Raw genomic sequence first — 57,671 nt, forward strand, 5'->3', positions numbered from 1 at the left:
AATTCTTGCACCGAAACATCTCAACAACCTGCTCAGCATTTCAAGAGGAAGAGGCCCCTCGGCCGGATTAGTACCGGTCGACTCAACGGCTCTCACCGCTTACATCTCCGGCCCTATCTACCCTGTCGTCTTCAGGCCGCCTTACCTGGCTCTCCAGTGGGGAATCTCATCTTGGGGTGGGCTTCCCGCTTAGATGCCTTCAGCGTTATCCCTTCCGCCACATGGCTACCCGGCTTATGCAGCTGGCGCCACAACCGGTACACTAGCGGTGCGTCCACTCCGGTCCTCTCGTACTAGGAGCAGCTCCCCTCAAATTCCCTACGCCCATGGTGGATAGGGACCGAACTGTCTCACGACGTTCTAACCCAGCTCACGTACCGCTTTAATGGCGAACAGACCAACCCTTGGGACCTGCTTCAGCCCCAGGATGCGACGAGCCGACATCGAGGTGCCAAACCTCCCGTCGATGGGAACTCTCGGGGGAGATCAGCCTGTTATCCCCGGGTAGCTTTTATCCGATGAGCGACGGCCTTTCCACACAGCCACCGCCGGATCACTAGGACCAGCTTTCGCTCCTGCTCGAGATGTCTCTCTCACAGTCAGGCTACCTTATACCCTTGCGCTCAACGGGCGATTTCCATTCGCCCTGAGGTAACCTTCGCGCGCCTCCGTTACTCTTTGGGAGGCGACCGCCCCAGTCAAACTGCCCACCTGACACTGTCCGGCGCGCGGATTCACGCGACGCCGTTTAGAATCCCAGCACATCAAGGGTGGTATCCCAACGTCGGCTCCACGAAAACCGAAGTCCTCGCTTCAATGCCTCCCACCTATCCTGTGCATGATCTACCGAAATCCAATATCAGGCTACAGTAAAGCTCCACGGGGTCTTTCCGTCCCACCACGGGTAACTGGCGTCTTTACCAGTACCACAATTTCGCCGGGTCCCTCGTCGAGACAGCGCCCAGATCGTTACGCCTTTCGTGCAGGTCGGAACTTACCCGACAAGGAATTTCGCTACCTTAGGACCGTTATAGTTACGGCCGCCGTTTACTGGGGCTTCGGTTCAAAGCTTCGCTTGCGCTGACCTCTCCCCTTAACCTTCCAGCACCGGGCAGGCGTCAGTCCCTATACGTCGCCTTACGGCTTATGCAGAGACCTGTGTTTTTAGTAAACAGTCGCCTGGGCCTGGGTTCTGCGGCCACCCTCAGCTCCAAAAGTCTTTTCTTCACCAGGGTGGCACCCCTTCTCCCGAAGTTACGGGGTTAACTTGCAGAGTTCCTTAACGAGGGTTTTCCCGTTCACCTTAGCCTGCTCAGCCAGCCCACCTGCGTCGGTTTACAGTACGGGCGCTCGATGTCCTCCCTAGCGGCTTTTCTCGGCAGTGGGGCGTCAATGTCTTCGCTTCCGTGGAAGCTCCGCGTCAGGTCTCAGGATTATGGACTCGCGGATTTGCCTACGAATCCTCCCTACGCCTTTGCACCGGGACGTCCATCACCCGGCACACCTAGCCTGCTGCGTCACCGCTTCGGTAATAACGGCCACCAAACGGGGCAGGAATGTCTACCTGCTGGCCATCGCCTACGCCTTTCGGCCTCGGCTTAGGTCCCGCCTAACCCTGGGCGGATCAACCTTCCCCAGGAATCCTTGGGCTTCCGGTGAACATGATTCTCACATGTTTCGCGCTACTCATGCCGGCATTCTCGCTTCCGTACGGTCCACCAAGCCTCACGACTCGACTTCTCCCCATACGGAACGCTCCCCTACTACCAAGATCTTCCGATCTCGATCCGAAGCTTCGGCTGCAAGCTTAGCCCCCCACATTTTCGGCGCGGCAACGCTCGACCAGTGAGCTATTACGCACTCTTTCAAGGATGGCTGCTTCTAAGCCAACCTCCTGGCTGTCTGGGCGTCACCACATCCTTGTCACACTTAGCTTGCCATTCGGGGCCTTAGCTGTCGGTCTGGGTTGTTTCCCTCTCGACTACGGACCTTCTCACCCGCAGTCTCACTCCCATGGATCCGGTCTACGGTATTCGGAGTTCAGTTGGATTTGGTAGGTCCTGCGACCCCCGCACCCATCCGGTGCTCTACCCCCGTGACCTTCTGCCCATGAGGCTGCACCTCAATGCATTTCGGGGAGAACCAGCTATCACCCGACTCGATTAGCTTTTCACTCCTATCCACAGCTCATCCGAGACTTTTTCAACAGGCACCGGTTCGGTCCTCCAATCGGTTTTACCCGATCTTCAACCTGGCCATGGATAGATCGTCGGGCTTCGGGTCTTTTCCTCGCGACTCTACGCCCTCTTCGGACTCGGTTTCCCTGCGGCTCCGGACCTCCTAGTCCTTAACCTCGCCACGAAAAAAAACTCGCCGGCTCATTTTCCAAGAGGCACACCGTCACGGCTTGCGCCGCTCCGATTGCTTGTAGGCACGCGGTTTCAGGTCTCTTTCACTCCCCGCCAGGGGTGCTTTTCACCTTTCCCTCTCGGTACTGCTCCACTATCGGTCGCTTATGGTATTTAGCCTTGGAGGATGGGCCCCCCTGATTCAGACGGAATTTCACGTGCTCCGCCCTACTCGGGATCCGACTTCCGAAGGTCCGTTCCTTTCGCCTACGAGGCTTTCACTCTCTGCGGCAGGCTTTCCCAACACCTTTCGGCTAGAAACGAACTTGCTCACTTCGGGAAGACGCTGCGGCATCTTCGCATTCGGTCCCTCGACCCCGACTACGCAACGCCCGCAGGCTTGGCACGTACTCGGTTTAGGCTCTGCCCGTTTCGCTCACCACTACTCGGGGCATCTCTTCGATTTCTTCTCCTCCGGTTACTGAGATGTTTCACTTCACCGGGTTGCCGCCTCTTGCGAGGCGCCTCGTCTTCTACGAGGCGGGTTGCCCCATTCGGGTATCCGCGGTTCTCGGGATGCTTGCTCCTCCCCGCGGCTTTTCGCAGCTTGCCACGCCCTTCTTCGGCCATAAGCGCCAAGGCATCCCCCGCGTGCCCTTGATACCTCTCCCTCTTGCTGCTGCTACGGTTGTCAAGATGCTTCGGGTTCTCTATACCCTACAAGTCCGAAGGCGCAGAGAGTGCATACGGGGCTCCTTAGAAAGGAGGTGATCCAGCCGCACCTTCCGGTACGGCTACCTTGTTACGACTTCACCCCCCTCACCAGACACACCTTCGACGGCTCCTCCCTTAAAAAAGGTTAGGCCACCGGCTTCGGGTGCACCCGACTCGGGTGGTGTGACGGGCGGTGTGTACAAGGCCCGGGAACGTATTCACCGCGGCTTGGCTGATCCGCGATTACTAGCGATTCCAGCTTCATGGAGTCGGGTTGCAGACTCCAATCCGAACTGGGAACGGCTTTCTTAGGATCCGCTCAGGGTCGCCCCTTCGCTTCCCGTTGTGCCGCCCATTGTAGCACGTGTGTCGCCCTGGACATAAGGGCCATGATGACTTGACGTCATCCCCACCTTCCTCCGGCTTGTCGCCGGCAGTCCGCCGAGAGTTCCCGCCCGTAGCGTTGGCAACTCGGCGCAGGGGTTGCGCTCGTTGCGGGACTTAACCCAACATCTCACGACACGAGCTGACGACAGCCATGCAGCACCTGTGCACGCTCCCTCACCGAAATGAGGGTCCTTCACCTTTCAGTTCCGTACTACGTGCATGTCAAACCCAGGTAAGGTTCTTCGGTTTGCATCGAATTAAACCACGTGCTCCACCGCTTGTGCGGGCCCCCGTCAATTCCTTTGAGTTTCAGTCTTGCGACCGTACTCCCCAGGCGGAATGCTTATCGCGTTAACTCCGGCACGGATGCCCGACGGCACCCACACCTAGCATTCATCGTTTACGGCTGGGACTACCGGGGTATCTAATCCCGTTCGCTCCCCCAGCTTTCGCACTTGAGCGTCAGTATCCGGCCAGGAAGCCGCCTTCGCCACTGGTGTTCCTCCCGATATCTACGCATTTCACCGCTACACCGGGAATTCCACTTCCCTCTCCGGTACTCCAGTCCGACGGTTTCGTCCGCAAACAAGGGTTGAGCCCTCGCCTTTCACAAACGACCTGTCGGTCCGCCTGCGTGCCCTTTACGCCCAGTGATTCCGGACAACGCTCGCCCCCTACGTATTACCGCGGCTGCTGGCACGTAGTTTGCCGGGGCTTCCTCGTGTGGTACCGTCACTCGCTTCTTCCCACACAACAGGAGTTTACATCCCGAGGGACTTCTTCCTCCACGCGGCGTCGCTGGGTCAGGGTTGCCCCCATTGCCCAATATTCCCCACTGCTGCCTCCCGTAGGAGTCTGGACCGTATCTCAGTTCCAGTGTGGCCGGTCGCCCTCTCAGGCCGGCTTGCCGTCTTCGCCTTGGTAGGCCGTTACCCCACCAACCAGCTGATAGCCCGCGAGTCCCTCCGGAAGCGGATCGCTCCCTTTCACCTCTCGGCTTATGGGGTCTTAGCAGTCGTTTCCAACTGTTGTCCCCCTCTTCCAGATAGGTCCTCACGCGTCACTCACCCGTCCGCCACTAACATCCGGCTTCAGCAAGCTTCCACCAAATGCCCGTCCGACTTGCATGTGTTAGGCACGCCGCCAGCGTTCGTCCTGAGCCAGGATCAAACTCTCCAGAGTTTTCCTGCTGCTCGCTCTTCGGCTTCCGCCGATAGGGCTTCCCCTTCACGCTTCACCATAAAAAGATTGCTCCCCTACGGCTCCACGACTCCGAGGGCGCCCTTCCCGTCTTTCTCTCTGCTGCCTTCGAACTTGTCAAGGTGCTGTTACTTCACGGCCCTTCCGGAGCGCGCAGGGGAGATACTACCAGCCTCGACTACTCACGTCAACCCCCTCTTTCTCCTTTTTTATTCCTGACTTTTATTGATCTTTTTGGGACTCTTGGAAATGAAGAAGCAAGGGGATTTTTTGAAATATTTTTGATCATGAGGATTTTCACAGACCGAGATACACAGCCCGAGAAAAGGAACGAACGGGAACGCCGATACTACATCAAAAGTGAAAAGTGCCACGTAAAAAAAGAAAGAGTGCCTTCCTCGTTCCCCCTCTCGAGAACAAGGGGACAACGAAGAAAGCGCTCTTTTGGAAAAACGGGCACGCCTTCCAGAAACGCTCAGATAGACGTGTCCCGTGCGATTGCTTCGAGAGCGTCGAACACCGACTCGATTTGGTCGCCCTCGCCCTTGAGAGTGATCGTATCGCCACATTCGATGCCCATGCTCATGATTCCCAGGATGCTCTTGGCGTCCGCCTCCTTGTCCCCCTTCGCGACCACGATCTTTCCAGAGAAGGATGCGGCCTTTTGCACAAAAAGCGCCGCAGGTCTGGCGTGCAATCCATGAGGGTTTTTGACCTCCACGATCCGTTGACTCACCCTATTCCACTCTCCTCCTGCACGTTTTCTCCACGCTCTTACAAGACAATTTCCCCACGACAAGTCATCCACTCTTCAGCCGGCTTGCTTCTCCTCCGCTTCGAGGGAACGGCTCGCGACGATATCCACACCCGTCCCGCAGACATCATCAAGGATGACCTGGCCAATTGTGACAGGGGCCTCGACGACGACTCGGGCCACTTCTCGGGCGATGTCGAACAGCTTTTCCTTGGGAACGGCACTCTTGCTCCGCACAGGCACGACCGGAAGCAAGCCCCCGGAAACCTTGACGGTGCTGGCAAAGACACGCGTGGGGTTTCGCACCTCCGCCTCTGCGTAGGTCTCACCACGCATGCAGGCGTTGCCCTCGACTTTTACGATCCGCCCCTCTTCCATGTGTACGGTGAGCATGCATCCCACCGGGCAGGAAACACAAATGAACTTTCTCGTTTCACGCTGTGTCATGACTCTCACTCCTCCTCGACGTCAACGGTGATTTCTCTGACATCCGGAGGCAACATCCGCAACTGCTCCGCCTTGATGTGCACTTCGTTCATCTCTCCCGGACGCGCATAACGCAACGTTTTGGAGAACAAACCATGATCGGCGGTAACGCGGCACCGTTGTTCGACAGGTTTCGTCACGCGAAGGAAAATCGTCGCATCCTCCTGATCGGAAAGCCATTGGGGAGAGAAAAGGCGAACATTTTCCCCACCTCGAACATCGAAACGGCGCGTTGCCTTGGGTAATCCGTCGAGAGCGAACAACGCCGCGTTTTTTCCAGCCTTGTATCCTTCCGCGCTGACCCAATCCACAAGGTCATAGACGATCACCACGTTTCCCGCCGCAAACACATTCTCCCGCGTTGTCTGCAGACACTGATTAACCACCGGACCTCCCGTCACGGGATGGATCTGAACCCCTGCCATACGGGAAAGCTCGTTCTCCGGTATCAATCCCACCGCGAGAAGCAGTGTGTCGCAAGCGACGAATCGCTCCGTTCCGAGGATGGGCTTTTTGTTCGCGTCAACCTTCGCCACGGTCACACCTTCAAGGCGGTCCTTTCCGTGGACCCGGGTGACCGTGTGATCCAGGTAGAAGGGGATGCCGTAGTCGTCGAGGCATTGCGCAATGTTTCTCCGCAGACCTCCCGGCCAGGACATGATCTCGAAAACGCCCTCTACGGAGGCACCTTCCCACATCATTCTCCGGGCCATGATGAGACCGATGTCCCCCGAACCGAGGACTACCACGCGGTTTCCCGGCATGTAGCCCTCCATGTTGACAAAGCGCTGGGCCGTCCCCGCCGTGTAAATGCCGGCAGGCCTGCTGCCGGGAACACGAATGGCGCCGAGAGGGCGCTCCCGGCACCCCATGCCCAACACAATTGCTCCTGCGTGGACATGCCGAATTCCTTCGTTGGGGTTCATCGTCCAGAAAGATCCATCTTCCTCCATTCTGAACACCATTGTGTTCGTCCGAAACGTAACCCCTGCACCGTGTGCCCGTTCAATCCACCGGTGCATGTACTCCGGCCCTGTCAACTCTTCCTTGAACGTGTGCAGGCCGAATCCTGGGTGGATGCACTGCTGCAGGATCCCCCCCAGATCCCAGTCCCTTTCGAAGACGACCACATGTTCCGCACCGGCCTCCCGTGCGCCGATTCCGGCGGCGACACCAGCAGGCCCCGCCCCGATGACCGCCACATCGATTCTGATGTCTGTCATCATTCGTTCCCCCTGAACCAATACTCCTTGGTACGCCCCACGAGAAGCCTCGAGTGCCCGCCGTGCCGAGTCACTTCCTCAAGGGGAATTCCGAGTTCCCGAGCAAGAATGTCCGCCACGCGAGGTCCGCAGAATCCGCCCTGACAACGCCCAGCACCGGCTCTTGTCCAGATCTTGACCGCCGCGACCGTACGGGCGCCTCGCCGAATGGCCTCTACAACCTGCGCCTCCGTGACGGTCTCGCAGCGACAGACGATCTGAGCAAAGCGGGGATCCCGCCGCACGAGTGCCTCTCGCTCCTCCATGGAGAGCTCCGCGAATCGGGGAATGTGTGTTCTCTCGGGAACGAAATGTGGATTGGGTGTCATGATCACCCTGTCGGCAAGCTCCTCCCGGAGCATCTCCACCACGTGGAGCGCGATGGCAGGGGCGCTGGTAAAACCCGGAGATTTGATTCCCGCAACGTTGACGAAGCCGCGGGGTTTTCGGAGAACGGCGATGTTGAAATCGCCGGAAAGCGTGTTGGCTCTCACGCCGGCAAAAGAGGTGATAACCGCTCCCGAAGGAATGTCCGGAACAAGCTTCCTTGCCCCATCGAGCACCTCTTCGAGTCCCTTCATCGTTGTGGAGGTATCTTCCAAATCGGTCTGCGGTGTGGAGGTCGGACCGATGAGCAGATTATGCTCGGCAGTGCTTGCAACAGTGATTCCTTTTCCCTTCGCGCTCGGGCAGGCGAAGAAAAATCCCTTCACGAGGTGTCCCACCGTTTTGTCCGTGATAAAATACTCCCCTCTGGTGGGCCGGATGCGCACACTCTCTTCTCCGGCCATCCGAGAGATCTCCCCCGCATGGACTCCCGCCGCATTGATCACCACCGGTGCGAGAAAGCGTCCCTTGGTCGTCTCGACACCGAAAACCTCCTGTTTTTCCTCTGAGCAGAGAAGCCCCGTCACTTGTGTCTCGAGGAAAAGTTCCACGCCGTTCTGCTGCGCGTTGTCCATGAACGCCAAGACGGCTTCGAAGTTGTTCACGATTGCTCCGCTCGGGGCCCAGAGCGCCGCCCGGATCTCACGGCTCGCATGAGGCTCTCTGTCGCGCAGCGTATCGCCGGAGATGATCTCCATTCCTGGAACGCCGTTCCTTTTCCCCTGATCCAGCAGCGCATCCAGATGACGGATCTCGTCCTCTTCGAAGGCGCAGACGTAGGAACCACATTCCCGAAGGGTGAAGTCGAGCGGTCCCTGCAGTTCGTGAAAACGCCTGTTCCCGGAAGGACAGAATCGGGCCTTCTGTGTGCCCGGTTTATCGTCATAACCGGCATGAATCATGGCACTGTTCGCCCGACTCGCCCCGGAAGGAATTTCCGCAGCCTTGTCCAACACCGCAACGCGCATCGCATACGCCGAAAGCTCCCTGGCCAGCGCCGCCCCTACGATGCCGGCTCCGATGATGATCACATCGAAGAGCCTTTGAATCACTTCCACCGCCCCCATTTTTGATTCCGCATTCTCGGAAAAAAGTACGAGCGAGAGGGTGCACGCAGACGTTGCGTGCACCCTCTCGCTCTCTGATCGCACGTATTCGATAGGAAGGTCTTTTTATACAGGCCTTACATACAGGTCAAGGGCTATTCCGTCCACCCCTTGGCCTTTTCGACGGCCTTTTTCCAGCCTTTGTACTGGCACTCCCGCTTTCCTGCCTCCATGAGAGCATCGAACTGGCGATCGCTCGCCCAGTGGTGCTTCAATTCATCCGTGCTCTTCCAGAAACCGACCGCAAGACCTGCCGCATAGGCAGCACCGAGAGCAGTGGTTTCGTTGACCACGGGACGATCCACCGTGACGCCCAGAATATCCGCCTGCATCTGCATGAGCAGATTATTCTTCACCGCGCCACCGTCAACCTTCAGCACGGAAAGCTCGACGCCGGAATCCTTGTTCATGGCCTCGAGAACATCTCTGGTCTGGTAGCAGATGCTCTCCAGCGTCGCACGGATAATGTGCTCTTTCCGGATGTAGCGCGTCAGGCCGACAATTGCTCCACGAGCGCTCATATCCCAATAGGGAGCATAGAGTCCGGAGAACGCGGGCACGAAATAGATGCCGCCGCAGTCATCGACCTTGCGGGCAAAATACTCGCTGTCCGGTGCGTCGTCGAAGAGCCGCAGATTGTCCCGGAGCCACTGCACGGCCGCACCGGTGATGGCGATGGACCCTTCGAGAGCATAGGTGCACTTGCCCTCGGCGAGGCTGTAACCGGCCGTCGTAAGCAGCCCGTTTTTCGACGGCGTGGGAGTTTCTCCGATGTTCATGAGCATGAAGCAACCCGTTCCGTAGGTGTTCTTCGCATCACCCTTGCCGAAGCAGGCCTGACCGAAGAGAGCGGCCTGCTGGTCGCCCAGGTCTCCCGCCACGGGAATCTCGGCGCCGAAGGGACCATCCTTCTTCGTGCTGCCGTAAACGAAACTCGACGGCTTGATCTGGGGCAGCATGGCAAGAGGAACGTCGAGGAACTTGGCCATCTCCTCGTCCCACTTGAGGGTCTCAATGTTCATGAGAAGGGTTCTGGACGCGTTGGAAACGTCGGTGACATGCACGCCGCCGTTGGGGCCGCCGGTGATGTTCCAGATAACCCATGTGTCGATGTTGCCAAAGAGCAGTTCACCCTTCGCGGCTTTTTCTCGGGAACCCGGTACGTGATCGAGGATCCATTTGATCTTGGTTCCCGAAAAATAGGGGCTGATAAGCAAGCCCGTGTGATCCTTCACCTTCCCGCAACCGGTAATGTCCTGACCCCATCCGGGAATGTTCTTCCATTCCTCGCAGAATTCCTGGGTCCGCATACACTGCCAGACGATGGCATTGTAAATGGGCTTCCCCGTGGCCTTTTCCCAAACAACGGTGGTTTCGCGCTGATTCGTGACACCGATGGACGCGATCTCCTCGGGGTTGATCTTGCCTTTTTTCAACGCGCCGCGAATGACATCCTGCGTGCGGGACCAGATTTCCATGGCATCATGCTCAACCCAACCGGGCTTCGGGTAAATCTGCGCATGTTCCATCTGGTCGGAGCAAACGGGCAGTCCCTTGGAATCGAACACCATGCAGCGAGTGCTCGTCGTTCCCTGGTCAATGGCCACGACATATTTCTTCTCCGTCACCGCACATCTCCTCCTCTTCTTCTGTCCACGAATTTCCCAACCCAAATTCCCACAGACACAAACACCGCATTTTACCGGGAAAGCTTGCTGAGCAGGCGCGCCTCCCCGGCAACCTGAGCGACGCGCTCCAAGGGAGAACCGATACTGGCTTCGACACTCGCCATCATCGCACCTTCCAGGATCGGTGCATCGACGATAAGCACTTTTTTGGCATCATCACCGAGAAATTCCAAGGCAGACCGGGCGGAAAGAACGGCGCTCCCCAAATCAGGAACGAGAACGACTCCCTCCGCTTCTTCCAGAAGTCCTCCGAGGGCCTCGACGATACTCGACACAGAGGTTCCCAATTCCCCTTCTTCGGTTCCGCCCACGGCACGAACGGGGACTATACCACCGCTCATCTGCGAAGCGATCTCCGCGATACCCTCCGCCGCCTTGGCACTGTGAGAGACAACGAGAATGCCGATCACGCGTTTACCCCCTCAAACCTTCGAGCATTGCCGAAAGGATGAGAAACGTGGAGGTGGCTCCGGGATCCTGATGGCCTGCGGAACGTTCTCCCAAATAGCTGGCGCGCCCTTTTCTCGCCACAAGGGGAATAGTGCGCTTCATGCCATCTTCGGCGGAAGCAATCCCTTTTTCGAGAACCGCCGGGAGATCCTCGCCATTCGACGCGGCGGCTTTCATGGCTTCCAACGCTGGCATCAACGCATCCACCATGGTCTTGTCCTCGAGTTGCGCCTTGCCGAGAGCAAGGATCCCTTTCAACCCCTCCTCGAAAGCCTCCACGAAATCGGTGCTGTTCACTTCCTGCTTTGTTCCGAATTTCATGGACATGCGCATGAACAGAGTCCCATAGAGTGGTCCCGAGGCGCCGCCGACAGAGCCCATGAGCGTCATGGCCACATCCTTGAAAACACCGCCGACCTCCGTGTAGGCCCCCGCCTTGATTTTTTCTTGGGCTTTCATAAATCCACGGCTCATGTTGATGCCGTGGTCGGCATCACCAATGGCCGAGTCAAGCTCCGTCAAATATTCCTTGTGCGAGACGATGGCTTCCGTTACGTGCTCGAAAACCCTACGCGCCTGCTCGACGTTCATGGGCATCCAGAGGACCTACTTTCCCCAACGAAGGGCCGGCGTGTGAACGGGATAATCCCAAAGTGCCTTGAGCTGGCTGTCGAGCTTGAGCAAGGTGATGGAGAATCCTTGCATTTCCAGGCTCGTGATGTAATTCCCCACAAGTTTCCGGGCAATGCGGATTTTCTTTGCATCGAGGAACTTCACGAGATCGTTGTACAGAAGATAGAGTTCAATGAGAGGTGTTCCGCCCATTCCGTTGACGAACGCCACCACCTCATCGCCCTCGGAGAAGGGAAGGTCGTTCACGATCGCACCAGCCATCATCTCCACGATCTCTTTGGCGGGCATCATCTTCATCCGCTTCCGGCCTGGCTCTCCATGAATACCGATACCGATCTCCATCTCGTCCTCGGGAAGATCGAAAGTCGGCTTGCCTGCAGCCGGGACAGCACAGGAGGTCAACGCCATGCCCATGGTGCGCACATTGGCATTTACCTTCTCGCAAACGGCTTTTACTTCGTCGAGGGGTGCACCGAGTTCCGCCATGGCTCCGACGATTTTCTCGGCGAGCACGGTCCCGCCCACGCCACGACGTCCGGCGGTATAAAGAGAATCCTGAACAGCCACGTCATCGTCGATGATGACCTGAGCAACGGGAATACCCTCCGCCGCGAGCATGTCCGCAGCCATCTGAAAATTCATGACGTCGCCGGTATAATTCTTGACGATAAAGAGAACGCCCTTGCCTCCCTGAACCGCCTTCGCCGCCTCGTACATCTGATCCGGAGTGGGAGAGGTAAAAATTTCTCCCGGGCACGCCGCATCGAGCATGCCGAATCCAACAAAACCGCCATGAAGCGGCTCGTGCCCGCTGCCGCCTCCGGAGATCACCGCAACCTTGCAGTTGGGAGCGTCGGCCCGAAGAACCGCTTTGACGGAAGGATGGAGCTTCACGAGATCACAATGGGCAGCCTCGAGTCCCGCCAAGGATTCGACAACAATGTCATCCACCTTGTTAATGAGTTTCTTCATGTGGTGCGCCCACCTTTCATTTCATTCGGTTGATTTTTCCGGATTGCATCTGCCCCAAAAAGACTTCATGGCGGAAACTACGTTTCCGCCATGAAGCAGACTATGCCATGATCGAGAGAATCAGCCCGCCGAGAAGACCGCCGAGAACGCCCGAAATGAGCGCGGGCACCGCCTTGCCGGGCTTTCCGCCCGCCAACGTGCTTTGCACGAACAGACCGACAAAGGCGGCGAAAGCCATGTCGATCCACACTTCACCGGCCTGATGGTGCAGGCCGAGCCCGTGATTGAGGAGCCAGGAAACGCCAACGATCCAGAATCCGGCGACCCAGCCGCCCGCGGCGCCGAACACTTCGACCATCTTTCCCCAGGCCACGGCGATCATGAAGGGGAAGAGCGCCGCACCAAAGAGCGTCGAGAGGATGTTTGCAGTGGTCCAGCCAGTCATCGTTCTACGCCTCCTTCTTGCCGGCGCTCAGGAGCCAGTAGGCCAGGAGCCCGCCGATGCAGGCGCCGACAAACTGAACGGCAAGCGTCTGCATGGAGGGAAGGGGATTGCCGCCGGTGAAGATACCATGAGCAGCCCGGACAGGACCATCCTTGGTGACCTGGACGATGCCACCGAAAACGGCGGACAGACCGATGGGGAAGGCCATGTCCACCCAGGATCCCTCGGGATCGTTGGGAATCGCACCGCAGAAATGATTGATGAACCAAGCGATTGGAATAATCGTACCGGCGGCGAAAAAGCCGCCCCACCAATTGAGATGATAGAGCACGGAAGGCCAGATGACAAAGACGCCCACGCCTGCAAAGGCACCACCGAACGCACCAACGATAATGCGCTTCCACATACGAGTACCCCTCCTTTACTTGATCGGAAATCGATCAGTTGCAACACTCCGGTGACGGCGCAATCTTCCTCGCATACACCCCCCTTCGCCCCTTCATAAAAATTTAATTATTAAACAAGAATAAAAAAGAGAGCATGCAACACGGTCATCTGACCGGCGCCTGCTCTCTTTTCTCTCTAGAGGGCCGTCGCAAACAAAATCATCAAAACTTTTTCTACTATGATCTATGATCTCCGGTCGACACACTCTCGCCGGACATAACAGCACCCTCCGGCCAAGTGAAAGAATCGCGCTTCTTCAGAACCCCAGAAAAATCTCACCACAACACGCTTTGGCTTGTCGAAACTCCTACAGCACCGCGTTTGAGAATGCTGTGCACCTCACCGATTTCCGTGACGAGCCCCCCGGCAATAAGAGGAAATGCCATCTCCTTGAGCATACGCTCCGGCAAAAGCGGAACACTCAAAGCCGGAAGGACTTCGACAAAATCAGGAGTGCTCTGTGCAGCCAGGTCACGTCCTTTGCGCAAAGCCTCCGAATCAAGGAGAAAGACGCGGAGTACCCGCAATAAACCCGCTTTCTTCGCCCATTCAAGAACAGTTCGATGCGTGCTGATGACCCCATGCGGAGCAATCATATCCACCAGATAATGAATCCCCGCAGGATCCGTCTTCAGTCCTTCCACCAAATCCACGTGGACAAAAACAACATGCCCCGCTTCGGACAACTGAGCAACGTTTTTCTGGAGGTCAAGGATCGAACTTTCCAAAACGAAAACGCACCGCGGCGCACCTTTGAAAAGCCTCGTGATGTCCCGTCCGGTCCGTATTGCCGGAATGACAGGCCGTTCCTTGAGAATTTGGCGCACTCGGGCCATCCGTTCCAGCACACCGCAACCTCCTCGAAACATATTTTCTGCATCTGCATCCGCTTCACTCTATTTCAAGTAATCGTTTCGTAACTGGCGTTCTACTAAGTATAGTACAACGTTTTCTCCGGAGAGACAAGCCTCTCCCCCTGTGCAATTGTTCACGTATTATACAAGCCCGAAAACACCTCGTCGCCTCTTCTCCACAGAAGCGCTTCTTCCCTATACAGGAGAAAGACCTGTCACGAGAGACGTCCCGCCGTAGATTCTCATTCGTTCCCACGCATCGGTCGCCTCCAGGAAACCCCAGGCGGCGAAGACCATTTCCCGAAGAGACAGACCCTTTTTCCCTCTCAGGTCATCCCACATGGAAACAGTGAGATAGAGCCAGACACGAAGAGGTACGTGCTCCTCTTTGCCGCTCCGCCCCAACCCGTTGTGCCAGGCCTGAATCAGGTAGCCTCCGGGTCCCTTGAGCAAGACAGGGTTTCCATCCTCCCCATCCAGGGAACGAAGCTGCTCTCCGGAGAAACCGATACCCAGAAGGTCCGTCACGGAAGTTTCATCCGGCTGTCCCGTGAGAAAAAACCACATGCGCGGGAAACGGAGTGCGGAATCAAAAGAGAGCCGGGCAAGACGAACCCACATTTTGATGCGGAGAATCATTTCGGGACCACCCCAGAGCAACCCCATACGAAAACCCCAATACGCGGCCCGAAGGATCACGTCCTCTTCCACCATCTCCCGAAAGGTTTCTTCGTCTTTCAGCAACGGTGCGAGAACACAAGTGGAATCCTCCTGCAACGCATCGCGCACCAACGCCGCCGCTGCATCGTGATTCCCCGGCGGCGAAAGGCGGTTCAGCAATTCCCTGCGCAACAACGTCACGACGGAAGACTTGATGTGGACATCTCCCAGGAAAGGCACATGCAATTTCTTGGGCATTCCCTCGTACAGGGAGATCTCCTCCCATTCGGAACCGTCCGGCTTTCCCCACAGCCACCGTTCGAAGCTCTCGAACTGGTCGGTACCAACGAGAACACGGTTGTACTGGGCGAGAAGAACCACGTGGGGCCGGCCCCTCTCGGGCAGGTTCATGACGGATACTTCGCCGGGCAACCGGACGACATCGCCGTTTGTGAGCAGCTCGAAAAACAAGTCCGTCATCTCCTTTCCCGTAGACACTCCAAAAATAGAAAAACTCCACATCACCTCGATAAAACCTTATCGCAAGATTGCCTGAGACGCAAGTTCCGAAAGTCCCGTTCTCTTTTTTCTTCGTCGAAAAAGGGCTATGATGTCCTCGGCCGGTAACACTCCGACGCACACAGTCGGGCACCGCCACATCCCGAGTTTGAAGGAGGTTTTCCCATGCCTATCGTGGAAATCCATTTGATCAAGGGAAGGACATTGGAACAGAAACGTCTCCTCGTCGCATCCGTGACGAAAGCGATCACGGAAAGCCTCGCTGCTCCCCCCGAAACAGTGCGAATCATTCTCAGCGAGATGGAAAAAGACGACTACGCCATTGCGGGAACCCTTATGTCGGACAAGGGGCGCTAGGCGTCGAAGTCCCAGCGGCGGTGCAGCCAAAGCCACTGCTCCGGGTTCTTCCGGACGAATTCTTCAATGCGAAAGTTGGCTTCTTCGGTCATTTTGGCGATGATCTCGCCCCGAGCCATTCCCTGGGGCACACAAAGGGGTGCGCCAGCCACAACCTCATGGCGAAAGGGTTCCTTCCTCCACGAAGCCACGGGAACGACAGGTACTCCGGCGAGAATTCCGAGGGCCGCCGCCCCCACATAGGTCAGGCTGGGAATGCCGAAGAAGGGGACCGTGATTCCTTCCGGAGGGCTCGCTTTCTGATCCGCAAGGATGCCTATGAAGGCCCCTTTGCGGAGAAGATCCACGACTTTCTTCATGTGCTCGTTCTTGGAGATGGTGACAAGGCCCACTCTTCGTCTGTGGGCCTCGGTCATCTCTTCTATGGCGGGATCGTCATGCCGCCTTACGATGGAATGGATAGGGTAGCCCCGTCCGGCCAGCCACCCCGCAAGCAGTTCCCAGTTTCCCAAATGGGCTGTGAGCACGATGAGCCCTTTTTTCCGGGCGGCGTAGTCATCGAGCAGGTCCACCCCTTTCCCCGGGGAACACCATTGAAGCACTTCTTTCGGATTTCTCTGAAGCACAAAATATTCGACAGCGCTCCACGCGATGTGCTCATAGAGTTTTCTCAGGACCTGCCTTCGCCACGCCTCATCCGATTCGGGGTAGGCAGCCCGGAGATTTCGAAGTGCCACACCGCTTCTGGGACGAAAGGTGGCCAAGAACCCTTCGATGGCATACCGCACAGCGCAGGAACGCCATCCGGGCCGTACCCAGCCATCGAGAAAACGCACCAACCGGAGAAGTGCTCTCAATGCTCCACACCCCGCAACGTGTCATAGAGCGCCACGAGAGACCCGAGCGACCGAGACGGGGGAAATTCCTCCTCGATACGATGACGGGCCCTCGCCGCCACGGTCCGCCCTTCCGCACCAAGGCCCCGCTCAACAGCCTCTTTCCACGCCGAAACCACGCCACTCGCTCCTCGAAGATCCACAGCGACATACCCGTCCCGTCCCAGGAGTTCATCCATGAAGGGGGAAGGTTCACTCACCGTCGCAACCGCAAGCAACGCTGCCTCGGTGGCCAACCATGAATCGGCCACGTCTGGCTGGGCGGGAAGGATGAGGAGACCTCCTCGTTCTCGCCAATGCACGAAGAGCCCGTCGTTGAGGGGCAGCGTTTCGCTTTCCCTGTCCGGCGGAAGCCCCAGGGCGATCCAGAGAGCGACGCGCCGTCTCTCCCGCAACATCTCCTGGCATCCCGGAGACCAGCGCTTCTGCGACGGCGCCAAAACAGCCACGTGAGGCCCGTCACCACCAACGGCGGGAAGGGACGCTTCAAGATTCCACAAGAGTTGCTTGTCGAACAGTGGCGGAAGATAGGTCTCCGCCTGTCGCGCCTGATGTTGGGAAGTGACACTGGGAAACCCGGCCCACCGGTCGAAGGTTCTCCATTGAGTGTGCACGGTTCGGGCCCGCAGCGCCACCACTCCAGACCAGGGAGGCAGCTTTCCCCAGAAATGCCACAGTCGCCCGGAAAAAAGAATCTTCGCCAGACGTTCGCCCTGTCCCAAGGCATGCCAATACTCCACGGGCAGCGCTTCGTTCCACGCTCCCGCACCTGTGTCGAGGATGCGCACGTCCTCGCCGGAAGCGCGAATCTGCCGTGCGAACCCCCTCAGGACGATACGTTCCCAGGGCGTGCATTCCTTCGACACACACCATGTGATGGTCTGTTTCACCGAGCCACCCCCCTCGCGGTTTGCCCCTTCCCTGGATGATGAAGGGGCATCATCCGGAACGCCCCTGGGAAATGGTGCGTCACTCTCTGCCGTTGTCTCGTACCCGAACCATGTGGAAGCGCCGCTTGCCGAGACGGAAGAAGAGATATCCTCCGTGAAGAACGTGGGCGGCATCCACGAGAGCGTTCTCGTCGGAAATTCTGTCCCCGTTCAGAAGCACACCGCCGCCCCGGACGAGTCTCTTGGCCTCTCCCTTGCTGCTGCAGGCACCACACTCCGCCAAGACATCCGTCACGGGCACGGAGAGTTTTTCCACGTCACTGCAGGGGACTTCTCTCTCCAGGACTCGGAGCATCTCCATGGTAAGCTCTTCGGGAGCGAACTGTCCTCCAAAGAGAATTTCACTGGCGCGCCGCGCCTCCCGAGCTGCAGCCTCCCCGTGGACGGTCTTCGTGACCTCCCAGGCAAGAATTCGCTGGGATTCCCGTACCTCAGGCCTGCGCGCATGTTCCGTCTCGACAGCCACAATCTCCTCCAGCGGCAAAAACGTGAACAACCGGAGCAGTTTGGAGACATCCCGATCATCCGTATTGATCCAAAACTGGTAGAAGGCATAGGGGCTCGTCTTTTCCGGAGCGAGCCAGACCGCTCCATCCTCAGTCTTGCCGAATTTCGTTCCCGACGCGGAGAGAAGGAGCGGATAGGTGACACCGTAGGCATCCCGTCCGGACTTCTTCCGGATCAGGTCGATTCCTGCGATGATGTTTCCCTGCTGATCGTTGCCGCCCATCTGGAGACGGCAGTTCTCTTCCATACGCAAATGATAGAAGTCATAAGCCTGAAGAAGCATGTATCCGAACTCCGTGTAGGAGATGGACTTTTCCGGATCCTCGATGCGACTCCGCACATATTCCCGGGAGAGCATGTAATTTACCGTGAAATGTTTTCCCACGTCCCGGAGAAAATCCAGAAGCCCGATCTTGCCGAGCCAGTCGTAGTTATTGATGATCTTTGCGCTCGTGGAACCACAGTCGAAATCGAGAAAAGCCTCAAGTTGCCTGCGCACACCCACGAGATTTCGCTCGACCGTCTCCAGCGTGAGGAGATTCCGCTCCCTGCTCTTTCCGGAAGGATCTCCGATCAGGCCGGTGCCGGCTCCCGCGATCGCGATGGGGCGATGCCCCAACCGCTGCAGCCAGGCAAGGCCCATGATGGGCACCAGATGCCCTACGTGGAGGCTGTCTCCGGTGGGATCAAATCCGATGTACCCTGTTACTGTTTCCGTTTCGAAAAGATGCCCCAACTCCTGGGGAGCACTGCACCATTCGACGAATCCCCGTTCCTGCATCACCTCAAGCACATTACGCCCCAAAACACAACGCCTCCTTCATGCTCTTCGGACGGAAATTCGAAACCGGACGCCGGTGGTCTCGACCCGCACGTTGACGTGTTCACTTACGATTCGGGGAAGTTCCAATAGAGCGTCCCCTTTCCCAAGGTGAAAAGCAGGAAAACGATACGTTTCACGGAATGTATCTTTTCCAATAGGCGTATCGCTGTATTCATGTTTTCGGCTCTCCGCAAGCCGAGCTGTTCTCCAACCCTTCCCGCAGCCTGAAGTCCCGAGAGCCCCTCATACAGGGCGGCGACATCACAACAGGCCCACAGAAGTGCCTTCTCGTTCTTGAGTTCTGGAACCAGCTCAGCGGGGAAAATTCCCGCGGCGAGCGATTCGGGCTCCGCCACACCGAGAACAGCCATATCCGGTGATGCAGCGACCACGAGAGAAAAGGGCACTGAAGATGTCCCGCCCTCGGAAAATCCTTCCAGAGGATCCGGATCGGGCAGGAAGAGAAAGGGGCCCTGGCGCCAGAATCGTTTTGCGAAACGCATGCCCACTTCGCCTCTCCCCGGAAACTGCGCCACGAAGGCGGGAGCTGGAAGAGAAAAATACTGGGCACGACCGCCGACACCGAACAGGATCGGCCCAGTCAACAAAGCTCCCGCATCCGCGGAGGTCAGTCCGAACCGTTCGAGGGAACGCGCCAGTTCCATTACACTCGGATGTTCCACCGCAAGGGCGTGTTCGGGAATCATTCCTCCCGCCGCGGCAAAAAACGGCTCGGGGAGGAGCATCGCCTCGGTCCATTCGCGCGGCGCAAACGCAGCTTCCCATGCCGGATCCAGCTCCAGGCCGGGCCCCTCCAGCGTCCAGATGAGACGTCCCTTTCCATTCTCCGTCGTCCATGCCGCCTCGATCGTCGTCTCCGCGGGACTTTCGCCTTCCGAAGGGGTCAGGAACCCTGCATCGCCGCCCCGAAGATGACCTCTCCATTCGGGATTCAGCCGCCACGGAAGTTCCGGGGAAGATACCGTCCCGCGAAGAAGGGAAAACGTCCGCTCAAGAAGATCGGGCGAGGATGCACCGACAAGAAGATCTTTCCGTAGGTCGAGAAAGATCGTGAACACGCTCCCTCTCTTCAACCGCATTTCCCGGTTCCCCGTGCCCGAATCGACCTGTATCTCCAGCTCCGGAAGCGAAATTTTCCATCGGGAAGGGACATTTCCCTCGGCCAGCGCCGCGCCGTCCTCGTCGGAAAGACGGGCGACGAAACCCATCTGTGCCGTCCCCTCGTGCCATTCCGCAAAGGCGCCGAAACGCCCCCAGAAACGGGCAAGAAGGAGAAAGCGCCGCAGCATGTCGGAGATTCCCACGGGAGAATGCTCGAGCAAAACCCCTATCCCGCCGAACTCGGAGAAATTCCCGACTTCCTCCAACAGCTCCGGAAGGAGCGCTGAAATCTGCGTCCCCTCCGCCTGGAGAAGGAGCCGGGGGACCCTTGCCTCGGAAAAGGGTGGCAGAACTCCGTCTCCGGGCACAGAGGAGGGCGCCTTCCCAAAATAGATGGCTCCCGCAACGAGAAATCCCCCCACGACGAGAAGAATTCCCCAGAAGAACAGACTTTTACGCATTTTGAATCCTCCTTCGGATGAGCCGTTCCCGAAGACGCCACATGCCTGCATAAATGGGAGGAATGAGAAAAATCGCAAGTGTTCCCCCCGCGAGAAGACCTCCGCAGAGCACGATGGCCATCGGCGCCCGGTATTGTCCTCCCGTGCCCAGTCCCAAAGCAAGGGGCAACATGGCAATCAGGGTCGTCACATCGGCCATGATGACAGGACGCAGTCGCACCGCAACAGCTTCTTCCACGGCACGGGCGGGATCCTTCCCGTCTTTTCTGAGGATCTCCGCATAGTCCACGATGACGATGGCGTTGTTCACCACAAGCCCCACGAGCATGACCATTCCGAGAAGTCCGTATATGGACACCGCAACTCCCGACAGCAGAAGCGCCGGATAGACACCAATGACGGCAAGGGGAACGGTGAGCATGATGACAAGCGCGTAGACATACGATTCGAGGATGCCGGCGATCATGAGAAAGGTCAGCACCACGGCCATACCGAACGCCGCATAAAGCCTTCCGTAGTTCTCCTGAATGTCCTCGGCCTCTCCGCGAAAGAGAAAACGATACCCCGGCGGAACGGCCAACGTGTCCAGTTTTTTCCGGAGGTCCGTTATAACATCACCGACGCTTCTGCCCGCCACATCGGCATTCACCGTCACCGTCCGCTGACGGTTCAGACGGTAAATGGCCGTGGGTCCCTGCGTATACTCCACTTCGGCAAGTTCCCCGAAAGGCACGAACCCCCCGGGCGTCCACACCGGAAGTCCTGCGATCACCGCGGGGTTGGCGCGAAACGCGGGATGCAGCTGTACGAGAATGTCGTATTCGAGCCCCTGGTCGCGAAACACGCCGGATTCGATGCCGCTCAGATAGCCCCGGAGTTCCTCCGCCACGTCCTTGAGGGAGATTCCCAGCTCCGCGAAGCGATTGTGCCTGGGAATCAGGCGGATTTCCTGCCTACCTACCTTCCAGTCCGTGTCGATGTCCACCAGTCCTTCCACAGTGCGCATGGCATCCTTGACACGTTCGGAAAGTGCACTGAGTTCGTCGAGATCCTCTCCCGCGATGGTCACTTCAACGGGCTTGCCTCGGGACCCACCCCGCTGGGAAGCCACTTCGACGGAGATGTCCGCATCGGCGACATCCGCAAACTTTCTCCGCCATTCCGAGGCGATGCGAAAAGCGGAAGGCCGCTCGCTCTCATCCACCAGGTACACGCGAACTCTTCCGCTGTTCACGCCGGATCTTCCGCCGGCCAGAGTGGTACTCATGGAGCGGATGCGGGGGTCTCCCGCAAGAGTCGTTTCCACATGTCGGAGCACTTCATCCGTGGCCTCCAGAGATGCCGTGCTCGACAGCGTCACACCGATGGCGATGGTTCCCTGGTCGACCCGGGGAGCGTACTCGAACCCCACCTGTTTCGAGAGCGCCAGTGATCCCGCGAAAAGCAGGACGAAGAATCCCACGGTGAGCAGCGGATGCCTCATGGCCCTTCCCAAGAGAAGGTGATGCAGATCCTCGAGTCCTCCGTAGAGCCATTGCCACCATCCCGTGAGGAAACGCGCAGTTCGGGAAACAGGCTTTCCTTCGCTGCCGAGACGGGCCGCCGCCATGGGCGTCACTGTAAAGGCCATCCACAGGGAAAAGAGTGTCGAGAAAACCACGGTGAGCGCGAACTCCCGGAACATCTGGCCCACCATGCCCCCCATGAAGGCAACGGGAATAAAGACACCCAAATTCGTCGCCGTTGTGGAGAGCACGGAGGCGGCGATCTCTTTCGTCCCCTTGATCGCCGCCGACTCCGGCCCTTCGCCAAGCTCCCGATAACGATAGATGTTCTCCAGAACGAGAATGGAGTTGTTCACCAGAACACCCACCGACACGGCGAGGCCGAGAGTGCTCATGATGTTCAGGGTGAACCCCGCGAGATACATGGGAATGAACGTGGCGATGATGGCCGTCGGCATCGCCACGGCCACCGCCACCGTAGCTCCCATGCGCTGCAGGAAAAGAAAAAGGATGAGCGCCGTCAGGACGGTTCCTGTGATCATGTCCCGGATGACGTTGCGGATCGCCTTCTCGACGAATTCGCTTCCGTCATACACCATACCGATGGAAAAATCTTCGGGAAGGGACCGTTCGAGACGGGCGAGTTCCCGTCGAATATCCCCCGCGATACGGACGATGTTCTCGTTGGGACGAGCCACAAGTTCCAGCAGGACCGCGTCCCTTCCGTCATAGCGGGCTCTGGTCCGTTCCTCGGCAAAGCCGTCCTCCACGGTGGCCACGTCACCAAGACGCAGAGAGCGCCCTCCGTGCAGAGAAATACTTATCTTTCCCAGATCCTCCGGGCGCGCAGGCTCTCCCACCACCCGAACCGTGGTCTCCCGCAGACCGCTTGCGATGTGCCCCGAAGGAGAGTTGAAATTTGTGTTCTTCACGAGGTTCGAGAGCTTTTTCAGGCTCAATCCATGGGTACGCAGCGTCAGAGGCGTCACATTCAGGTGAATCTCCCGGACACGACCCCCGAAAAGATCCACCGCCGCCATGCCAGGCACCTGTGTGAGCGCCCGGGCGATGCGATCGTCCGCCATATCCCGAACCCGGTGTGCGGGAAGCGGAGAATTGACCACGAGAATCAGAAAAGGCCGAGCGTTGATGTCGAATTTCCTGACCACCGGTTCATCCGCATCGTCGGGAAGCGTCGCCGTGATGCTCTTGACCCGGGTGGAAATGTCGAGAGTCGCCTGGGTGATGTCCGTTTCGTAGGCGATCTCCGCCATCACATAGGCCATACCCTCCAGCGCATAGCCGGTGATTTTGGTGACACCCTCCACAGTGGCGATGGCATCCTCCACGGGGCGCACCACAAGTCGCTCCACCTCGAGAGGATTGGCTCCCTTGTAGGGAATCCTCACTTGAACGACGGGAATATCGAGTTTGGGAAGGAGCATCACACCGAGACGGGAAAAGGAATAAAGGCCGAGCAGCACGGCGATGATCATGATCACCGACGTCAGAACAGGCCTTCGGACCGAGATTCCGATGAGATCCATCGTCACTGCCCCTGAATCCAGATCTTCGCCCCGTGGAAGAGACGTTCCGCCCCCTTGAAGACGACCATCTCGCCCCCTTCAAGGCCGGAGACAATGCGGGTTCTGTTGTCCCTGGTGTCATCGATGCGAACCTCCCGCTCCTCCACCACATCTCCGGAGACGACGTACACCACGTGGCGCGTCGCCAGGGGGCGCACCGCCTCGTAGGGGAGCGAGATCGCATCCTCCAGGGCGAGAAGCCGTAACTGTCCCTCCACGACAGCGCCGGGGAGTAGCCCCGATCCCGAAGGAAGGGAGAAGACCGCCGTGTAAAGCCCTGTCGTGACATCCGCCTGAGGATCGAGACGCTTGAAACGGGCATCCACCCACCCGTTCACGTGGGAACGCACCATGACCCTCGGATTCGGCGGGATTCGGGGGAGATCGCCGGGGGCAACGTCCATCACGGCTTCGAGGTCATCCAAGTCGGCCACGACAAAGAGCGATTTGCCCGGAGAGACAAGTTCCCCCGGCTCCACCGTACGGCTGAGAACGATTCCCCCCACCGGGGCCGTTACCTTGTGGCGTGAAAGACCCGTCTGGGATTCCGCAAGGCGCGCCCTGGCGTCCTGAGCGGCGGCGAAAGCGGACTCCACCTCCCGCATGCTCGTACCTCCCGCGGCGTGGAGAGAGCGAAGCCGTTCGTACTGAGCCTGAGTCTCGGCGCTCCTGGCCCTGAGTGCGGCCATGTTCTGTGCCGCCGTCCGCGTATCCAGCGTGACGAGTACCTGTCCCTTCGTCACACGATCTCCCACGTTGACATCCACGGTCAGGGCGTATTCCTGCCGGTCCGATGCCACCGAATGGGGGTTGGCTGCTTGCACACGCCCATAGAGGAAGATCCAGGATTCCCAGTACCCCTTCTCGGCGGTGACCACCGTTACGGGCATCCCTCGCTCCGCCTTGATTGCCGCCACACTCACCGGCGGAGCCGGATGTTCCCTCGAAAGGGCTTTCCATGCTCCCACGCTGCTCCCTCCCAGGAGAAGGAAAACCCAAAAAAACATTCCCGCAGAACGTTTCACCAAGAACCACATCCTCCTCTGCCGGTTGCGCTCCCCTGCTGTCACCCTCTGTATCAACAGAAAGCAATCGACCGGTCAAAGACTCCCCCGACGTCTCAGCTTGCCCGCCCCCGGGCTTTCTCGGTCATCCTGTCCCGAACAATCTGCAGAAGCGTTCGCGAGGACTCGAGAAGGGGAAGCAGATCCTCGTCGGGAAGTTCATCCGCATCCTGGATGTCGGAAGCCATGATCGCCACGTCGGAGAGAAGCCGTTTCGTCGCCGCCTCCTTCGATCCGGAAAAGACGGGAACGACCGCTTCAGGGGCAAAGGCATGCTCCGCCTCCAGTACGAATTCCTGCCCCGGTACGGGCACTTCCGCACGGAATCCGAGTCCCGTCAGTCCTTCCGCGAGAGAACGGGACGACTTCGGTTCTCCGTGGGTCACGATGAAGAGAGGCCCGTTGATGAAATTACCCGCCCATTTCAGAAGATCTCTTCTGTCCGCGTGGGCAGAGAAGCCATTGATCGTATGCAGCCTGGCTTTCACGCTGACTTCCTCTCCGGCGATGCGCACGCGCTTCGTTCCATCCACGAGACGCCTCCCCAGCGTGCCCTGTGCCTGGTACCCCACGAAGCAGACGTGACATTTCTCGTTCCACAAGTTGTGCTTCAAGTGGTGCACGATGCGTCCTCCATTGCACATGCCGCTTCCGGCGAGAACCACCGCACGAGCCACACCGTTGATGCCCCGGGATTCCTCGGCGTCGGAGATGTATCGGAGCTGCTCCGGAGAGAAGGGATCGTCCCCCCGGTGGACATGACCCTGAATTTCCGAGGAGAGGAGGTTTATGTGCTTCCGGTAGATGTCCGTGGCGCGGACGCCCATGGGAGAATCGAAGAAAATGGGAAGATCCTCCTCCAGAACCCCTTCCTTCTGGAGAAGCATGATCTCGTACAGAACCCGCTGTGCCCGATCCACCACGAAGGTGGGGATGAGCACTTTCGCTTTGCTCCGGAGAGCGAGCCTCATGACCTCCCGAAATTCGTCGCGGCTTTCCGCGTTTGTCTTGTGGAGGCGATCTCCGTAGGTGGATTCGATGACGACGTAGTCCGCATCCTCGATCAGGGCGGGATTTCGTTCCATCACCGTCTCCTGGGGGCCGAGGTCTCCAGAGAAGACCACCTTCACCTCTTTCTGCGACGTGCCTTCGGAAAGCCAGAATTCGAGCACCGCACTGCCCAGAATGTGTCCCGCGTCACGAAAACGCACCTTGACACCCGGAGCCAGGAGGATGACGTCATCATAACTTGCGGGAACGAGATATTCCAATGCCTTCGTCACATCTTCCTCATCGTAGAGCGGATTCACCGGGGGCAATCCTTTTCGCGCATTCTTTCTGGAACGCCATTCCGCCTCTTCCTTCATGAGATGAGCGGAATCAGTCCAAAGGACTTTCACGAGTTCGGCAGTGGGAAGAGTGGCCCAGATCTTTCCCGAAAATCCCTGTTTCACCAAAAGTGGAACTCTCCCAGTGTGATCCAGATGGGCGTGGGTGAACACCACTGCGGTGAGGCTCTCTGGGGCCAAAGGAAAGGGTTCCCTGTTCAGGCGGTCTTCATCCTTACCTTGATGAAGACCGCAATCGACGAGTATTCTGCTCTCTCCGATTTCAAGCAGGTAACTCGATCCGGTGACTTCACCGGCAGCTCCAAGGATACGTAATCGCATAGCCATGCCCGAAGGGCTCCCTCCTCTCGCAAATCGAAGCGTGTCATTCCGAATTCCAGCGCAGAGAACAACATTCGCGACCGTTCCGAAGAAAAGAACCTCTTCCGGGGTTCCGTCTTCGGGGAAGACCATGTACACTATACAGGAATTCGGGTTCCCTCCCAAAGGAGCATCGCCATGAACATAGACATTGTCGGCCTTCTGATGATTTTCGGCGCTCGCATCCTCGACGTGAGCTGCGGAACCTTCCGAATCCTTCTCCTCGTGCGGGGAAGGCGTTTCATCGCAGCCTGCATCGGGTTCTTCGAGGTCATGCTCTACATGGTGATTCTCGGCTACGTCATCGGCGGAGGAAAACCTCTCGAGATTCCCCAGCTCATCGCCTATTGCGGCGGATACGCCATGGGCAACTTCCTGGGAGCGTTTCTTGAGGAGCGACTCCTGAACACCTTCGTCCTCCTTGAGGTCATCTCCGAGCGCAACGAGAAAACCTTCGACATGATCAGAACCCTCCGGGAAGAGGGATTCGGCACGACGGTCCTCACGGGAGAAGGACGCACTGGCGTCCGTTACGTCATCAAGGTGATCTGTGGGCGAAAGGATATCCAGACCGCCACGCGCATCATCGGAGACAAAGGCTTTGTTTTCGTCTCCGACGTCAAGGGAGTTTGGGGGGGGCACTTTCGGATGAAGCGAAAATGATCCCGTCCCCGTCCTCCAGGGGAAGTGTGCACTGCACGCGGGTTCCCTCTTCCGGAGCGGATCGGATAACGAGCTGACCGCCGGAAAGAGCCATCCGTTCGGACATGTTTGCGAGCCCTCGATGTCCTTGAACACGCAACGCCGTGAAATCGGACACCGGAGAAAACCCCTTGCCGTTGTCCTCTATTTCCAAGATGAACTGGCGTCCCTCTTCATCCCGATATCCCCGAATCTCCACTCGCGTGGCCTCGCCATGACGCACCGCATTGTGCACGGCTTCCTGCGCGACCCGAAAGAGTGTGAGCACGCTCTCTCCGGATAATGCACGCTCAGCGCTTTGATCGCACTCTACGGAGATTTCCACGTCGAGATGCTCCGCGAAGCGCTCTCCCATTTCCGTGAGAGCCTGGGAAAGCCCCAGGTCAAGCCATGGAGGAGACAGCTCGTCACAAAGCCCCCGCAATTCTCGCACCACCAACCTTGCCCCCTCTTCCGCGAGAGAAAGACGCCGTAACAGCTCTTCCCGGGCCGTCGCTCTCTTCGCAAGACGCAGTTGCTGAATCAGGGCCGTCACGTCCTGAAGCGGCCCGTCGTGAATCTCCATGGCGAGACGCCCCCGCTCCTCCTCCTGGACACGCACCATGTCGGTGACGTAACGACGCATGAGCTGTGCCTTCTCGATGGCAGTCTGTGCAAGATGCTTCAGAACGGCGCGAAGGCGGCGGATCTCGAACACGGCTCCAGGCTCATCCGACGCAGGAAGATCCTCTCCCCAACGGAGACGGGAGACCTCGGTCTCGAGTGCCTTGAGAGGGCTGATGAGCCATCGCCAAAGCGCCCACACCGCCAAAAGCGCCGCAATGGCGAACACACCCACCATGACGGCCCACAGCGTGCCGTAGCGAAGCATCGGTCCAAGAAGTTGCTCCCAGGAAACCGCAGCCACCACGTACCATCCCACATCCCCGACGGGGTAGACCGCAATGGTGTACACGTTGCCCCTGTCACGGATCTCAATGGCTCTCCCGAGAGGGACCTGCCCCGGAAGAATGTGCGACAGTGATTCCGCTCCCGGCGATGCGGTGAGGACACGCCCCTCTCCATCCATAACGGCCACCCATCCCGGCAGCGAGAGCCGCCAGGACAGAAGCCTCGTGATCGTGAGCAGAGAAGGAGTCACTACCTGCTGCCCCGGAAAGCGCCTGGGAATCCCCCATCCAGGATCCAGACGTGATGCGACGGTTTCTGCAAGATCCTGCACGTAGGAATGCGCCACAAGCTGCATGGCCCGTTCGTGCTCTACAATGCCCATCCCCGCCGCCAGAAGTGTCGCCACTGAGGGAAGAAAGATTGCGAGGACAAGGACCACCAGGAGATGGCGTTTCACTCGAGCAGCTCCTCCATCGTGACGATACCGTATTTCAGGGCCAGCAACATCGCCTCGGTCTTGTTCTTTGCCCCGAGTTTGTCATAAATCGACGCCAAGTGGGTCTGAACCGTCCTATCGCTAATGAAAAGCTCCTGTGCCACTTCCTTGCTGGAGTGCCCTTTCGCCGCCAGGAGAAGCACTTCCCTCTCCCGGGTAGAAAGAGGTTCTGGGGTGAAATCCCCGCCCTCCATGCTCCTGGAGACCTCGCTGTCCAGATAAATCCCGCCGCCAGCCACGACCCGGACTGCCCGGGTCAACTCCTCGGGCGTCGCGGTCTTCAGCACATATCCTTTGGCACCTGCGCGCAACGAGGCAACCACATACTGCTGCGCATCGTAAGACGTGAGCATGAGAGGAATCACGGGAAGACGTGCTTCCTTTATTTTTCGGGCCACCGCAACACCATCCTCCTTGGGCATGCGGATATCCAGAAGGGCCACGTGGGGTTTCAACGCCCGAATCTTCTCCCAGGCTTCTTCCCCGTCCCCAGCCTCGCCCACCAGTGCCATGTCCTGTTCCTTCTCCAGATACGCAGCAATTCCCGATCTCGTGAGAGGATGATCGTCCGCCAGAAGCAGTCGAATCACACTCCACACCTCCTCTCGAATTTTCTTAAAAAGAGATTCTCCCACTGGAAGAAACATTCTCATTGTCTTTGTAATCCGGAAGCGCTGCATCCGCAAAACAGCCTGTCCCCGGGGAAAAGTCCCGAACCGGGTCGGCAGAAAACATTTGAAATCAGACGCATCCGCCCGCAATCTCCCTGGCCGCTGACAGTCCATAGGCACCCACCGCCTCGCGGACCCCTCGGCGTATCGCCTCCGCGACCAGAGATGTCCCCACCGTTCCCACCAGAAGCGGGTCACCGGCGACCGTTCCGACGGAAACGCAGAAGACCGTGTCTCCATCGAAGGGAGTGTGTACGGGAAAGATTGCCGCGGCAAGCCCATCATGCCCCATGATGGCCACCCTTCGGCATTCCGACTTCGAGAGCCTCGCGTTCGTCACCACTGCGGCAAGTGTGGTGTTCCTCCCCCAGAGTTCGTCCTCGCCTCTCACCCCACCTCGGAGCGCTTCAAGAGGCGAAAGAATTGTTCCGTTTCTCACCGCTCCGGCCAGAAATGCCCCCGACTCCTCACGCACGGCACCCAGGGGATTCACAGCCGCAACCGCGAGAACCGTCACGTCACCGACATCGGCACGTGCCCACCCGAAGCCTCCCTTCATGGCTCCTTCGGGACCGAGATATTTCCCCACACTAGCCCCTGAGCCGACACCGACATTCCCCAAGGGGGATTCGCTCCACAGCTTGGCTGCGTTGCAGGCAGCCAAACCCATGGCTCGGTCGGGGCGACTCCGGGGATTCCCCACGGAGAGATCGAAAATGCAGGCGCCGGAAACGATGGGCACAACCCCCACCCCCACATCGAAGCCCCATCCTCGCTCCTCGCAAAAAGCGACAACTCCGGATGCCGCATCGAGGCCGAAGGCGCTTCCTCCCGTGAAAAGCAACGCATCGATGCGCTCCACGGAACACGCCGGGTCAAGAAGCGCAGTCTCCCGTCCACCCGGAGCGCCGCCCCGCACATCGCAGGATGCCGTGGCACCCTCTGGAAACAAGAGCACCGTGCACCCTGTCCCTCCTCCTTCATCCTGGGCATGCCCGATCAGACAGGAAAGACTCATCCCCCGGTCACCACCTTCAAAAGAGCGATCAGGACACCCACAAGTCCTTCACCACCAAGAAACCCCGAAGCGATCAGGGTTCCGTTGCCATCCGTCCTCTTGCCCGTTTTGTCGACGAGCAGACGCACGCCTCCTCCAATCCCCGCCGTGGTGGAAATGAAAAGGGGGAGATAGACGCCGATACCCAAGGTCATGGCGGGAATACCCAACAACGCGAGGAGCATCCCCGTTATCGCTCCGCCGAGAAAAAACCCTCCGTGGAACAGCCCCTCGACGACGCTCTTTACTGCAAACGCTTGCGGCGCGACAAGTTGTGTTCCAGGGCCCATTGCTCCGTAGGCATCCTTCATGATGAAAAGCGCCCCCACAGCGACAAACGCGCCGACCATACCGCCTCCAACCTCGTTGAGCCATTGCGAGAAAGGGTTCGTACCCAATACCCGACCGGCCTTGAAATCCTGCAGCGCATCCCCGGCAAGTCCCGTCGCCACGGCGACCACCGCCGCAAGAAGATAGGCCTCGCTGCGTTCGAGCGGGAAAAACCATCGTGCGAACAAGACAAGAAGAATACCGAAGACTTCCATGGGATCGATCCCCGTTTGCCCGGTGAGCGTGGCTGCCATGATCACACAAAGCCACACCCCGAAAACGACAAGAAGCGACAGCGGCAGAGAGAGTCCCATCACTGCGGTAAGCAGGGCACATCCCCCAGCTACGGTCAAGGCAGACCATTTCCACCCGGCGAGAGGGAGTCCCCTTCCTCTGCGGACAAATCGCACCATTCCCCGGAACAGCGTGGCCATCCCCGCACCGACGATAAGGCCGATACCAAGGCTATTCTTCATGAGCAGGGCCGCCCCCTCCGAAGGAAAGAAACCGAACCTGAACCCGAGGGGAAGAAACAGTCCATGGGCAAGCACGCCTCCCGCAAGCCAGGAACCCATGAACAGGGGACCGATAATGTACCCGATTCCAAGCGCCATCGGCGAGAGCCAAAATCCGAGCGTCGCCGGATTCCCCACCAACGCGGGAATCACTCCAAATCCATCCCGAAGAGCTGTGATCACCCCGGAAAACCCCAACGAGCCGAACAGTACCCGGGCCTTATATCCCCCGGAATCCCCGGCGAGAAGTGTTTCCGCCGCAGCCGTTCCCATGGGATAGGGCAACTGCTGCTCTTCAATAAAAGAGCGACGCACCATAGCAGTAAAGCACGCTCCCAAAAGCGCCCCCGTGGATGCCGCACCGAAAGCCTGGGCTGCGGAAAGCGTCGCTTCCGGATCGGCCATCCAGAGCCCGGGCAAGGTGAAGGCCACGCCTCCCGCCACGAGCCCGCCGGCGGACATTCCCGTGTGAGCCACATTGATTTCCCGCAGGGAGGCTCCGACGGGACGGAGAAAGGCCATGCTCGCTACGGCGACAAAAACGGTCGGCCACGGAAGCGCCCCGAGCCGTAGCGCCACGTAGGTACTGCTCGCGGCGATGACTGCAGCACCACCCAATCCCAGGAACAGTGCACGCCAGGAAAAATCCGCAGGGAATTCCACAATGTCCGTACCTCCCGGAGTGACGTCTCTCGTTCTGAAGAATTGTAACAGATCCCTTTGGTCTTTTTGTTGCAACAGCGTCAATGCACCGCAAGTCAAAAAGTTGAGGGGGTTTCAAAAAAATGCGTCTCCTCGCCAGCCCCCACAACCGGGCACCGTCGGAAAGGTCCGCCAGCCACCGTTGCCGGTGATGATCCGACAGAATCCGGCGATTCCTCCCCGCGCTCCACCGACAGATCCGTCCGACAGGTCGATTTCGAGACAACGCCCCGCCGTTCCTGTCGAACCCCGCGGGCCGAACCCCAAAACGCGTGTGGATGCGATCCGGACAGATTTCCTCTTCTGCACTATACTCTGAGAACAGCGCAGATGAGGCCCATCACATTTCCCGCGTTCGAAACACCTGTGGAATCTCTGAATAAGGCTGCATCAGCCCCGCAGAGCACCTTGCAAAGCCTGGTGCGACACGAGTCAAGGAAAAGCGCAAGGTCTTTATTCAGAGCTTCCCTGTATAAAAGGAGGTTCGCCCATGAGGAAAGAGGCTGTGCTTTTGCTTTTCGATGCCCAACATCCTTGCTGGAACGAGGAGACCGTCTCACTCGCCGGAGAAGATCCGCAAGCGCTTCCGGCTCTGGAACGCGAAGGGCTTCTTACAAAAGAAGGCGCGTTCTATGTTCTGAGCGATGCAGGAGTGGAACGCTTTCGTTTCGAAGCCGCTTCGGCTTACTATGATGCCGCGCCTGGCACAACACCGAAAGACCCTCGAAAAATGCTCCGACGCAACAGAATGGAACTCCTTCTCCGCCGTAGTTTTCTCGGCAGGTGGGGACTCAAGGAACCCCGTCCCGGAGCATGCCTTCCCTGGTTTCCTTCCCTGACGAAGGAGGAGCTTTTCCGCCGCGAAACCGGGGACACACTCGTCTGGACCTATACAGAACATCCTTCCGTGCGCCTCCTCCTCGACAGATACCCGCTCCCCAGCAATGCCAACGTTCTTCCTCCGAACCTCCAGGAAATGAGAGCGTTCCTCCACGCGAAGAACATCTCGGTTTCCCACCTCGAACTGGACCTGTTACTGCTTCAACACTATGACTTCGAACAATACATGCATGTCCCCCCCCACCCCAACGACGAGTTGGGGTTCCTCAACACCGACAGGCTTTACTGTCGCCTCGCACCACCGTCTCTCGCGGGAAGAAACCTGCACCGCGACGAGATGGATGCCGTGTGCTGGGACATCGGCAGACTCCACCTCTTTCTCCTCTGGCAGCGGAGAGTCTTCCTTCCCTGGTTCTTCGACAGAGACACGGAGGAGCAGGACGCGATCAACTGGTGGTTCTGGATCACCGACACGGAGGAAGAGGCCCTTGTGCTCCAACGCAGCCTCATGCCTCTCGGAGAAGCGTTGAGTCGTCCCGCACTTCCTTTGGATCTGTGGGTCCTGAGCCTCGAAGCACTGTCGACGCGAACCGCACGCGAAGAGACCTTCTGGGATCTTTTTGCCGAAACGGCACATTCCATCGCTCGGACCCAGTAACTCCATTTGGACGAAAGACATGCCTCTGGTAGAATAAGAAAAGATCTCAAGTAAAACAACTTCAGGCAAAAGGAGGAATCATGATGGGAACTAAGGGGACCGAGATCGTGGGCGTCAACGTGCAGGAGCTTCTGCAACTGCTGAACAAAGCTCTGGCGGATGAATGGCTTGCATACTACCAGTACTGGATCGGGGCCAAAGTCGCCAAGGGAAGGATGCGCGGTATCATCCAGGGCGAACTCGAGGAACACGCCCAGGACGAGCTTCGTCATGCAGACATGCTGGTGGAGCGCATCATCCAGCTCGGAGGAACTCCGCTGCTTGAACCGAAGGCATGGTACGAGCAGACGAACTGCGGTTACGATATTCCTTCCGATCCGAACACGCTGAAACTGGTCCAGCAGAACATTCAAGGGGAACAGTGCGCTATCGAGGTCTACAGAAAGATTCTCGACTTCGTCAAGGACAAGGATGTCGTGACCTATCACATGGCCTTGGAAATCCTGGAGGACGAGGTGGAGCACGAGGAGGACCTGGAAGCGATTCTCGAGGACATGACTACACCTCTTCCATCCTGATCCGAACGCACACTCCCTCCACAATCGGTTTTTCAGGAGGGGGACCTTCAACAGGGTCGTGGACGACAGACGAGGCGGCGCGAGGAAAACCTTTACAAGCCGCCTCGTCGTTCTTTCCTTCGCCGTGATCGTTTTGGGATCTTCCGCTTCACTTGCTCTCACCACAAAAGTTCACCGACAACGCGAGAGAAACCTGCACCGGAAAAACGGAGAAGCAACGGAACAGTGCCGAGGAAGGAGCGAAAACCTATGGCGGAAACCAAAAGCATCGAGGATATTCCACATCTTTTGCGAAGGGAAGTGGAAGCACGTCTTCTCAAAAACCTTCTTCCCGCTTTGGAGAATGCCTTCGGCAAAGAGGAAATACGCCGTGTGCTTGGAGAAGCCATCGCACAATGCGCCATGCAGGAAGGGCTGGCGTGCGCGGAGCGTTTCGGGGGGAATTCCCTGGAGAAGCTGACAAACGTCATCGACCGATGGCGGGAGGGGAACGCCCTCGAAATAACTGTCCTGCAACAAAACTCCCGGCATCTTGCTTTCAACGTGACGCGATGCGCTTACGCCGAACTCTACGAGCACCTCGGAATGCGCGATCTGGGGACGACGCTTTCCTGCGAACGAGACTTCGCGTTCATCGAAGGATTCAACGCGGGCATTCGTCTCACCAGAGAACATACGCTCATGGAAGGACACTGTTGCTGCGATTTCCGCTACGACGTGGAGGACCCGGAAAACCGGCAAGAGCCGTGAAGGGCATTCGTTCGAAACAACAGGGAGGGAGCAGCGAAGGAATTGTTTCGGCCCCCTCCCCGGGAGAGGCGAGAGCTTTTCTATCCTTCCAGTCCGATCTCTTTCGCCACGGGACGAAGGGCAACGATCGTATCCTCAATGAGTGAATCCAACGGCACACCGAGCAGCTCCGCCCCCTTGGCAATGACATCGCGATCAACACCCCGGGCAAATGCCTTGTCTTTCCACTTTTTTTTCACCGATTTCCCCTCCATGTCGCCCAGAGATTTACTGGGACGCACGAGAGCGACGGCAACCACGAATCCCGTCAGTTCGTCTATGGCATACAAGACCTTCTCCATGGGACTCTCAGGCTTCACATCCTCCTGCAGAAGACCCCAGGCATGGGAACGCACGGCACGTACCACACTCTCAGGGTACCCTGCCTCCCGCAGCCACGGAAGAGCCTTCTCCGTATGCCGCTGCGGATCGGCCATGGTCTCCTCCCAATCAATGTCGTGAAGCAACCCCACCACACCCCACGCGTCGGGATCCTCTCCGTATTTCACCGCAAAATGCCGCATCGCCGCTTCCACGGCAAGAGCATGCTTCACGTGCATTTCTTCTGTGTTATGCTGTTTCAACAACGCCAACGCATACTCCCGATCCTTTGTCATCGCTCATCCTCCTGAACGGTGTTTCTTTCTTTCGGTTCTGTCCGATTCCGACCGCTCTCCCAAGATCGATTCACGCAAAGAAACAACCAAGGAAGAGCACGCGACGTCATCCCTCGATCTGCACCTGTTCCACCTCGACACCCGCTTCCTCGCGCAATGTGCGCGCCAAAGGATCGGGATAGGGGGAGGCAAAGACAATCCTGTGGATCCCCGCGTTGATGATTGCCTTGGTGCAAAAACTACAGGGTTCGTGCGTGCAGTACAGCTCCGCTCCCTCCGTGGATGATCCCGTCGCCGCCGCCTGGACGATGGCGTTGATCTCCGCATGGGACCCCCTGCAGATCTCGTGGCGCTCGCCCGATGGAACACCGAGTTCCTCCCGAAGACACCCCACAACCGTACAGTGCCGAACACCTCTGGGGGCTCCATTGTAACCAGTGCTCACGATATGTCGCCCCCGCACGATCACCGCCCCGACCTGCCTCCGCAGGCAGGTGCTCCTGCTGGCGACAACCGACGCGATGGACATGAAATAATCCGTCCAATCCGGACGGTCGTCCACGGACATCGAAGAAACGACACGATGTGCGTTCATTGTGGTCTCCGCTTCCATGCAGGCCACCTCGTTTTCTTCACAACAGCACGGCGGGGCTGCACACCCCGCCGTAGCGCACGACACTCACTGACGGAAGCAAAACTCCATAATCCCCGGGAACAATCCAATCGTTCGCCTCAAGCGAAGGAGTCCTCCTGTGTTCCTCGAAAGATACCCTCCAACGCCACCTGAGGCAGGGGACCAACGATTTTTCTGGTCTCCTCCAGTTCGAAATCGAAGAGGAGCTGAGAGATGGCGAGCTGTGTCACGTCGTCGGTCTCGTAAGAGATCGCGCCCCTCCGATAGCCGAAACGTTCGGCGAAGAACGCAGCGAAAGAATTCTTTCCCGCAGCCTTCTGCAAGACTTCCGTGAGCATATTGAGAAAGGGCTCCTCATCGAAAAAAGGATTCTCGCTCGCAAGAGCGATGACCTTGCACTCATCCAGCAACATGAAACGGTCCCAGACACCACAGAGCGTCAACCCTGCTTTCAAGCCTGGCACGGCTTGGGCGAGAAGATGGGTCAACGTCTCCATGACCGACGAATATCCGAAAACCATGGAAAAACCGAGCCGCCCTCCTCCATCGCGCTCGGGATCGATGAGATGGTCCGGGAACAGCGTTCCCACACGACCACTCCGCAGACTTTTGAGGTACAGAAACTCGCTTCCCACTTCGAGCGCAAAGGCGGCTATGGAGCGAAGCTGCTCGCTGTACATGGAATTGATGGACACGGGCGCGAAATCCAGGCTGTAAGAAACCCAGGACGCGATATCCACGTCCATGTCCCTGTCCCAGTAGGGAAGAACACCCATGGGAACTCCGCTGTGCTCCTTTCTCTTATCGCTGAACAAGGAGTTTGCACACCGTTTCGACAAGGATGTCGATTTCCGGCTTGGTGATCTGGGCATCCGCGCCGACGCTGATGGCCTTTCTCTTGATATCGTCGGCCATGATAGAGGAGAAAACAATCACGGGCAGCCTGCGAAGATTTTCGTCCTCCTTGACCTTGCGGGTCAGTGTAAGCCCGTCCATCTTAGGCATCTCGATGTCGGTGATCAGGAGGTGAAAGGCATCTCCCTCGTCCAGAAGACGATCCATGGCCGCCTTTCCGTGACTCACCAACTCCACGTTGTGGAAACCACCTTCGCCAAGGGCATCCTGGATGAGCTTCCGAATCAACGGGGAATCCTCGGCGACAAGAATCTTGTACTTGTTCGGATCGCCGATTTCCTGCACCACGTTCTTCGCCGTGCGGGAATCCACATGGAACTGGGCGGAGAGTACGGGATTCACCACCTGAACGATTCTCTCATAATCGAGAAGCAGGATGTTCCGCCCCTCCCGTTTGATGACATAAAGCGCATTCTCACCGAGAAAGGTTCCGGAAAGCGTGGCGTCCAACTCGTCCGAATTGATGCGGTAGATACGCTCAACCGCATCCACGACGAAACCGAGCTTCATCTTGTTGAACTCGGCGACGATGACCTTTCGTTGTTCCTGCTCAACCTGAGGAACGTGTCCAAGAAACACCGCCAGATCGATGAGAGGAATGACTTCTCCCCGCACCGTCGTAATTCCCAACATCGCCTCATGGGACTTAGGGACGGGGCGCACTCCCGTCCATCGAAGGATCTCCCGCGTTTTGTCCACGTTGATCGCAAAACTCTGATCTCCCAAGAGGAAGACAACCACTTGCCATTCGTTCGTTCCCACTTCGGTAAGGATGCGTTCGTCCCTCATGAGATCACCCCGTTCATCTTCTCCAAGCCCTTGGGACACTATAATCCAACTTGATGGATCGCTCAATACGGAGACCCGTCGTTCATCGGAAAACATCACCCCTTCAGTCAGGGGCACCTCGTTCCGGGCGCGAACATCTCCTCCTGATGGGAAAGCATTTCCAAAGACCTCCGGGGAAGCATGCACTGACACCATGATACCCTTTTTTCGCCACATGGAACATAGTTCCCGCATATCCCCTCGAAGTTCGTGGCATTTCGGAGCCGCGATTCATTCCTTGCACGATCGCACCGCTGCTTCCGTCACCTTTTCCGTTCAGGCATGGAAAGCGTCACGCTCTCTTATTCACGAAGACTTCGCCTCGCTTACATCCCCAAAACCTTTCCGTTTCCCACCCGGAGAGGTGACACGCTCGCCCTGCGCCTCTCCGCGACGGTCCATCTTGACGGATGGGCAAAGAGTCCGTATGTTCTTTGAAAGGCTTCGAAACTTCGAAAAGGTGGTATTCACGTTCATGCACAAACTGCGGAATCTGCTTCTCGTTCTTACCATCGCCCTTTTCTGGTATGCGTTCCACGCACCCCAAGAAGGAACAGCCCAGGCGCTCGTCATCGCACGAGGCGATATCTCCACGAAAAACGTGGCGCTCACCATCGACGACGGCCCTCATCCGGGATTTACGAACCGCATTCTGGACATTCTGCAGGAAAAAGGTGTGAAGGCCACCTTCTTCGTCGTGGGCCGTATGGCTGCGGTGAGCCCGGAAATCGTCCGCAGGATGCTCGCGGAAGGACACACCGTTGGAAATCACACTCACTACCACAACAACCTGCTCTCGCTCCCTTCGGAGAATGTCCATATCGAGTGGGATATGTGCTCCAGCACCCTCAAGACCATTACCGGAAAGACACCCCGTTTCGCCAGACCTCCCGGAGGGAACTACGACGCATCGATCCTTCAAGTGGCACAGAAATCCGGGCTGACTACCGTGCTTTGGACAGCCAACGGCGCCGACTGCACCGGAATCAGCTCCGGAGACATTACAAAACGTATCCTCTCGAGAACAGGTCCCGGAGGCATCATCCTTCTTCACAGCGGCGTGGAGGCCACTATCGAGGCACTTCCCGGCATTATCGACACCCTCAAGACAAAAGGATACCGATTCGTGACCCTCGACGAAATGGCCGGCCCAGTACCCGCACCGCAACGGAAGGAACTCCGTTCCGCCTCCTCCGAGTCGCCCAAACGCACGGACTGACCCGACCTCCCGCGACCCGCGACGAGAAACCGCTCCGCCGACCTTCGCTCACCTTCGAGTTCTTCCGTAAAGCTGAAGGAAGCGCCGCAGCCTTTCGCTCACCGGAAGGGAAAGATGTTCTCCTTGCACACGCCATTCCCAATTCCCCGAGACAGTGCCGGGACGGTTCATACGAGCTTCCCGGCCAAGCCCGAGGATATCCTGCATGGGAAGAATTGCCGTCTCCGCCACAGAACAGAGCGCCATCCGGAGAAAAACCGCTGCGACAGCCTCTCTTTCAAGAGGGAAGCCCAGATAGTCCGATAGCGCTTCTTTTTCCTCCGGCGTCGCCTCCTGGTCGAACCACCCCAGGGCAGTGTTGTTGTCGTGGGTCCCCGAATAGACCACGGTTTTTCGGTCATGATTGTGAAGGAGATAGGGATTTTCGGGATCGAATCCGGCAAAGGCGAACAGAAGGACCCGCATTCCCGGAAAACCCAGTCTTTCCATGCCACGACGCACGTCCTCGGTGATGACGCCCAGATCCTCCGCCACAAAGGGCAACCTGCCGAAACGCTCCCTCAGCGCCAGGAAGAGTGCCTCGCCAGGCCCCTCTCTCCACGTTCCCCGCACTGCCGTGGGCTCTGTTCCAGGAATAGACCAAAAGGCGAAAAACCCCCTGAAATGATCGAACCGGATTCGGTCGCAACAACAGAGAAGGTGCGCCACCCGGGCCTCCCACCAGGAAAAGAGTTCTTTCCGCTTTTCGCTCCAGCGAAAAAGCGGATTCCCCCATCGTTGTCCGGTCTCGCTGAAATAATCGGGGGGCACTCCCGCCACGGAGTTCGGACGTCCCTCCCCATCGAGGTCGAAGAGATCCTGGTGAGCCCACACATCCGCGCTGTCGTGGTCTACATAAATGGGAAGATCCCCCAGCAGTTCGATGCCCTTTCCGCGGCAGAAACTCTTCAAAGCACCCCACTGCCGGAAGAAGAGATATTGCCGAAAAATCTCCTCCTCCACGCTCCTCCACAGCTCCTTCCGGACTTTCGTCAACGCCGCAGGGTCCCTTTTTCGCAAGAATTCGGGCCAGGACGTCCAAGGCTGCCCCGAATAGGTTCTCTTCAGCACGGAAAAAAGCGCATAATCCTCGAGCCAGTGACGTTGGGCCCTGTGAAATCCAGCCACCTCACCCATGAGCTGAGGCAAGCGGAGCGCCGCCTCGAAAGCCTTGCCCAGCATGGCATTTTTCCATGTCGTCACTTTTCCGTACTCCACACGATCCCCCCGAAACGGAACGGGAGGAAGACTGTCGCACGTTTCGAGAAGGCCCATACCCACGAGAAAATCAAGGCTGATGAAGAGGGGGTTTCCCGCAAAGGCCGACGACGCACTATAGGGCGAATTGCCGCGCCCCTCTTCAGTGGGACAGAAGGGAAGAATCTGCCAGAGGGCCATGCCGGATCGGGCGAGAAATTCCACAAAACGATACGCACCAGGGCCGAGGTCCCCGATACCGCAAGAGGATGGCAGGGAAGAAAGATGTAGGAGAATGCCTGCTTCTCTAGGCATGAGAAGAATCCCCTTCGAAAAAGAGAACGCCGAGAGGCGGAAGGACCAAGGAAAGCGACAGTGGCTGTCCGTGCCAAGAAATGGATTCCGCCATGACTCCGCCCGCGTTCCCGACACCGCTTCCACCATATTCGGCGGCATCGCTGTTGAGAGCTTCTCTCCAAAAGCCACCCCCGGGAACGCCGAGACGATAATTGAACCGTGGAACGGGAGTCATGTTGCACACCACAAGAGTTCGCTCCGAGCCATCGCAACGGAGAAAACTCAGGACGCAGTTTTCTGTGTCGGTAAAATCGATCCATTGGAAGCCATCCCAAGAGAAGTCCCTGCGATACAACGAAGGTCGGTTGCGATAGAACCAGTTCAGGTCCATGACCCAACGCAGAATTCCGTTGAAGGGACGAAAATCCAGTAGCTCCCAGTGCAACCCTTCTTCGTGATACCACTCCTGCCACTGACCGAATTCCCCTCCCATGAAGAGAAGCTTTTTGCCGGGGTGACCGAACATGTAGCCGAAAAGCAGACGGAGATTGGCTCCTTTCTGCCAATCGTCTCCGGGCATCTTGGAGAAGAGGGAACGTTTACCGTACACCACTTCATCGTGAGAGAGGGAGAGGCAGAAATTCTCCGTGAAGGCGTACATAAGACTGAACGTGAGCTGATTCTGATGGTATTTTCTGAAAATTGGATCCTTGGAGAAATAGGACAGCGTGTCGTGCATCCACCCCATGTTCCACTTCATGCCGAATCCGAGCCCTCCCACATAGGTGGGGCGGGAGACGAGCGGCCACGCCGTGGACTCCTCCGCGATGGTCTGCACCTCGGGAACTCGTTCGTAGACGGCCTCGTTGAGCCTCCGGAGAAACTGAAGCGCCTCAAGGTTCTCTCTTCCTCCGAACTCGTTAGGAATCCATTCGCCATCCTTGCGAGAGTAATCGAGGTAGAGCATGGAAGCTACGGCATCCACCCGAAGACCGTCGGCGTGGTACCGCTCCAACCAGAAGAGGGCACTGCTGATGAGAAAACTCCGCACCTCTCCTTTGCCAAAATCGAAGATGTAGCTGTTCCAGTCGGGATGAAATCCCTTGCGCGGATCCGCGTATTCAAAGAGGTGCGTCCCATCGAAAAGCCCCAGTCCGTGTCCATCCACAGGGAAATGGGAGGGAACCCAGTCCAGAATGACACCGACTCCCTCCTGGTGAAATCGGTCCACCAGGTTCATGAAGTCCTCTGGAGTGCCGAATCTGCTCGACGGAGCAAAATAGCCGATACACTGATACCCCCAGGACCCGTAGAACGGGTGCTCCATGATCGGAAGGAACTCTACATGGGTAAACCCCATGTCCCGAACGTAGGGAACGAGTTCCTCCGCGAGATCTCTGTAGCTCAGAAGAGCACCGTACCGCCTCCGCCAGGAACCGAGGTGAACTTCGTACACGGAAAAAGGAGCGTCGAGGGCATTTCGGGAAGCCCTCTCGCGCATCCATATTCCGTCGTTCCAAACATGCTCGAAAGACCACACGACGGAAGCGCTCCGGGGTGGTTCCTCCCACCGCAGAGCGAAGGGATCCCCCTTCTCCGCACTGAAGTCCCCGTTGCCGACGTGGTATTTGTAGAGGCATCCCTTGCCCACTCCAGGCACGAATCCCTCCCAGATTCCCGAGCTGTCCCACCGCGGCGCGAGAGGATGTGCACCATGGTCCCAGTCGTTAAAGTCGCCCATGACGCTTACGCGCTCCGCATTGGGAGCCCAAACGGCGAAGAGCGTACCATCGTCCCCTTCCACCGTCATGGGATGCGCGCCAAGTTTGTCCTGAAGACTCCAGTGGTTGCCCTCCCGGAACAGATAGATGTCATAATCGGTCAACCGGGAGATGCCATAGACAACACGCTCGTTCCGTCCGTCCTTCATTCTTCTCTCCCCCAGTCCTTGCCAGAGAGGCAGGCATCCGCACGCTTCCAAAGAACGACATCGCCCGTTCAGGGTATCTTGCCTCTTTGCGTTCAAGAACATTGTAGCATTCACCAGCCTGTCGTGGTCTTTTCGAAAAGAGTTGAAAGATTCCCGTCTCAACCCGAAGAGAAAGCGGACGATGATGCAAGGGACCCGATCTGTGGTTCATTCCGACGTATGGAGAAATGATCTCTTTTTGGAAACCCTGAATAAAGACCTTTCGCTTTCCCTTGACTCTGGTCGCATCAGGCTCTGCGAAGCGCCCTGCGGGGCTGACGCAGCCTTATTCAGAGGTTCCTTTTGTCATGGAACAGAGCGACGGCCTTTATGTCGACCGTCACTTTTTCAGAAATGGCGGTTTTCATCTGCCTCCGATTTGTTATGATACGAACGAGAAGGAAGAGAAAGGCACATCTTCTCTCTGTGTTTCCTGTCGAACCTTTTTCCGAAGAGCACTTCCCAAGCGCGCGAAAGGAGAGACCCGTGCGAAACATTGGTCTGTTTCTGACACTTTTTCTCTCGGTTTACACGATGACGAACCTGTATCTCTTTCGTCACCTTCATCTCGCCACGACCATCGTTCCATGGATTCGCCCCATCCTCTACAGTGCCTGGCTTTTCGTTCTCCTTGCGTATCCACTGGGGCGCATTCTGGGCCGAATGCTCCCCTATTGGCTCGGAACCGCTTTCCTCTGGATCGGAGCTCTCTATCTCGGGTTCCTGACCTATGCGCTCCTTCTGGCACTGATGATGGATCTCTACAGGCTTTGCAGCAGTCTCGCCCCTTTTCTCCTCCGCCCCCTTTCCCCTGCAGGAACAACCCACCTGTGGATCTGGGGAGGCATCGGCATCGGAGTACTGCTTCTTTTGGGGTATATCAACGCTCTCACCCCAAGAGTCCGCCTCATGGAAATGACACTTCCGACTCCCTTGGGCAGCGGACCGGAACAGCTCCGATTCGCCGTCGTCACCGACATCCATGCGGGGGAAATCATCCACAACGCACGCTTGCAACACATTTTCCAGCGCGTGAACGAAACGAAACCCGATGCAGTGTTCCTGGTGGGAGATATCGTGGATGGCCTCGTCCGCGAGGCGGAGGAGGCCGAATTAGCAAAGGAGTTGCAAAAGCTGGATGCACCGCTCGGTGTCTACGCGGTAACGGGAAACCACGAGTACTATGCAGGCATCGAGGAAGCACTGGCCTACATCGAAAAGGGAAACGTCCGTATTCTTAAGGACGAATCCGTCGTTTTGGCAGGGCGGCTCCTTCTGGTGGGGCGGAACGACCGCCAGGCCCCCCGGTTCGGCCACTCCCGAAAACCTCTCGAAACGCTCCTCGCCGAATCCTCCGCTCCCGCAGATCTTCCCGTGGTCGTCCTCGACCATACGCCTCTGGATCTTGACGAAGCCGCGGACGCCGGCGCGTCCCTCCAGTTTTCGGGGCACACCCACAACGGCCAGCTCTTTCCCTTCAACCTCATCACGAAAAGAATCTACGAACAAAGCTGGGGAGTGTTGCGAAAGAAAAAAACCATTTTCTACGTTTCCTGTGGCGTAGGCACCTGGGGCCCCCCCTTCCGCACAAGCAGCGTTCCGGAAATCGTGCTCTGCACGCTTACCTTTTCCGACCAGCCAGCCGTTGCGGTACAGGGAACCCCATGACCCGAAAAGTCTTTAGAAGCTTTTAGGCCGTTCCTCCACCTCCTTATGATGGAGAAAGCACGCCACGAAATGGCCGGAGCCTCCGTCCAGGAGGGCTGGTTCCTCGTAGCGGCAGCGGTCCATCACATGGGCACAGCGCGTGTGAAAACGACACCCGCTGGGAGGCGAGACCGGAGAGGGGACATCTCCTTCCAGGATAATGCGCTTCCGCTGCTTTACCGGGTCCGGAACGGGAATGGCCGAGAGAAGCGCCTCCGCGTAAGGGTGAAGCGGTGCGGCGAAAAATGCTTTTTTCGGAGCGAACTCAACGATTTTCCCCAGGTACATGACCGCCACCCTGTCCGAGATATACCGGATCACGGAAAGATCGTGGGAGATGAACAGGTAGGTGAGACCGAGCCGCTCCCGGAGATCGCAAAGCAGATTGAGTACCTGGCTCTGGATGGAAACGTCCAGCGCGGAAACAGGTTCATCGCAGACAACGAACTCGGGTTTGACCGCAAGCGCCCTGGCGATGCCGATGCGTTGACGCTGTCCTCCGGAGAACTCGTGGGGGTACCGAAAGCGGTGCTCCGGACGGAGTCCGCACTGTTCGAGAATATCCACCACGTAGCCATCGACGTCCTTCCCTCGGGCGATACCATGATACCGCACCGCCTCCCCCACGATGTCCCGCACGTTCATGCGCGGGTTCAGACTCCCGTAAGGATCCTGAAAGATGATCTGCATCTTCCTCCGCACACCTGCGGGATCTTTCCGGAGCATTTCCCCCACTGGCATCTGGCGGAAGAGAACCGTTCCCTCGGTGGGTTTCACGAGGTGCAGCAGCGTTCGTCCCGTGGTGGTCTTGCCGCACCCCGATTCTCCGACGAGCCCCAGGGTTTCTCCCTCGTTCACCGAGAAAGAAACACCGTCCAGAGCGAGGACATTGCCGACGGTCTTGCGAAAAAGGCCCTTCCGGATAGGGAAATACTTTTTCAGCCCCATCACGGAGAGAATCGGTGCAGACGGAGCAGACCTTCGCTGCTCCTTTCCTGGTTCAGTCATGGCGCTCACCCACCTTGTCCGGATCGTTCGCGCAAAGCCAACACCGCACCGAACGTCCTCCCTTCAGAAGAAAGAGCGGAGGCTCCTGCATGCGACATTTTTCGAAGCAGAAGGAACATCTGTTATGGAAACGGCACCCTTCGGGAAAATCCAGGGGATTCGGCACAACACCAGGAATGACGTCCAAACGTTCCCGGTCCTCATCGAGACGGGGAATGGAGTGCAAGAGTCCCTTCGTGTAAGGATGCAGGGGCTTGTGGAAGAGCGCTTCCACGTCCGCCTCCTCCACCACCCGGGCCGCGTACATGACCACAACGCGCTGGGCCGTCTCGGCGATGACCCCCAGGGCGTGGGTGATGAGAAGGATCGACGAGCCGAACTCCTTCTTCAGATCGTTCATTAGATCCAGAATCTGTGCCTGAACCGTCACATCCAACGCCGTGGTGGGCTCGTCGGCGATGAGCAATCCGGGATTGCAGGCGAGAGCCATGGCGATCATGATGCGCTGCCGCTGTCCACCGGAAAATTGATGTGGATATTCATCGAGACGACGCGTCGCCCCCGGAATACCCACCAGATCGAGCATTTCCTCAGCTTTTTTCCGAGCCTTGTTTTTATCCAGCCGTTGATGCTGCATGAGGGGTTCCATGATCTGCTCCCCCACGGTATAGACGGGATTGAGGCTCGTCATGGGTTCCTGGAAAATCATGGAGATCCTGTTTCCTCTCACGGAGCGCATCTCCTGCTCGGAAAGAGTCAGGAGATTTTTGCCGTCGAAGAGGATCTCCCCACCGGCGATCCTTCCCACGGGCTTGTGCACCAATCGCAGGATGGAGAGAGCCGTAACACTCTTTCCACATCCGGACTCTCCAACCACACCCAGGGTCTGTCCCGCTTCGATGCTCAGGGAGACGCCGTCCACAGCCCTGATCACGCCGCGATCCGTGTCGAAATAGGTTTTGAGTCCTTTCACTTCCAGCAAGGGCATGGGAAAGCACCTCCTACCGCTTCAGGCGCACGTCGAGCGCATCGCGAAGGCCGTCTCCGAGGAAATTGAAGGCCAGCACCGTGTACATGATGGCGAGCCCAGGGAAAATCGCCCACCACCATTGCCCCTGGCCGAGATACTTCTGCCCCTCGGAAATCATCAGTCCCCAGCTCGGCGTGGGAGGTTGCGCACCGAAGCCGAGAAAAGCCAGCCCCGCCTCGATCATGATGATGCTCCCCATTCCCAGCGTCGCCTGAACGATCACGGGAGCCAGAGCATTGGGAAGAATATGCACGAAGATAATCCGCCACGAGGGCATGCCGAGAGCGCGAGCGGCCTCTACGAACTCCCGCTCCCGCAGGGAGATGAACTGAGCCCGAACCACCCTCGCGATGGAAACCCAATTCACCATGCCGATGGCGATGTAGACCACCACGAGACTCGGATCTTTAAACACCGCAACCACCGCGAGAACGAAGAGGAGAAAGGGAAAGGCAAAGACCACGTTGATGAGCCAGGAGATGAGATCGTCCACCCATTTCCCCACATATCCCGCGAGTGCCCCGAGAGGAATGCCGATGACCAGAGAGACGAGGGTCGCGAAGATGCCGATCTGCAGGGAAATGCGCGCTCCAAAGATGATCCGGCTCAGAATGTCCCGGCCGTACAGATCCGTGCCGAACCAGTGCTTCGCCGAGGGGGGAGCGAGGCGGACGGCCTTACCCTCGGTCCAGATGAGCTGCTTGAGCGGGTCGTAGGGAGAGATCCACGTCGCCAGAACCGCCACGAGAATCACCGTGATCACCATGACGAGCCCGATCATGGCAAGCCGGTTTCTCCGGAATCTGAGCCATGCCTCGAACCAGAGACTTCCGCCGGATGCAGCAGGTGTCGTTCTTTCCGTCATGATCGCCACCTACTCGAACCGAACTCTCGGATCGATGAAGCCATAGGAGAGGTCCACCACGAGATTGGTCACCAGGAAAATAAGCGCCATGAAGATGACAGTTCCTCGGATCATGGGAAAATCCCTGGCCACAAGGGCTTCCACCGCAAGCCGGCCTATGCCGGGCCAGGCGAAGATCGTCTCCGTGAGCACCGCTCCGGAGAGAAGCTCCGCCACTTGGGTTCCGATGATGGTCACCACGGGGATCAGGGCGTTCTTCAGGGCATGTTTGATCACCACGATCTTCTCGGAGAGCCCCTTTGCGCGGGCGGTACGGATGTAGTCCTGGTTCAACACCTCGAGCATGCAGGAGCGCGTAAGCCGGGCAATGAGCGCCGCCGGACGGACACCGAGGGTCAGCACGGGAAGGATCAGATAGATCGCCTGACCGTCGCCGTAGCCGACTCCGGGAATCCAGTGCAGATTGTAGGCAAAGGCAAGCAGAAGAAGAAGCCCGACCCAGAAGACGGGAGCGCTGACTCCCGAGATGGCGAGGAACATGGCGGAATAGTCGAACACGGAATACTGCTTCACCGCCGAGACGATCCCTGCAGTGACACCGAGTACGGAGGCCACTACCATGGCCCAGAAGGCAAGACGCAAGGTAGCACCGAAACGCACGGAAAGAGCGATGGAGACCTTTTCGTTGCTCCGGTAGGAAGTTCCGAGATCGCCTCGGAGCAGCTCACCGAGGAACTTCGTGTATTGCCGATGCAGAGGAAGATCAAGCCCAAGATCGGCGCGTATCCGCGCCAGCGTCGCGGGATCGCCGCGCTGCCCCATCATGATGCGCGCAGGATCTCCTGGAACGACGGCCATGAGAATGAACACCACTGTGACGACACCCCAGAGGACGGGAATCGTGTACAGGAGTCTCCGAAGAAAATAGGTGAACACGAGCACACCCCCCAATTCAAAGTCGGGACGAAGACACACGAAAAGGGAGGAAAGACACGCTCTCCTCCCTTTGTCTCTGACGCCCTATTTCTTCGTCACCCACACATTATAGAGCGGCGTCGAGTAGTCACCCATGGCAGGCAGGTGCATGTTCTTCACCCATTCCTGCCCAAGAAGGCTTGTGGAGTAGTGGAAGAGGAATACCCACGGCGCATCCTCCACAATGAGCTGCTCCGCCTTGCGGTAGAGCTCGATGCGTTTATCCCAGTTCGTCTCCACCCGTGCCTCGGCGAGCAGGGCATCCACCTCGGGATTGCTGTAGAAGGAATAGTTCCCCTTCGATCCGTGATTGCTCGAATGCAGCAGCACGTAAAGGAAATTGTCCGGATCGAGATAGTCCACAACCCATCCCATGCGGAACATTTGTGTCTCCGCACGCTCGCACATGTCGAGGTGCACACCCCAATCGACGACCTTGATGTTCAGTTTGATGCCCAGTTCCATCAACTGAGCCTGGATCGCCTCTGCCACCGCCTTGTGCCGGGGGTTGTTGTTCACCTGCAGTTCGCATTCGAAGCCATCGGGATATCCCGCCTCTTTCAGGAGCGCCTTGGCCTTGTCCGGATCATAGCTGTACCCCTTCAGGTCTGGATTGAAACCGGGCATCCCAGGGGGTAATACCCCTTTACCGGGAGGATACCGCCCTTCGATGACGAGATCGCTGATGCGCTCCCGGTCCACCGCATAGTTGACGGCCTGGCGAAGCGCTCTGTTGCCCTTGAAAGGTTCCTTGCTATTGTTGAATCCGTAGTAATACGTTCCCACCCAGGGACGTTCCTGGAAGAGCGGCCCGTAGGTCGCCTTCGCCTCCACATAGAACTCATCGGGGAAATCCTGGAACGCGTCGAGATTGCCCTTCTTGAATTCCTCGTAGGCGATGGTGTTGTCAGGAATGATCACGAGTTCCACGCCGTCGAGATAGGGCAGTGGGTTCCCCTTGTCATCCTTCCGCCAGTAGTCAGGATTTTTCTTGAGAACCACTTTCTGGTCATGATCCCATCGTTCGAGCATGAACGGTCCCGTTCCCACGGGATGGAAGTTGAACTCCTTGCCCCATTTTTCCGCGTCTTCCCTGGGAATGACCATGAAGGAATTGTAGGCGAGGACACTGACAAAGGGCGCGAAGGAATAGGTCAGCTTGAACTGCAGGGTGTACTCATCCAGGACCTTGATGCCGCTCCACTCCGTCGCACCTGTTTCATCACGGCTGACGAAGTCCTGATAGCCCTCGATCATTTCTATGAAATACGCCCGGGGAGAATTGTCCCGCACCATTCGCTCGAAGGTGTACTTCCAGTCCTGTGCAGTAACTTCCCGCCCGCCGTTCGCCGTGGGTTCTCCCAGACATTCCTTGTGAAACCGGACACCCTTCCGGAGCTTGAAGGTCCACACCGTGCCGCCTTCGCTTCCCTCCCAGCTCTCGGCCAGCGCAGGGAGCACCCCTTTGCCATCGCTGTCGTTTTCCACAAGGCTGTCGAACATGAGGTAGATGGCCCGGCTGGAAACCGTATCCGTGGCTTGGGCTGGGTCGAGCTTCGGAGGGTCGTTGATCTCACGCCAGCGAAGGATACCGCCGTACACAGGATCTTCCGCAAAGGCGGCTCCCGCCATACAAAGGACGCCGAACGTCAAGAGGAACAACAGGAAGACTTTCATTTCTCTCTTCATGCATCCCATCCTTTCTTCGCACTCTCCATGCCTCCGAAAAGCATACGAACCGATCTTTCGCCGCATAACGCGTGCCTTTCCCTCGCGTCGAAGGGACTACCTCAGCTCCGAACTCCCGACGGACATCACCTCCCCTCTGAACCTCGCGCCGGTCGAAGGACCGTCGGGCGTATCTTTTGTGAGAAGAATACCGAAGACAACACGTCACACGCCGAGAAGCCAGTTCTCTCTTTCGGATGGTGGATTTACACTTCAAACGTAACAAGGGCTAAGGGAAGGGAGACACCCCGAGAAAAAACAGAGAGGTCCACGGCAAGGCCTTCGCTAAGATAGAGTCGCCACAACAGCCAGCTAGCGGGAGAAACCGGCCATGAGCCGCCACCATCTTGCCAGAGACGAGCGCGAGATCATCGTCATCGGCCTGCGAATCGGAGTATCCCCGCAGGAGATCGCTTCCCGGATCGGGCGTTCCAGGAGCGCCATCCGCCGGGAGATTCCGCGCAGGCGGCGGCGCCCGTGACAACAGCGGAGTTCGAGCTCAGGACCGCTCTGGCAAGGTTCGCGAATCCTGTTGAAGGTCTCTGAAACTGTCCGATCCCTTCGTTCTGGAGATCCTGCGCCGGGGAATGAAGAAACACTGGTCCCCGGCGCAGGTGATTCACCGGGAGCAGCTTTTCCTCGCGGTTCCCACGGTGTACCGCGGAAACCGCCCGAGGCCTTCCGGGAGCGATTCGGCCCTTGCTTCACCGCAAAGGGAACGTCTTCGTTCCCTTGTGGCCGCCCCCCTGAGAAGCAGGGCTTCGCCCCCCTGGCGAAAGCGGTCCCATGGATTCTTGATGGAGCGCCTACCGCAGCATCACCGTGGACAACGGCAAAGAGTTCGCCCGACATGCCCGGATGAGTAAGGAAAGGACTTCCGGAGCGTGAGCCGGGAGGAGGTGGATCAGTACGTGTCGCTCCTCGACAACAGGCCACGAAAGTGCCTCGGATGGCCCATTCCGGTGGAGGTCTGTCGGGAGCTGGCTCCACCTCCGTTGCGTTTGACGTGATAATTCCAGGAGTAAAAACAAAACGGAACAACACAACGTAATAAAAAAATAATATGGATTGCCTGTTTTGTTCTTCACCGTCAATGATAGCACGTTCCTTACTTTCCGTCATCTGAAGGCAAAAGACACGCTCCTCTTTCCTTTCCTGTACCACTCCGACGGAGGGAACCCCCTTTATCCGCTAAAATCAGCGCATATCCTTCAAATTTTTTCTCTTTCCATGAACTATTTCCCTTCGTTGCTCTCGTCGGGAATCTTGCGGCAGAGTTCTTCCATAGACAATTCGGGACGAATGCCGAAACGGGTGAGCACGAAATCATACCGAAGAGGATCCTCGGGATTGATCTCCCGGAAAACCCGCGTGGCCTCCAGCGCGGCGGCAAGATCCGGGTGACGTCTCTCGCAGAAACCCCAGGCCGAACAGAGAGCGAACATGTGCGTGTCCAGCGGTAAAACCAGCTCGGAGGGATGCAGGCACGTCCATCTCCCTGGATCTATGGCATCGCGACGGACCATCCACTTGAGGAAAAGGAACAGGCGTTTGCAGGCACTCCCCTTTTCCGGCGAAGCCAGAAGACTGCTCCGGTTTCTTCCCGGAGGCACGGCGCCAAGTTGCGTCAGCACCCGCACGAAAGAGGTCACCCCCCGCAGCGCACGAATGGAACGGTTCGCATGAAAAATTTTTCTTTCCCCCTCCATGGGAACGTTCATTCCCTCGCGAAAAAGGGACTCCAGTCCACCATACCGCCGCAGCGCCAGACGAATGGCCCGGAGCAACGCCACCGTCTCCTCCGGGTCTGTAAAACGGTGACGCAGCGGAAACGACGAGGCGACGAATTCTTCCTCCGGCATTCCGACAAGCCTGCTGGACGGTTCCGGACCGAGAATGTTCAGAAGAATTTCGACGCTCCTTTGGATCTGACGGACCTTACCGTAGGCGAAACATGCCGCCAGAAGACCCGCGACCTCCACATCTTCCGGCGTATCATACCGGTGAAGAAAAAGGACCGGATCCGGATCCAGATAACGAGGAGAAGCATAGGTTTCGTAGAGAGCATCGAAACACGTGCGACATCGCAGCGGAAGCAACAAGGACGACGCCTCCTTTCCGGTGGGACAACAGAGGGACCGGACACATCCTCTTTTTTCCCGACTTCGCCATTTTTCCCGAGAAAACAAGGATTTTTGAAAAAAGGGATGCAGTGTTCATGGGGGTTCAGAAGATCGGGAAGCCGGAAATCAAAATGTAGTGCCTAGCATATTTGCCCTATTGACATATTGTCTTTCTCCGGATATACTTCTTTTATGTATATCCGGGTGAAATCCTCAAAGCTCAGTCCGCGAAAATCAGTCCAGATCGTCAAATCCGTTCGCACCGGGAAACGGGTCTCCCAGGTCATTCTCCAGCACGTGGGAATAGCCCACGACGAGAAGCAGCTCTCCGAGCTCCGGGAACTGGGGCGGAAGCTCATTCTGGAGATGGAGGAGAGAGAGCAGCCCTCTCTTCCGGGGTTCTCCCTCCTCGAGAACGAAGAGGCGTGGGAGCGGCCGGTCGGGGACGGGGAGCGGGTCAGCCTCCGGGGGATGAAGAACCTGGAACAGGTGACGGAAGGGCCTGGGGAAGTCGTGGAGAGCCTGTTCTCCTCCCTGGGCTTCGAGGCGATCTTCGGGGTATCCAGCCGTGGGAAGGGGAACACGGAAGTCCTGAAGAAATGCCTCGCCTGCGCCCTCGCCAATCCTTCGAGCAAGCGGGGGATGTCCCGTTGGCTGGAGGACGAGGGCGGGACGGACATGTCGCTGAACAGGATCTACCGAATGATGGACGCCCTGGCGAAGAAGACGGACCGGGTGAGGGAGATCGTGGCGCGGGAGACCGCGTCCCTCTTCGAGACGAAGGCGTCGCTGCTGCTCTTCGATGTGACCACCCTCTATTTCGAAAGCTTTGAGGCGGATGCCCTGAGGGTGTCGGGGTACAGCAAGGACAACAGGATACAGGAGACCCAGGTGGTGCTCGCCCTGGCGGTGACGCCGGAAGGATTTCCCCTCTGGTACGACCTTTTCCCGGGAAACACCTTTGAAGGGCATACTCTTGTGCCTGTGCTCAGGAGATGCATGGAGACCTTCTCCCCCCGGCAGGCGGTGGTGGTGGCGGACCGGGCCATGTTCACGGAAGAGAACCTGCACGAAGTGGAGAAGGCGGGATGCTCCTTCGTCGTGGGAGCGAAACTCCGGGGTCTCAGCCGGACCATGAGGGAGAAAATCCTGGACGCCGGGAACTACTCCCCCCTGCCCGGAGGTTCGCCTGTCTTCCCGGAGGGTGAGAGAGAAACGTGCAGCCCTTCCCGTTGGTACTCCGTCCCCCTCGAAAACGGGAGAAATTTGCTCGTCACCTGGAGTGAACAACGAGCCCGGAAGGACGCCTCCGACCGGGAACGGCTTCTGGCCCGACTGCGGAAAAAACTGCAGGGGAAGAAGGCTCTTCCGGGAAAAAGCCTTGTCACCAACCGGGGGACGAACAAATACCTCTCCCTTGAAAATGCAAACGGACAGGACCGCTACATCCTGGACGAAGAGAAGATCCTCCGGGACAGCCGGTGGGACGGCCTTCACGGAGTCATCACCGACCTGCCCGTGGAAAGTGCCGCGGAAGCGCAGGACATCCTCGCCCATTACGGGAGCCTGTGGCGCATCGAAGAATCCTTCCGGGTGAACAAGCACGACCTCTCCATCCGCCCTGTCTATCACTGGGTACCCCGCAGGATCGAGGCCCACATAGCCCTCACCTACCTCGCCTTCGCCCTCCTCCGGCATCTCCAGCACCGAGTGGCGGTCCGGCAGAACGCGGTGATGAGCGCCCGGGCCATCCGGACCGCCCTGCTGGATGTCCAGTCCACCCTCATGAAGGACGAAGAGACGGGGAAACTCTACCGGTTCCCGAAGGCCATGAGCGAGAGCGCCCGGAAGATCTACCGTTCCCTGGGCCTCGTCCGGGGACTGGGGAACACGGAGATCCTGTCGGTGAGGAAATACAGGAACCGGAAAGGGATCCGGAGCGCCGGGACGGACGGAGACGGAACAGCGGGGGAAGAGACGGGCAGGAACTGAACGAGCCGGGAGCAGATCTCCTGTTTCCCTTTCGAAATACCTTTCGGAGCCCCGAGACACGGTGAGACCGAAAAATCCGCCTCAAACGACAGCCCCTCTTTTCACAGAATTGAAAAGAGGGGCTGTGTAGTGCCCACCCAAGATGCACTTTCCGGTGTTTGCAAGGCTTCCCGTTTCAAACCCGGCGAAGTCGGGAATTTCGACGCTCCTTTGGATCTGACGGACCTTACCGTAGGCGAAACATGCCGCCAGAAGACCCGCGACCTCCACATCTTCCGGCGTATCATACCGGTGAAGAAAAAGGACCGGATCCGGATCCAGATAACGAGGAGAAGCATAGGTTTCGTAGAGAGCATCGAAACACGTGCGACATCGCAGCGGAAGCAACAAGGACGACGCCTCCTTTCCGGTGGGACAACAGAGGGACCGGACACATCCTCTTTTTTGCGAGCGAGGAGGTCCGGTCCCCTGAACAGCCACCGGGTCTATTCCGGAGGCCGCGAAGAACACGATATATCGCAACCCGAACCGTCAGAGCCCCTTCACATCGTTGAAGACGGATGTGGGCGAATTCTTGTGGGACTTGCCCTTCTTGAGACGATGGTAATCCGCATAGGTGAGGGGGTCGCCTTCTTTGACGACTTCGGCGCTCGCAACCTCACCCACGAAGAGGATATGCGTATGTACCTCCTGAACGGCGATGACCTTTGCCTCCAGCACCGCCACCGTCCAGTCGAGGATGAAGGGGGAACCGAGAGGCGCCGGTCGGTACTGAACATTGCAGAACTTATCGATGTCTCTGCCACACTTGAAACCAAAATTCCCGATGAACGGCATGGGCACATCCTGCTCCAGGACGGACACGGAAAACACGCCGCTTTGCCGGATGAACTCCGTGGTGAGATTGTTCCTGTGAAGACAGGTCGTGACACAGATGGGCTCTGCGGTGATTTGCATGACCGCATTGGCGATCTGTCCGTTACATTTCCCCTCCCAGGTGGCTCCCACGATGTACAACCCATAGCTGAGTTTGAAAAGCGCTCTCACATCCAACGTCGTCTCCATGAATTTTCCTCCTTCTCACTCCACAGCAAGCCATACAACACCTTTCCGGAACAACTTCCCTCACATCCTCGCCTGCAGCTCCTCCAGGGAATGCCGTAGCGTGTGTCGCACCGATCCCTCGACATTCCTCCGCGCCTCTCTCGGGTCCACATCACTGTCCCTGCGGAGAAAAAGGTTCCGCAGCCCTCAGGATGGAGCGGGCTGCCACGAGGCCGCTCGCGGATGCCTGAATCACGCCCCTCGTCACTCCGGCCCCGTCTCCAGCGGCGTAGAGCCCGGAAATGGAGGTTTGCAATGTTTCGTCCAATCCGAGACGGAGGCTGTAGAATTTTACCTCGACCCCATAGAGGAGCGTATGAGGGCCATTGATGCCGGGCATGATGGTGTCCAGGGCGTGAAGCATCTCGAGAATGTCCGTGAGGTGGCGATAAGGAAGCACAAAGGAGAGATCTCCCGGCTCCGCCTCCGCCAGGGTCGGGCGGACCAGTCCCCTTCGGATCCGCTCCGCCGTTGAACGCCGGCCCGCCCGAAGATCCCCGAGACGCTGAACCAGTACCGTTCCTCCGAGCATGTTCGCCAGCCGCGCAATGTGCGTGCCATACCCATTGGGATCGTGGAACGGTTCGGTGAAGTCGGTGCTCACGAGAATGGCGAAATTGGTGTTCTCCGTCTTCGTCTCTCTGTTGCTGTGCCCGTTGACGACCACCACCTTGCCGTCGCTCTGATATTCCGTGACCACCTCGCCTCCCGGACACATGCAGAACGTGCGGACCCGATCGTCGAACGTAGGCGCGTTGAAGAGCGCCTTCACTTCGTAGAACTGCTCGGTGAGACCGTCCGCCCACTCCCGGGGAATTTCGACCCGTACACCGATATCCACTGGAAGGGAGTCCACGTGCAACCGGAGTTCTCTCGCAACGCGCTCCATCCAGTGGGCACCTTCCCTTCCGGGACAGACGAGCACGAATCGGGATGGAATCTCCCGGCCATCCACCAGGCGAATCCCTTTCACCGCACCGTCGTCGGAGAGGATCGACGCGACTTCCGTCTCGAGCAGTACGTCACAGCGTGATGCAAGCGCCTCCCGGACGGCGGCGAGAACCTCCTGGGAACGATCCGTTCCGATATGGCGGATTTTTGCGGGGATGACCTGAAGCCCCGCAAAACGCCCCTTTTTGACCACCTCTCCGGCGAAGGCGGCATCGGGCTCGAAGACGGGCGTGTCCGCGCCGTAGTGAACCCAGATCGCATCCACTTCCGGGATAAGCTGTTCGAGGACATGCCTTCCCACATAGCGCTCGAGGTTGCCTCCGAATTCCGGAGTCAGCGTGAGCTTTCCGTCGCTGAATGCTCCGGCTCCCCCCCACCCGCAGATGACACTACAGGGAGAGCAATGGATGCATTGCCCCACCGCCCCGTTCTTGAGCGGACATTTCCGCCCCTCCAGGGAACGCCCCTTGTCCACGACGAGAACCGAAGCACCTTTTTCCGTCAGTTCCAGAGCGGCGAAAAGTCCCGCAGGACCTGCACCAACAATGATCACATCGTATCGCTTTTCCGCCACGCTCCATTCCCCCCGGAAAGCATCTTAAAGCACCTTTCACAGCTCGTTCCGCCTTTTCGCAAAAGCTTTTGACATTGTACCATGTTGCGTTTCTCCTGAAAGGCGCCTATCCTGAACCCGGAAGAGCCTTTCAGGAGGTGTACCTCATGCCGCAAGCTTTTGATGAACAGGTGACGCGCTGCGCCGCAATGCTCGAACAGGCCCAAAATGTTGTCCTCCTCAGCGGAGCGGGCATGTCCACAAGCGCGGGCATCCCCGATTTCCGAGGTCCGAACGGACTCTATCGAACCGCGGGAATCGCCGACCCCGAGCGCATTTTCGATCTCTCGGAATTCTCTCGAAACCCCACACTCTTCTATCGCTTTCACAGGGCGTTCCTCACTCTTCTCGATACCGTCCGACCCACGTTCGCACACCGCTTCTTCGCGGCCCTTGAACAGAAAGGAATCCTCAAGGGCATCGTGACCCAGAACATCGACGGCCTCCATCAACGGGCAGGATCATCCCACGTGCTGGAAATTCACGGCGGGATCGAAACAAGCACCTGCGTCCGGTGCTCCCGAACCTATTCCCGCGAGGAGACAACAAGGAAGGCCTTCGAAACGGACATCCCCCGCTGCGATTTCTGCGGAGGTGTACTCAAACCGGATATTGTCTTTTTCAGCGAACAGGTACGACACCTGGAGGAGTGTGTACACCTGGTAAAAACCTCGGACCTGCTCTTCGTGGTCGGTTCATCTCTGACGGTCACCCCTGCGGCGCTTCTCCCCGCTTATGCCGGAAGGGATATTGTCGTGGTCAATAGAGGGTCTCTTTCCTTCGACTACCTTCCCAAGAGGCGAATCTCCCTCCTGGTGGAAGAGGATATCGATGCCTTTTTCAAGGCGGTGGACACACGATTTTCTCTCGTTTCCGAAAACGGGACGTGATACCCTTCTCTGTCGTATTCGCCCGTCTCTTTCATCGTCAGACTGTACGTTCGGAGCGTATGTGCTTTACTCGTCCCGAAAATTCTCTCCGGATGGGGAAAAACTTCCCTGCCATCTCAACCTTTTCCCTTCCGCCTCCGATACCTGAAGCGGATTCGTACGAATGCGGACACTTCTCCGCACGCTTTTCCCGGAAGGATTGTGATGCGGCTCATGACAAACGGCGCTCAGAAACGTTTTTTTCGTTTCCTTTCCGGAGCGATCATCGTCGCTCTTGTGGGAATCGTTTCCTCGGCCCGGGCGGAAATCATTCCCCGCGAGGGAGTTTCCATTGCCCTTTTCCCCGTGCGCAACGACACGGAAATCGTGGTATGGCCGAACAAATACTACCCGCAGGACGTCCTCCCGGAAAAGATCGGTCGGTTCCTCTCGGAGCTGTTGAAACAGTC

Annotated in this window: 50 protein-coding genes and 2 rRNA genes (1 of these 52 running past the window's edge); 12 read left to right on the forward strand and 40 right to left on the reverse strand. The window is 57.9% G+C overall.

The window, feature by feature from the left end:
* Positions 1-44: 44 nt before the first annotated feature.
* From K349_RS0107090 to K349_RS0107155, 14 genes are all read right to left on the reverse strand, one after another.
* Positions 45-3,019: ribosomal RNA gene (locus K349_RS0107090) — 23S ribosomal RNA — on the reverse strand.
* Positions 3,020-3,108: 89 nt separating this feature from the next.
* Positions 3,109-4,631: ribosomal RNA gene (locus K349_RS0107095) — 16S ribosomal RNA — on the reverse strand.
* Together the 16S and 23S rRNA genes form the textbook arrangement of a ribosomal RNA operon.
* A 493-nt stretch (positions 4,632-5,124) precedes the next feature.
* Entirely contained in the window at positions 5,125-5,385 is a 261-nt protein-coding gene (locus K349_RS0107100) for an HPr family phosphocarrier protein (protein WP_029165169.1), read from the reverse strand.
* Positions 5,386-5,460: 75 nt separating this feature from the next.
* Entirely contained in the window at positions 5,461-5,850 is a 390-nt protein-coding gene (locus tag K349_RS0107105) for a DUF1667 domain-containing protein (RefSeq protein WP_029165170.1), read from the reverse strand.
* Between the two features lie 5 nt (positions 5,851-5,855).
* Positions 5,856-7,112, reverse strand: a complete 1,257-nt coding sequence (locus K349_RS0107110; RefSeq protein ID WP_029165171.1) for an NAD(P)/FAD-dependent oxidoreductase — start codon at positions 7,110-7,112, stop codon at positions 5,856-5,858.
* A complete protein-coding gene (locus K349_RS0107115; RefSeq protein ID WP_029165172.1) occupies positions 7,112-8,590 on the reverse strand; it encodes an NAD(P)/FAD-dependent oxidoreductase in 1,479 nt (492 codons plus the stop codon). The genes K349_RS0107110 and K349_RS0107115 overlap by 1 nt, the downstream gene beginning before the upstream one ends.
* A 149-nt stretch (positions 8,591-8,739) precedes the next feature.
* Complete coding sequence (gene glpK, locus K349_RS0107120) at positions 8,740-10,272, reverse strand: glycerol kinase GlpK (protein ID WP_029165173.1); 1,533 nt, start codon at positions 10,270-10,272, stop codon at positions 8,740-8,742.
* Between the two features lie 71 nt (positions 10,273-10,343).
* A complete protein-coding gene (gene dhaM / locus K349_RS0107125) occupies positions 10,344-10,742 on the reverse strand; it encodes a dihydroxyacetone kinase phosphoryl donor subunit DhaM (protein ID WP_029165174.1) in 399 nt (132 codons plus the stop codon).
* A gap of 4 nt (positions 10,743-10,746) precedes the next feature.
* Complete coding sequence (gene dhaL / locus K349_RS0107130) at positions 10,747-11,379, reverse strand: dihydroxyacetone kinase subunit DhaL (RefSeq protein WP_029165175.1); 633 nt, start codon at positions 11,377-11,379, stop codon at positions 10,747-10,749.
* Between the two features lie 9 nt (positions 11,380-11,388).
* Positions 11,389-12,387 (reverse strand): dihydroxyacetone kinase subunit DhaK, encoded by a 999-nt coding sequence (gene dhaK / locus K349_RS0107135; protein WP_029165176.1) that lies wholly within the window; start codon positions 12,385-12,387, stop codon positions 11,389-11,391.
* Positions 12,388-12,487: 100 nt separating this feature from the next.
* Entirely contained in the window at positions 12,488-12,832 is a 345-nt protein-coding gene (locus tag K349_RS0107140; RefSeq protein ID WP_029165177.1) for a Lin0368 family putative glycerol transporter subunit, read from the reverse strand.
* Positions 12,833-12,836: 4 nt separating this feature from the next.
* A complete protein-coding gene (locus K349_RS0107145) occupies positions 12,837-13,238 on the reverse strand; it encodes a Lin0368 family putative glycerol transporter subunit (RefSeq protein ID WP_029165178.1) in 402 nt (133 codons plus the stop codon).
* A gap of 316 nt (positions 13,239-13,554) precedes the next feature.
* A complete protein-coding gene (locus tag K349_RS0107150; protein WP_051464284.1) occupies positions 13,555-14,148 on the reverse strand; it encodes a glycerol-3-phosphate responsive antiterminator in 594 nt (197 codons plus the stop codon).
* 180 nt (positions 14,149-14,328) lie between these two features.
* Positions 14,329-15,264 carry a hypothetical protein gene (locus K349_RS0107155; RefSeq protein WP_029165180.1) on the reverse strand — a complete coding sequence of 312 codons (936 nt, stop codon included), beginning with the start codon at positions 15,262-15,264 and terminating at the stop codon, positions 14,329-14,331.
* Positions 15,265-15,477: 213 nt separating this feature from the next.
* Between K349_RS0107155 and K349_RS0107160 the strand changes: the two genes are divergently transcribed.
* Positions 15,478-15,669, forward strand: coding sequence for a 2-hydroxymuconate tautomerase (locus tag K349_RS0107160; protein ID WP_029165181.1), 192 nt, complete (start codon positions 15,478-15,480; stop codon positions 15,667-15,669).
* On the opposite strand, the gene K349_RS0107165 is transcribed toward K349_RS0107160, so the two are convergent.
* The 7 genes from K349_RS0107165 to K349_RS0107195 all read right to left on the reverse strand — a co-directional run bounded on the left by K349_RS0107165 (position 15,666) and on the right by K349_RS0107195 (position 26,259).
* The gene (locus tag K349_RS0107165) at positions 15,666-16,526 is read right to left on the reverse strand and encodes a lysophospholipid acyltransferase family protein (protein WP_029165182.1); all 861 of its coding nucleotides are present in this window, start codon (positions 16,524-16,526) and stop codon (positions 15,666-15,668) included. The two genes, K349_RS0107160 and K349_RS0107165, sit on opposite strands and share 4 nt — an antisense overlap.
* Positions 16,523-17,455, reverse strand: coding sequence for a hypothetical protein (locus K349_RS0107170; RefSeq protein WP_029165183.1), 933 nt, complete (start codon positions 17,453-17,455; stop codon positions 16,523-16,525). The genes K349_RS0107165 and K349_RS0107170 overlap by 4 nt, the downstream gene beginning before the upstream one ends.
* A 79-nt stretch (positions 17,456-17,534) precedes the next feature.
* Complete coding sequence (gene tyrS / locus K349_RS0107175; RefSeq protein ID WP_029165184.1) at positions 17,535-18,827, reverse strand: tyrosine--tRNA ligase; 1,293 nt, start codon at positions 18,825-18,827, stop codon at positions 17,535-17,537.
* An 83-nt stretch (positions 18,828-18,910) separates the two neighbouring features.
* Complete coding sequence (locus K349_RS0107180; protein ID WP_029165185.1) at positions 18,911-20,428, reverse strand: hypothetical protein; 1,518 nt, start codon at positions 20,426-20,428, stop codon at positions 18,911-18,913.
* Entirely contained in the window at positions 20,421-23,480 is a 3,060-nt protein-coding gene (locus K349_RS0107185; RefSeq protein WP_029165186.1) for an efflux RND transporter permease subunit, read from the reverse strand. Before K349_RS0107185 ends, K349_RS0107180 begins: the two co-directional genes overlap by 8 nt.
* A gap of 2 nt (positions 23,481-23,482) precedes the next feature.
* Complete coding sequence (locus tag K349_RS0107190) at positions 23,483-24,487, reverse strand: efflux RND transporter periplasmic adaptor subunit (RefSeq protein ID WP_169731320.1); 1,005 nt, start codon at positions 24,485-24,487, stop codon at positions 23,483-23,485.
* Between the two features lie 152 nt (positions 24,488-24,639).
* Entirely contained in the window at positions 24,640-26,259 is a 1,620-nt protein-coding gene (locus K349_RS0107195) for an MBL fold metallo-hydrolase RNA specificity domain-containing protein (protein ID WP_338022310.1), read from the reverse strand.
* 171 nt (positions 26,260-26,430) lie between these two features.
* On the opposite strand from K349_RS0107195, the gene K349_RS0107200 reads away from it, so the two are divergent.
* Complete coding sequence (locus K349_RS0107200) at positions 26,431-26,955, forward strand: DUF2179 domain-containing protein (RefSeq protein ID WP_034265222.1); 525 nt, start codon at positions 26,431-26,433, stop codon at positions 26,953-26,955.
* Here the strand turns inward: K349_RS0107200 and K349_RS0107205 are convergent.
* The 4 genes from K349_RS0107205 to K349_RS0107220 form a co-directional block, all read right to left on the reverse strand.
* Positions 26,912-28,342: a sensor histidine kinase gene (locus tag K349_RS0107205; RefSeq protein WP_029165190.1), complete on the reverse strand. Its 1,431-nt coding sequence runs from the start codon at positions 28,340-28,342 to the stop codon at positions 26,912-26,914. The genes K349_RS0107200 and K349_RS0107205 overlap by 44 nt on opposite strands.
* Entirely contained in the window at positions 28,339-29,028 is a 690-nt protein-coding gene (locus K349_RS0107210) for a response regulator transcription factor (protein ID WP_051464326.1), read from the reverse strand. Before K349_RS0107210 ends, K349_RS0107205 begins: the two co-directional genes overlap by 4 nt.
* Before the next feature lie 94 nt (positions 29,029-29,122).
* Positions 29,123-30,070 carry a P1 family peptidase gene (locus K349_RS0107215; RefSeq protein WP_029165192.1) on the reverse strand — a complete coding sequence of 316 codons (948 nt, stop codon included), beginning with the start codon at positions 30,068-30,070 and terminating at the stop codon, positions 29,123-29,125.
* The gene (locus K349_RS0107220) at positions 30,067-31,617 is read right to left on the reverse strand and encodes an OPT/YSL family transporter (RefSeq protein WP_029165193.1); all 1,551 of its coding nucleotides are present in this window, start codon (positions 31,615-31,617) and stop codon (positions 30,067-30,069) included. The genes K349_RS0107215 and K349_RS0107220 overlap by 4 nt, the downstream gene beginning before the upstream one ends.
* Before the next feature lie 529 nt (positions 31,618-32,146).
* On the opposite strand from K349_RS0107220, the gene K349_RS0107225 reads away from it, so the two are divergent.
* The 3 genes from K349_RS0107225 to K349_RS0107235 all read left to right on the forward strand — a co-directional run bounded on the left by K349_RS0107225 (position 32,147) and on the right by K349_RS0107235 (position 34,482).
* A complete protein-coding gene (locus K349_RS0107225; protein ID WP_029165194.1) occupies positions 32,147-33,154 on the forward strand; it encodes a hypothetical protein in 1,008 nt (335 codons plus the stop codon).
* An 80-nt stretch (positions 33,155-33,234) separates the two neighbouring features.
* Complete coding sequence (locus tag K349_RS0107230) at positions 33,235-33,732, forward strand: ferritin-like domain-containing protein (RefSeq protein WP_211240345.1); 498 nt, start codon at positions 33,235-33,237, stop codon at positions 33,730-33,732.
* 249 nt (positions 33,733-33,981) lie between these two features.
* On the forward strand, positions 33,982-34,482 hold the full coding sequence (locus tag K349_RS0107235; RefSeq protein WP_029165196.1) for an L-2-amino-thiazoline-4-carboxylic acid hydrolase: 501 nt from the start codon (positions 33,982-33,984) through the stop codon (positions 34,480-34,482).
* A gap of 80 nt (positions 34,483-34,562) precedes the next feature.
* Here K349_RS0107235 and K349_RS0107240 read toward each other — a convergent pair whose 3' ends face one another.
* The 4 genes from K349_RS0107240 to K349_RS0107255 form a co-directional block, all read right to left on the reverse strand.
* On the reverse strand, positions 34,563-35,138 hold the full coding sequence (locus K349_RS0107240) for an HDIG domain-containing metalloprotein (RefSeq protein WP_029165197.1): 576 nt from the start codon (positions 35,136-35,138) through the stop codon (positions 34,563-34,565).
* Between the two features lie 106 nt (positions 35,139-35,244).
* On the reverse strand, positions 35,245-35,751 hold the full coding sequence (locus tag K349_RS0107245) for a deoxycytidylate deaminase (protein WP_245588020.1): 507 nt from the start codon (positions 35,749-35,751) through the stop codon (positions 35,245-35,247).
* A 119-nt stretch (positions 35,752-35,870) separates the two neighbouring features.
* Positions 35,871-36,548, reverse strand: a complete 678-nt coding sequence (locus K349_RS0107250; RefSeq protein ID WP_029165199.1) for a hypothetical protein — start codon at positions 36,546-36,548, stop codon at positions 35,871-35,873.
* A 25-nt stretch (positions 36,549-36,573) separates the two neighbouring features.
* Complete coding sequence (locus tag K349_RS0107255; protein WP_029165200.1) at positions 36,574-37,476, reverse strand: chemotaxis protein CheV; 903 nt, start codon at positions 37,474-37,476, stop codon at positions 36,574-36,576.
* Positions 37,477-37,990: 514 nt separating this feature from the next.
* Between K349_RS0107255 and K349_RS19365 the strand changes: the two genes are divergently transcribed.
* Positions 37,991-38,734, forward strand: coding sequence for a polysaccharide deacetylase family protein (locus K349_RS19365; RefSeq protein ID WP_169731321.1), 744 nt, complete (start codon positions 37,991-37,993; stop codon positions 38,732-38,734).
* Positions 38,735-38,782: 48 nt separating this feature from the next.
* Here the strand turns inward: K349_RS19365 and malQ are convergent, their stop codons facing one another.
* The gene (gene malQ / locus K349_RS0107265) at positions 38,783-40,285 is read right to left on the reverse strand and encodes a 4-alpha-glucanotransferase (RefSeq protein ID WP_034265226.1); all 1,503 of its coding nucleotides are present in this window, start codon (positions 40,283-40,285) and stop codon (positions 38,783-38,785) included.
* Positions 40,278-42,197, reverse strand: a complete 1,920-nt coding sequence (glgB, locus tag K349_RS0107270; RefSeq protein WP_029165203.1) for a 1,4-alpha-glucan branching protein GlgB — start codon at positions 42,195-42,197, stop codon at positions 40,278-40,280. Before glgB ends, malQ begins: the two co-directional genes overlap by 8 nt.
* Before the next feature lie 525 nt (positions 42,198-42,722).
* Here glgB and K349_RS0107280 point away from each other — a divergent pair.
* Entirely contained in the window at positions 42,723-43,904 is a 1,182-nt protein-coding gene (locus tag K349_RS0107280) for a metallophosphoesterase (RefSeq protein ID WP_029165205.1), read from the forward strand.
* A 12-nt stretch (positions 43,905-43,916) separates the two neighbouring features.
* Here the strand turns inward: K349_RS0107280 and K349_RS0107285 are convergent, their stop codons facing one another.
* From K349_RS0107285 to K349_RS0107305, 5 genes are all read right to left on the reverse strand, one after another.
* Complete coding sequence (locus K349_RS0107285; protein WP_029165206.1) at positions 43,917-44,951, reverse strand: ABC transporter ATP-binding protein; 1,035 nt, start codon at positions 44,949-44,951, stop codon at positions 43,917-43,919.
* A complete protein-coding gene (locus K349_RS0107290) occupies positions 44,944-45,939 on the reverse strand; it encodes an ABC transporter ATP-binding protein (RefSeq protein WP_029165207.1) in 996 nt (331 codons plus the stop codon). Before K349_RS0107290 ends, K349_RS0107285 begins: the two co-directional genes overlap by 8 nt.
* Before the next feature lie 13 nt (positions 45,940-45,952).
* A complete protein-coding gene (locus tag K349_RS0107295) occupies positions 45,953-46,846 on the reverse strand; it encodes an ABC transporter permease (protein WP_029165208.1) in 894 nt (297 codons plus the stop codon).
* A 9-nt stretch (positions 46,847-46,855) separates the two neighbouring features.
* Complete coding sequence (locus K349_RS0107300; protein ID WP_029165209.1) at positions 46,856-47,782, reverse strand: ABC transporter permease; 927 nt, start codon at positions 47,780-47,782, stop codon at positions 46,856-46,858.
* An 84-nt stretch (positions 47,783-47,866) separates the two neighbouring features.
* On the reverse strand, positions 47,867-49,510 hold the full coding sequence (locus K349_RS0107305) for an ABC transporter substrate-binding protein (RefSeq protein ID WP_245588021.1): 1,644 nt from the start codon (positions 49,508-49,510) through the stop codon (positions 47,867-47,869).
* A 370-nt stretch (positions 49,511-49,880) separates the two neighbouring features.
* On the opposite strand from K349_RS0107305, the gene K349_RS18660 reads away from it, so the two are divergent.
* Positions 49,881-50,030 (forward strand): helix-turn-helix domain-containing protein, encoded by a 150-nt coding sequence (locus K349_RS18660; RefSeq protein WP_084460276.1) that lies wholly within the window; start codon positions 49,881-49,883, stop codon positions 50,028-50,030.
* 403 nt (positions 50,031-50,433) lie between these two features.
* Complete coding sequence (locus K349_RS19870; protein ID WP_274703384.1) at positions 50,434-50,559, forward strand: hypothetical protein; 126 nt, start codon at positions 50,434-50,436, stop codon at positions 50,557-50,559.
* A gap of 225 nt (positions 50,560-50,784) precedes the next feature.
* Here K349_RS19870 and K349_RS0107315 read toward each other — a convergent pair whose 3' ends face one another.
* A complete protein-coding gene (locus K349_RS0107315; protein ID WP_029165211.1) occupies positions 50,785-51,651 on the reverse strand; it encodes a TIGR02757 family protein in 867 nt (288 codons plus the stop codon).
* Positions 51,652-51,864: 213 nt separating this feature from the next.
* Here K349_RS0107315 and K349_RS0107320 point away from each other — a divergent pair, with 213 nt between their 5' ends.
* Positions 51,865-53,664 carry an IS1634 family transposase gene (locus K349_RS0107320; RefSeq protein ID WP_026369054.1) on the forward strand — a complete coding sequence of 600 codons (1,800 nt, stop codon included), beginning with the start codon at positions 51,865-51,867 and terminating at the stop codon, positions 53,662-53,664.
* 81 nt (positions 53,665-53,745) lie between these two features.
* Here the strand turns inward: K349_RS0107320 and K349_RS0107325 are convergent, their stop codons facing one another.
* The 3 genes from K349_RS0107325 to K349_RS0107335 all read right to left on the reverse strand — a co-directional run bounded on the left by K349_RS0107325 (position 53,746) and on the right by K349_RS0107335 (position 56,293).
* A complete protein-coding gene (locus K349_RS0107325; protein ID WP_029165212.1) occupies positions 53,746-54,054 on the reverse strand; it encodes a DUF2400 family protein in 309 nt (102 codons plus the stop codon).
* A gap of 141 nt (positions 54,055-54,195) precedes the next feature.
* Complete coding sequence (locus K349_RS0107330; protein ID WP_029165213.1) at positions 54,196-54,729, reverse strand: flavin reductase family protein; 534 nt, start codon at positions 54,727-54,729, stop codon at positions 54,196-54,198.
* 151 nt (positions 54,730-54,880) lie between these two features.
* Positions 54,881-56,293, reverse strand: a complete 1,413-nt coding sequence (locus K349_RS0107335) for an NAD(P)/FAD-dependent oxidoreductase (protein ID WP_029165214.1) — start codon at positions 56,291-56,293, stop codon at positions 54,881-54,883.
* 146 nt (positions 56,294-56,439) lie between these two features.
* Here K349_RS0107335 and K349_RS0107340 point away from each other — a divergent pair, with 146 nt between their 5' ends.
* A complete protein-coding gene (locus K349_RS0107340) occupies positions 56,440-57,222 on the forward strand; it encodes an SIR2 family NAD-dependent protein deacylase (protein WP_029165215.1) in 783 nt (260 codons plus the stop codon).
* A 204-nt stretch (positions 57,223-57,426) separates the two neighbouring features.
* Positions 57,427-57,671, forward strand: the beginning of a protein-coding gene (locus tag K349_RS0107345) for a FlgT C-terminal domain-containing protein (protein WP_029165216.1). Its footprint extends 694 nt past the window's final position; only the first 245 of its 939 coding nucleotides appear in the window; the start codon lies at positions 57,427-57,429; the stop codon falls past the right edge of the window.

The organism is Aminiphilus circumscriptus DSM 16581, assembly GCF_000526375.1.
Classification (GTDB): Bacteria; Synergistota; Synergistia; order Synergistales; family Aminiphilaceae; genus Aminiphilus; species Aminiphilus circumscriptus.

Coding starts and splice junctions, on each gene's coding strand:
- K349_RS0107240 (WP_029165197.1), bottom strand. CDS start 35,138: ATGACAAAGGATCGGGAGTATGCGTTGGCGTTGTTGAAACAGCATAAC.
- dhaL (WP_029165175.1), bottom strand. CDS start 11,379: ATGCCCATGAACGTCGAGCAGGCGCGTAGGGTTTTCGAGCACGTAACG.
- K349_RS0107225 (WP_029165194.1), top strand. CDS start 32,147: ATGAGGAAAGAGGCTGTGCTTTTGCTTTTCGATGCCCAACATCCTTGC.
- K349_RS0107340 (WP_029165215.1), top strand. CDS start 56,440: ATGCCGCAAGCTTTTGATGAACAGGTGACGCGCTGCGCCGCAATGCTC.
- K349_RS0107330 (WP_029165213.1), bottom strand. CDS start 54,729: ATGGAGACGACGTTGGATGTGAGAGCGCTTTTCAAACTCAGCTATGGG.
- dhaK (WP_029165176.1), bottom strand. CDS start 12,387: ATGAAGAAACTCATTAACAAGGTGGATGACATTGTTGTCGAATCCTTG.
- K349_RS0107215 (WP_029165192.1), bottom strand. CDS start 30,070: ATGAGTCTTTCCTGTCTGATCGGGCATGCCCAGGATGAAGGAGGAGGG.
- K349_RS0107210 (WP_051464326.1), bottom strand. CDS start 29,028: ATGTTTCTTCCAGTGGGAGAATCTCTTTTTAAGAAAATTCGAGAGGAG.
- K349_RS0107285 (WP_029165206.1), bottom strand. CDS start 44,951: ATGACTGAACCAGGAAAGGAGCAGCGAAGGTCTGCTCCGTCTGCACCG.
- K349_RS0107230 (WP_211240345.1), top strand. CDS start 33,235: ATGATGGGAACTAAGGGGACCGAGATCGTGGGCGTCAACGTGCAGGAG.
- malQ (WP_034265226.1), bottom strand. CDS start 40,285: ATGCCTAGAGAAGCAGGCATTCTCCTACATCTTTCTTCCCTGCCATCC.
- K349_RS0107250 (WP_029165199.1), bottom strand. CDS start 36,548: ATGGGTGTTCTTCCCTACTGGGACAGGGACATGGACGTGGATATCGCG.
- K349_RS19365 (WP_169731321.1), top strand. CDS start 37,991: ATGCACAAACTGCGGAATCTGCTTCTCGTTCTTACCATCGCCCTTTTC.
- K349_RS0107105 (WP_029165170.1), bottom strand. CDS start 5,850: ATGACACAGCGTGAAACGAGAAAGTTCATTTGTGTTTCCTGCCCGGTG.
- K349_RS0107305 (WP_245588021.1), bottom strand. CDS start 49,510: ATGAAGAGAGAAATGAAAGTCTTCCTGTTGTTCCTCTTGACGTTCGGC.
- K349_RS18660 (WP_084460276.1), top strand. CDS start 49,881: ATGAGCCGCCACCATCTTGCCAGAGACGAGCGCGAGATCATCGTCATC.
- K349_RS0107255 (WP_029165200.1), bottom strand. CDS start 37,476: ATGAGGGACGAACGCATCCTTACCGAAGTGGGAACGAACGAATGGCAA.
- K349_RS0107140 (WP_029165177.1), bottom strand. CDS start 12,832: ATGACTGGCTGGACCACTGCAAACATCCTCTCGACGCTCTTTGGTGCG.
- K349_RS0107235 (WP_029165196.1), top strand. CDS start 33,982: ATGGCGGAAACCAAAAGCATCGAGGATATTCCACATCTTTTGCGAAGG.
- K349_RS0107150 (WP_051464284.1), bottom strand. CDS start 14,148: ATGTTTCGAGGAGGTTGCGGTGTGCTGGAACGGATGGCCCGAGTGCGC.
- K349_RS0107295 (WP_029165208.1), bottom strand. CDS start 46,846: ATGACGGAAAGAACGACACCTGCTGCATCCGGCGGAAGTCTCTGGTTC.
- K349_RS0107290 (WP_029165207.1), bottom strand. CDS start 45,939: ATGCCCTTGCTGGAAGTGAAAGGACTCAAAACCTATTTCGACACGGAT.
- K349_RS0107160 (WP_029165181.1), top strand. CDS start 15,478: ATGCCTATCGTGGAAATCCATTTGATCAAGGGAAGGACATTGGAACAG.
- K349_RS0107320 (WP_026369054.1), top strand. CDS start 51,865: ATGTATATCCGGGTGAAATCCTCAAAGCTCAGTCCGCGAAAATCAGTC.
- K349_RS0107200 (WP_034265222.1), top strand. CDS start 26,431: ATGAACATAGACATTGTCGGCCTTCTGATGATTTTCGGCGCTCGCATC.
- K349_RS0107195 (WP_338022310.1), bottom strand. CDS start 26,259: ATGGCTATGCGATTACGTATCCTTGGAGCTGCCGGTGAAGTCACCGGA.
- K349_RS0107180 (WP_029165185.1), bottom strand. CDS start 20,428: ATGCGTAAAAGTCTGTTCTTCTGGGGAATTCTTCTCGTCGTGGGGGGA.
- K349_RS0107110 (WP_029165171.1), bottom strand. CDS start 7,112: ATGACAGACATCAGAATCGATGTGGCGGTCATCGGGGCGGGGCCTGCT.
- K349_RS0107245 (WP_245588020.1), bottom strand. CDS start 35,751: ATGGAAGCGGAGACCACAATGAACGCACATCGTGTCGTTTCTTCGATG.
- glgB (WP_029165203.1), bottom strand. CDS start 42,197: ATGAAGGACGGACGGAACGAGCGTGTTGTCTATGGCATCTCCCGGTTG.
- K349_RS0107145 (WP_029165178.1), bottom strand. CDS start 13,238: ATGTGGAAGCGCATTATCGTTGGTGCGTTCGGTGGTGCCTTTGCAGGC.
- K349_RS0107185 (WP_029165186.1), bottom strand. CDS start 23,480: ATGGATCTCATCGGAATCTCGGTCCGAAGGCCTGTTCTGACGTCGGTG.